The 56,097-nt window shown below is 64.2% G+C and carries 54 protein-coding genes, 1 tRNA gene, 2 pseudogenes and 1 riboswitch (1 of these 58 only partly in view); of the genes and pseudogenes, 21 read left to right on the top strand and 36 right to left on the bottom strand.

From position 1 onward, the window contains the following. Positions 1-147: 147 nt before the first annotated feature. The 5 genes from VA602_RS24555 to VA602_RS24575 all read right to left on the bottom strand — a co-directional run bounded on the left by VA602_RS24555 (position 148) and on the right by VA602_RS24575 (position 5,201). Positions 148-663 (bottom strand): transposase, encoded by a 516-nt coding sequence (locus VA602_RS24555; RefSeq protein WP_323454587.1) that lies wholly within the window; start codon positions 661-663, stop codon positions 148-150. A gap of 194 nt (positions 664-857) precedes the next feature. Then, on the bottom strand, positions 858-1,700 hold the full coding sequence (locus VA602_RS24560) for an amidohydrolase family protein (RefSeq protein ID WP_407682535.1): 843 nt from the start codon (positions 1,698-1,700) through the stop codon (positions 858-860). Between the two features lie 16 nt (positions 1,701-1,716). Continuing rightward, complete coding sequence (locus VA602_RS24565) at positions 1,717-2,991, bottom strand: MFS transporter (protein ID WP_065862196.1); 1,275 nt, start codon at positions 2,989-2,991, stop codon at positions 1,717-1,719. A gap of 129 nt (positions 2,992-3,120) precedes the next feature. Then, on the bottom strand, positions 3,121-3,852 hold the full coding sequence (locus VA602_RS24570; RefSeq protein ID WP_323454589.1) for a GntR family transcriptional regulator: 732 nt from the start codon (positions 3,850-3,852) through the stop codon (positions 3,121-3,123). Positions 3,853-4,061: 209 nt separating this feature from the next. Beyond that, the gene (locus VA602_RS24575) at positions 4,062-5,201 is read right to left on the bottom strand and encodes a TDT family transporter (RefSeq protein WP_323454590.1); all 1,140 of its coding nucleotides are present in this window, start codon (positions 5,199-5,201) and stop codon (positions 4,062-4,064) included. A gap of 163 nt (positions 5,202-5,364) precedes the next feature. On the opposite strand from VA602_RS24575, the gene VA602_RS24580 reads away from it, so the two are divergent. Beyond that, on the top strand, positions 5,365-6,549 hold the full coding sequence (locus VA602_RS24580; RefSeq protein WP_323454591.1) for an MFS transporter: 1,185 nt from the start codon (positions 5,365-5,367) through the stop codon (positions 6,547-6,549). A gap of 113 nt (positions 6,550-6,662) precedes the next feature. Then, a complete protein-coding gene (locus VA602_RS24585; RefSeq protein ID WP_323454592.1) occupies positions 6,663-10,139 on the top strand; it encodes a hybrid sensor histidine kinase/response regulator in 3,477 nt (1,158 codons plus the stop codon). Here VA602_RS24585 and rmuC read toward each other — a convergent pair. Both rmuC and VA602_RS24595 read right to left on the bottom strand, forming a co-directional pair. Further along, on the bottom strand, positions 10,111-11,484 hold the full coding sequence (gene rmuC, locus VA602_RS24590) for a DNA recombination protein RmuC (RefSeq protein ID WP_323454631.1): 1,374 nt from the start codon (positions 11,482-11,484) through the stop codon (positions 10,111-10,113). The two genes, VA602_RS24585 and rmuC, sit on opposite strands and share 29 nt — an antisense overlap. Positions 11,485-11,652: 168 nt before the next feature. Next, positions 11,653-12,075, bottom strand: a complete 423-nt coding sequence (locus VA602_RS24595; RefSeq protein ID WP_323454593.1) for a tetratricopeptide repeat protein — start codon at positions 12,073-12,075, stop codon at positions 11,653-11,655. Positions 12,076-13,030: 955 nt separating this feature from the next. Here VA602_RS24595 and VA602_RS24600 point away from each other — a divergent pair. The 3 genes from VA602_RS24600 to VA602_RS24610 all read left to right on the top strand — a co-directional run bounded on the left by VA602_RS24600 (position 13,031) and on the right by VA602_RS24610 (position 15,392). Continuing rightward, positions 13,031-13,255, top strand: coding sequence for a hypothetical protein (locus VA602_RS24600; RefSeq protein WP_323454594.1), 225 nt, complete (start codon positions 13,031-13,033; stop codon positions 13,253-13,255). A gap of 246 nt (positions 13,256-13,501) precedes the next feature. Then, a complete protein-coding gene (locus tag VA602_RS24605) occupies positions 13,502-13,984 on the top strand; it encodes a hypothetical protein (protein ID WP_153772806.1) in 483 nt (160 codons plus the stop codon). Positions 13,985-14,129: 145 nt separating this feature from the next. After that, positions 14,130-15,392, top strand: a complete 1,263-nt coding sequence (locus tag VA602_RS24610; RefSeq protein ID WP_063545839.1) for an OmpP1/FadL family transporter — start codon at positions 14,130-14,132, stop codon at positions 15,390-15,392. Positions 15,393-15,434: 42 nt separating this feature from the next. Here VA602_RS24610 and VA602_RS24615 read toward each other — a convergent pair whose 3' ends face one another. After that, positions 15,435-16,364, bottom strand: coding sequence for a LysR family transcriptional regulator (locus VA602_RS24615; RefSeq protein ID WP_054890936.1), 930 nt, complete (start codon positions 16,362-16,364; stop codon positions 15,435-15,437). A 118-nt stretch (positions 16,365-16,482) separates the two neighbouring features. Here VA602_RS24615 and VA602_RS24620 point away from each other — a divergent pair, with 118 nt between their 5' ends. Next, positions 16,483-16,740 carry a DUF2798 domain-containing protein gene (locus VA602_RS24620; protein ID WP_323454595.1) on the top strand — a complete coding sequence of 86 codons (258 nt, stop codon included), beginning with the start codon at positions 16,483-16,485 and terminating at the stop codon, positions 16,738-16,740. Positions 16,741-16,764: 24 nt separating this feature from the next. On the opposite strand, the gene VA602_RS24625 is transcribed toward VA602_RS24620, so the two are convergent. The 14 genes from VA602_RS24625 to cobO form a co-directional block, all read right to left on the bottom strand. Then, the gene (locus VA602_RS24625; RefSeq protein ID WP_323454596.1) at positions 16,765-17,316 is read right to left on the bottom strand and encodes a glutathione peroxidase; all 552 of its coding nucleotides are present in this window, start codon (positions 17,314-17,316) and stop codon (positions 16,765-16,767) included. 41 nt (positions 17,317-17,357) lie between these two features. Continuing rightward, positions 17,358-17,480 (bottom strand): hypothetical protein, encoded by a 123-nt coding sequence (locus tag VA602_RS24630; RefSeq protein ID WP_256093865.1) that lies wholly within the window; start codon positions 17,478-17,480, stop codon positions 17,358-17,360. Further along, positions 17,477-18,679: an MFS transporter gene (locus tag VA602_RS24635; protein ID WP_323454597.1), complete on the bottom strand. Its 1,203-nt coding sequence runs from the start codon at positions 18,677-18,679 to the stop codon at positions 17,477-17,479. Before VA602_RS24635 ends, VA602_RS24630 begins: the two co-directional genes overlap by 4 nt. A 63-nt stretch (positions 18,680-18,742) precedes the next feature. Further along, the gene (locus tag VA602_RS24640) at positions 18,743-19,147 is read right to left on the bottom strand and encodes a MarR family winged helix-turn-helix transcriptional regulator (RefSeq protein WP_151926335.1); all 405 of its coding nucleotides are present in this window, start codon (positions 19,145-19,147) and stop codon (positions 18,743-18,745) included. 209 nt (positions 19,148-19,356) lie between these two features. Then, positions 19,357-20,091: an adenosylcobinamide-GDP ribazoletransferase gene (locus VA602_RS24645; protein ID WP_323454598.1), complete on the bottom strand. Its 735-nt coding sequence runs from the start codon at positions 20,089-20,091 to the stop codon at positions 19,357-19,359. Continuing rightward, positions 20,091-20,660 (bottom strand): histidine phosphatase family protein, encoded by a 570-nt coding sequence (locus VA602_RS24650; protein ID WP_323454599.1) that lies wholly within the window; start codon positions 20,658-20,660, stop codon positions 20,091-20,093. Before VA602_RS24650 ends, VA602_RS24645 begins: the two co-directional genes overlap by 1 nt. Further along, positions 20,657-21,712: a nicotinate-nucleotide--dimethylbenzimidazole phosphoribosyltransferase gene (cobT, locus tag VA602_RS24655; protein ID WP_323454600.1), complete on the bottom strand. Its 1,056-nt coding sequence runs from the start codon at positions 21,710-21,712 to the stop codon at positions 20,657-20,659. Before cobT ends, VA602_RS24650 begins: the two co-directional genes overlap by 4 nt. After that, on the bottom strand, positions 21,709-22,230 hold the full coding sequence (cobU, locus tag VA602_RS24660; protein WP_323454601.1) for a bifunctional adenosylcobinamide kinase/adenosylcobinamide-phosphate guanylyltransferase: 522 nt from the start codon (positions 22,228-22,230) through the stop codon (positions 21,709-21,711). The genes cobT and cobU overlap by 4 nt, the downstream gene beginning before the upstream one ends. Before the next feature lies 1 nt (position 22,231). Beyond that, positions 22,232-23,686 carry a cobyric acid synthase gene (locus VA602_RS24665; protein ID WP_323454602.1) on the bottom strand — a complete coding sequence of 485 codons (1,455 nt, stop codon included), beginning with the start codon at positions 23,684-23,686 and terminating at the stop codon, positions 22,232-22,234. Next, positions 23,683-24,675, bottom strand: a complete 993-nt coding sequence (gene cobD, locus VA602_RS24670; protein WP_323454603.1) for a threonine-phosphate decarboxylase CobD — start codon at positions 24,673-24,675, stop codon at positions 23,683-23,685. Before cobD ends, VA602_RS24665 begins: the two co-directional genes overlap by 4 nt. Next, positions 24,668-25,576 carry an adenosylcobinamide-phosphate synthase CbiB gene (gene cbiB, locus VA602_RS24675; RefSeq protein WP_323454604.1) on the bottom strand — a complete coding sequence of 303 codons (909 nt, stop codon included), beginning with the start codon at positions 25,574-25,576 and terminating at the stop codon, positions 24,668-24,670. The genes cobD and cbiB overlap by 8 nt, the downstream gene beginning before the upstream one ends. Further along, positions 25,573-26,223, bottom strand: a complete 651-nt coding sequence (gene bluB, locus VA602_RS24680; RefSeq protein WP_054890947.1) for a 5,6-dimethylbenzimidazole synthase — start codon at positions 26,221-26,223, stop codon at positions 25,573-25,575. Before bluB ends, cbiB begins: the two co-directional genes overlap by 4 nt. After that, on the bottom strand, positions 26,220-27,518 hold the full coding sequence (locus VA602_RS24685; protein ID WP_323454605.1) for a cobyrinate a,c-diamide synthase: 1,299 nt from the start codon (positions 27,516-27,518) through the stop codon (positions 26,220-26,222). The genes bluB and VA602_RS24685 overlap by 4 nt, the downstream gene beginning before the upstream one ends. Continuing rightward, a complete protein-coding gene (cobO, locus tag VA602_RS24690; RefSeq protein ID WP_054890949.1) occupies positions 27,515-28,126 on the bottom strand; it encodes a cob(I)yrinic acid a,c-diamide adenosyltransferase in 612 nt (203 codons plus the stop codon). The genes VA602_RS24685 and cobO overlap by 4 nt, the downstream gene beginning before the upstream one ends. 145 nt (positions 28,127-28,271) lie before the next feature. After that, positions 28,272-28,491: riboswitch (cobalamin riboswitch) on the bottom strand. 136 nt (positions 28,492-28,627) lie between these two features. On the opposite strand from cobO, the gene VA602_RS24695 reads away from it, so the two are divergent. Beyond that, positions 28,628-29,206 (top strand): hypothetical protein, encoded by a 579-nt coding sequence (locus tag VA602_RS24695; protein WP_323454606.1) that lies wholly within the window; start codon positions 28,628-28,630, stop codon positions 29,204-29,206. 35 nt (positions 29,207-29,241) lie between these two features. On the opposite strand, the gene VA602_RS24700 is transcribed toward VA602_RS24695, so the two are convergent. From VA602_RS24700 to hda, 3 genes are all read right to left on the bottom strand, one after another. Next, positions 29,242-29,778 carry a C40 family peptidase gene (locus VA602_RS24700; protein ID WP_063545853.1) on the bottom strand — a complete coding sequence of 179 codons (537 nt, stop codon included), beginning with the start codon at positions 29,776-29,778 and terminating at the stop codon, positions 29,242-29,244. A gap of 135 nt (positions 29,779-29,913) precedes the next feature. Then, the gene (locus tag VA602_RS24705; protein WP_054890952.1) at positions 29,914-30,555 is read right to left on the bottom strand and encodes a C40 family peptidase; all 642 of its coding nucleotides are present in this window, start codon (positions 30,553-30,555) and stop codon (positions 29,914-29,916) included. A 125-nt stretch (positions 30,556-30,680) separates the two neighbouring features. Further along, positions 30,681-31,385, bottom strand: coding sequence for a DnaA regulatory inactivator Hda (gene hda / locus VA602_RS24710; RefSeq protein WP_054890953.1), 705 nt, complete (start codon positions 31,383-31,385; stop codon positions 30,681-30,683). Positions 31,386-31,708: 323 nt separating this feature from the next. Between hda and choX the strand changes: the two genes are divergently transcribed. The 3 genes from choX to tcuC all read left to right on the top strand — a co-directional run bounded on the left by choX (position 31,709) and on the right by tcuC (position 35,015). Next, positions 31,709-32,644, top strand: coding sequence for a choline ABC transporter substrate-binding protein (gene choX / locus VA602_RS24715; protein WP_151925058.1), 936 nt, complete (start codon positions 31,709-31,711; stop codon positions 32,642-32,644). After that, positions 32,644-33,564, top strand: a complete 921-nt coding sequence (locus VA602_RS24720) for an alpha/beta hydrolase (RefSeq protein WP_323454607.1) — start codon at positions 32,644-32,646, stop codon at positions 33,562-33,564. Before choX ends, VA602_RS24720 begins: the two co-directional genes overlap by 1 nt. 158 nt (positions 33,565-33,722) lie before the next feature. Beyond that, on the top strand, positions 33,723-35,015 hold the full coding sequence (tcuC, locus tag VA602_RS24725; protein ID WP_323454608.1) for an MFS transporter: 1,293 nt from the start codon (positions 33,723-33,725) through the stop codon (positions 35,013-35,015). 97 nt (positions 35,016-35,112) lie between these two features. Here the strand turns inward: tcuC and VA602_RS24730 are convergent, their stop codons facing one another. The 6 genes from VA602_RS24730 to dapA all read right to left on the bottom strand — a co-directional run bounded on the left by VA602_RS24730 (position 35,113) and on the right by dapA (position 39,832). Further along, positions 35,113-35,382, bottom strand: coding sequence for a DUF3077 domain-containing protein (locus tag VA602_RS24730; protein WP_151925059.1), 270 nt, complete (start codon positions 35,380-35,382; stop codon positions 35,113-35,115). A 749-nt stretch (positions 35,383-36,131) separates the two neighbouring features. Further along, positions 36,132-36,221, bottom strand: a tRNA-Ser gene (locus tag VA602_RS24735). Positions 36,222-36,312: 91 nt separating this feature from the next. Beyond that, positions 36,313-37,023, bottom strand: coding sequence for a phosphoribosylaminoimidazolesuccinocarboxamide synthase (gene purC, locus VA602_RS24740; RefSeq protein WP_063545856.1), 711 nt, complete (start codon positions 37,021-37,023; stop codon positions 36,313-36,315). A gap of 29 nt (positions 37,024-37,052) precedes the next feature. Beyond that, positions 37,053-37,811 carry an MBL fold metallo-hydrolase gene (locus VA602_RS24745; RefSeq protein WP_065862224.1) on the bottom strand — a complete coding sequence of 253 codons (759 nt, stop codon included), beginning with the start codon at positions 37,809-37,811 and terminating at the stop codon, positions 37,053-37,055. Then, a complete protein-coding gene (bamC, locus tag VA602_RS24750; protein ID WP_065862225.1) occupies positions 37,812-38,927 on the bottom strand; it encodes an outer membrane protein assembly factor BamC in 1,116 nt (371 codons plus the stop codon). Between the two features lie 17 nt (positions 38,928-38,944). Beyond that, positions 38,945-39,832: a 4-hydroxy-tetrahydrodipicolinate synthase gene (gene dapA, locus VA602_RS24755; RefSeq protein WP_054890966.1), complete on the bottom strand. Its 888-nt coding sequence runs from the start codon at positions 39,830-39,832 to the stop codon at positions 38,945-38,947. A gap of 260 nt (positions 39,833-40,092) precedes the next feature. Between dapA and VA602_RS24760 the strand changes: the two genes are divergently transcribed. Continuing rightward, on the top strand, positions 40,093-40,650 hold the full coding sequence (locus VA602_RS24760; RefSeq protein ID WP_054890967.1) for a glycine cleavage system protein R: 558 nt from the start codon (positions 40,093-40,095) through the stop codon (positions 40,648-40,650). A gap of 9 nt (positions 40,651-40,659) precedes the next feature. Continuing rightward, a complete protein-coding gene (locus VA602_RS24765) occupies positions 40,660-41,133 on the top strand; it encodes a peroxiredoxin (RefSeq protein WP_054890968.1) in 474 nt (157 codons plus the stop codon). A gap of 69 nt (positions 41,134-41,202) precedes the next feature. Here VA602_RS24765 and VA602_RS24770 read toward each other — a convergent pair whose 3' ends face one another. After that, positions 41,203-42,273 carry an AI-2E family transporter gene (locus VA602_RS24770; RefSeq protein ID WP_323454609.1) on the bottom strand — a complete coding sequence of 357 codons (1,071 nt, stop codon included), beginning with the start codon at positions 42,271-42,273 and terminating at the stop codon, positions 41,203-41,205. 23 nt (positions 42,274-42,296) lie between these two features. Further along, positions 42,297-42,536, bottom strand: coding sequence for a sulfurtransferase TusA family protein (locus VA602_RS24775; RefSeq protein ID WP_054890970.1), 240 nt, complete (start codon positions 42,534-42,536; stop codon positions 42,297-42,299). A gap of 119 nt (positions 42,537-42,655) precedes the next feature. Between VA602_RS24775 and VA602_RS24780 the strand changes: the two genes are divergently transcribed. Further along, the gene (locus VA602_RS24780) at positions 42,656-44,089 is read left to right on the top strand and encodes a M48 family metalloprotease (protein WP_065862227.1); all 1,434 of its coding nucleotides are present in this window, start codon (positions 42,656-42,658) and stop codon (positions 44,087-44,089) included. Between the two features lie 94 nt (positions 44,090-44,183). Here the strand turns inward: VA602_RS24780 and nadA are convergent, their stop codons facing one another. Continuing rightward, positions 44,184-45,242: a quinolinate synthase NadA gene (nadA, locus tag VA602_RS24785; protein WP_323454610.1), complete on the bottom strand. Its 1,059-nt coding sequence runs from the start codon at positions 45,240-45,242 to the stop codon at positions 44,184-44,186. Positions 45,243-45,503: 261 nt separating this feature from the next. After that, positions 45,504-47,012 carry a YdgA family protein gene (locus tag VA602_RS24790; protein WP_323454611.1) on the bottom strand — a complete coding sequence of 503 codons (1,509 nt, stop codon included), beginning with the start codon at positions 47,010-47,012 and terminating at the stop codon, positions 45,504-45,506. A gap of 594 nt (positions 47,013-47,606) precedes the next feature. Between VA602_RS24790 and VA602_RS24795 the strand changes: the two genes are divergently transcribed. From VA602_RS24795 to VA602_RS26910, 3 genes and pseudogenes are all read left to right on the top strand, one after another. After that, entirely contained in the window at positions 47,607-48,959 is a 1,353-nt protein-coding gene (locus tag VA602_RS24795; protein ID WP_323454612.1) for an APC family permease, read from the top strand. A gap of 284 nt (positions 48,960-49,243) precedes the next feature. Continuing rightward, positions 49,244-50,293, top strand: a pseudogene (locus tag VA602_RS26905) (PDC sensor domain-containing protein); the annotation flags it as partial. A gap of 345 nt (positions 50,294-50,638) precedes the next feature. Continuing rightward, positions 50,639-51,151: pseudogene (locus tag VA602_RS26910) on the top strand (methyl-accepting chemotaxis protein); the annotation flags it as partial. Positions 51,152-51,169: 18 nt separating this feature from the next. Here the strand turns inward: VA602_RS26910 and VA602_RS24805 are convergent. Further along, a complete protein-coding gene (locus VA602_RS24805; protein WP_063545865.1) occupies positions 51,170-51,994 on the bottom strand; it encodes an IclR family transcriptional regulator in 825 nt (274 codons plus the stop codon). Between the two features lie 237 nt (positions 51,995-52,231). On the opposite strand from VA602_RS24805, the gene VA602_RS24810 reads away from it, so the two are divergent. The 5 genes in view from VA602_RS24810 to VA602_RS24830 are tightly spaced (at most 3 nt apart) and all read left to right on the top strand, a layout consistent with a single transcriptional unit that may run on beyond the window. Then, complete coding sequence (locus VA602_RS24810; RefSeq protein WP_323454614.1) at positions 52,232-53,257, top strand: ABC transporter ATP-binding protein; 1,026 nt, start codon at positions 52,232-52,234, stop codon at positions 53,255-53,257. After that, positions 53,254-54,144: an ABC transporter permease gene (locus VA602_RS24815; protein ID WP_323454615.1), complete on the top strand. Its 891-nt coding sequence runs from the start codon at positions 53,254-53,256 to the stop codon at positions 54,142-54,144. The genes VA602_RS24810 and VA602_RS24815 overlap by 4 nt, the downstream gene beginning before the upstream one ends. Before the next feature lie 3 nt (positions 54,145-54,147). After that, the gene (locus VA602_RS24820) at positions 54,148-54,942 is read left to right on the top strand and encodes an ABC transporter permease (protein WP_054890980.1); all 795 of its coding nucleotides are present in this window, start codon (positions 54,148-54,150) and stop codon (positions 54,940-54,942) included. Position 54,943: 1 nt separating this feature from the next. Beyond that, positions 54,944-55,234, top strand: coding sequence for a (2Fe-2S)-binding protein (locus VA602_RS24825; RefSeq protein WP_323454616.1), 291 nt, complete (start codon positions 54,944-54,946; stop codon positions 55,232-55,234). Continuing rightward, positions 55,231-56,097 carry the 5' portion of an FAD/NAD(P)-dependent oxidoreductase gene (locus VA602_RS24830; RefSeq protein WP_323454617.1) on the top strand. The gene runs 489 nt beyond the window's last position, so only the first 867 of its 1,356 coding nucleotides appear in the window; its start codon is at positions 55,231-55,233; its stop codon lies off the right edge, out of view. Before VA602_RS24825 ends, VA602_RS24830 begins: the two co-directional genes overlap by 4 nt.

The raw sequence follows: 56,097 nt of genomic DNA on the forward strand, positions 1-56,097 counted from the left end.
GATAGACCTGCTGTACCAACTCCTTGAGCGCCGCATGTTTGTCCGGCCTCTGCTGGCATTTGACCTGGTAATAGAAGGTGCTGCGCGCCAACCCCACGATCTGCAGAAGATCAGGCAGCGGATACCTGTGTCTGAATTTGCAGACGATCAGGGCTTTTTCGTCCGTGTTCGCTCCTTCTCCTCCCGCAGAGCCTTTAACTCCTTTAAGACATCATTCTCCATGCGCAGATATTCGAGCTCGCTCAACAACTGCTCACGGGATTTCTCTGCGTCGTTGGTGTCGGTGGGCTTGATGGGCTTAATTTTCTTCGGCACGGCTGGTTTTCTTTGCTTGGCGACAGAGGCTGCGGGACTGCCACTGTAGTACTGCCGCAGCCAAATGCCTATCTGTGAGGACTGACCGAGACCAAAGTGCGCTGCGGTTTGGCGCAAGGACAAGTGGTGTTCAAGCATGTGTTTGAGCACTCGCTGCTTGAGCGCCTCGGTGTAGCGGCGACCATTCGAGCGCGGACTGAGGCTGGCACCGGCTTGGTAACCGGCAACCCAGCGCCGAAGCAGGCTGCAATCGATGCCAAAGTGATGTGCCACCTTGCGAAAGCCGTTACTGCCTTCCAGGTAGGCGGTGATAGCCGTGAGCTTGAACTGCTCTGTGTATTTGCCCATCGATCCCCCAAGGGTTGGATTTGTGTCCAACTTCTTGGGGGCAGTCCAAAAGCAGCGCGGGTCCCTGTGGGAGCGGGTTTACCCGCGAAAAAGACACCGCGCTGCCTGGCACGGGCTACGCCCGTGTTCGCGGGACAAGCCCGCTCCCACAGGGGATTGGGCTGACCTTTAGATTTTGAACAAGACAGTTGCTCCTACGCGAACCCGAACAACCCCCGCGCGGTGTCCACCAATAGCGCCCGACGCAGCGACGCCGAGCAGCCCAGGGCATCGAACTGCTCGACCGCCGCGGTAAAGCTCATCACCGATTCATGCTGGGTATGCGGCCAGTCGCTGCCCCACATCAACCGGTCCGCGCCATAGTGCGCCTCCAGGGCGCACAGGGCCTGGCGGGCGAAATCCAGGTTCTGCCCACGCGCGCCGCCCAATCGATAGATCCCCGATACCTTCACCCATACCTTGCCTTGCCCGCCGAGGGTCAGCAGCTCGGCAAATCCCGGCTGCCCCAACCCCAGGCGCGCATCCGGCCTGCCGAAGTGATCGATCACGATATCCACACCATAGGGCTGCAAGGCACGCACCAGTGCCGGTATATCGGCCACCTGTCGATGCAGCTCGACATGCCAGCCCAGATCGCCGATCAGCTCCAGCAGTGGCCGCCAACCGGCGTCGCGCAGATCAGGCAGGGCCTGCCCCATCAGATTCAGGCGCACGCCGCGTACACCGAGGCGCGCCATCTGCTCAAGGGTGTCGCGCGCAACGCCAGGCTCGAGCATCACCACGCCGCGCAATTGCCTGGGCGCGGTTTGCAACGCCGCCAGCAGGTAGCTGTTGTCGGTGCCGAGAAAGCTCGGCTGCACCAATACGCCATGGCTGAAACCGTGCCCGGCCAGCTGGGCCAGGTAGTCGCCCAGCGGCGCATCGTAGGTGGGTGCGTAACGGCGCTCCGCTGCCAGGTTCAGCCCACGGCTGAACACGTGGGCGTGGCTGTCGATCGCGGTGAACGGGGATACAGGGGTTTGCGGCATGATGCTCATTCGGGAAGATTGAAGGTTACTTGGCGACCGCACCCGCAACCTGCGGCGAGACCGGGGCCTCGAGGTTGCGACCGCGGGTTTCCGGCAGACACAGTGCGGCGATCACCGCCACGCCATAGGCGATGCCGGCATCGATGCCGATGGCGGCCCCCAACGACATGGATTCGCTCATGTGACCGACCAGGAACGGGAACACAGCCGACAGCACCCGGCCGAAGTTGTAGCAGAAGCCCACCCCGGCACCGCGCACATCGGCCGGGTACAGCTCGTTGAAGAACGCCCCCAGACTCGCGGGAATGCCGGCGGCGAAGAAGCCCAGCGGGAAGCCGAGGAACAACATCTGCGTATTGCTCAGCGGGAAGAACACATAGGCCTGCACCGTCAGCACGCAGCACAGGGCGAACAACAGGATGTTCTTGCGCCGGCCAATGCGATCGATGAGCAGGCCACTGACCACGCAACCACACCAGAAGGCGAAGATGATCACCGCCAGGTAGCCGCCGGAGTTGAGCACCGAGAGGTTGCGCTCGGTCTTGAGGAAGGTCGGCAGCCAGGTCATCACCGCGTGGTAACCACCATGGGCACCCAAACCCAGCAGCCCGCCCAGCAGGGTCACGCGCAGCAGTTCAGGACGGAAGATGCCGGCCATGGACTTGGTGAAGCTGACGGGAATGGCCTTTTCCTTCTGCAGGCGCTGGAAGCTGTCCGGCTCGGGTACGTTGCGCCGCACCCAGATGATCAGCAGCGACGGCAGCAGGCCGACGAAGAACATCACCCGCCAGGCGAACTCCTGCGGCACCAGCGAATAGATCAGCGCAAACAGCCCCACCGCCAGGCCCCAGCCCACGGCCCAGGCGCTCTGCACCGTACCCATGACCTTGCCGCGGTATTTCGGGTTGATGGTCTCGGCCATCAGCACCGCGCCTGCGGCCCACTCGCCACCAATGCCGAAGCCCTGCATGGCCTTGACGAACAGCAGCGGGTAGAAGCCGGTGACGAAGGCCGACAGGAAGGTGAAGAAGGAGAACCAGAGGATCATCCATTGCAGGGTACGCACCCGGCCGTAACGGTCGGACAACGTACCGCCAAGCCAGCCACCGATCGCCGAGGTGACCAGCGTCAGGCCACTGATCAGCCCAGCATCGCCCTTGGTCAGGGAAAACGCGGCGATCAGCGCCGGGATGGCCAGGCCGAACATCTGCACTTCAAGGGCGTCGAGCGACCAGCCACCAAAGCAGGCCCAGAACGTCTTGCGTTCGCGCGAGGTGATTTCGCGATACCAACTGAACATGATTTCTTATCCTTCTATGTCGTGTGTGCGAGGTCAGGGGGCAGCCGGACGCACGCCGGCCAGGCAGGCAGAGCCACGGCGCCGTGCTGGCACGGCGCCGGACGTCACAACGGGGCGTGAAACGCCCGGTCAGCGAATATCGATGCGGTAGCGGAAGTGCTCGGCATGGCCGCGCGAACGGCGCCATTCCAGCGGCTTGCCGGCGTAGTCACGGGCCAGACGCTCGATCACCACCACCGGGCTGCCCTGCGGCATCTGCAGCAGGCGCGCGTGAACGGCATCGACCGACTCGGCCGTGAGGGTCTCCTCGGCATAGGCCACCACCTGACCGCACAGCTCTTCGTAGATCGGGTAGAGCAGCGGGCCCTTGCGGTCCAGCTCGACCTCAAGCAGTGGCTGGAACGTCTGCCGTGGCAGCCAGATTTCCTCGGCCAACACCGGCTGGGCACCGAGCAGACGCAGGCGCACGATGTGAATGACTTCGGCTTCCGGCGCCAGGCCCAGGGCACTGGCAACCGCCGAGGGCGCCGGGACTGGCTCGATGGACAGGATGCGGCTCTCGGGCACGGCACGTTCGCCGTTGGCCGACTCGAAGCGGAAGAAGCGGAACAGCGAGGAATGGAACTGTGGCCGACGAATGAAGGTGCCGCGGCCTTGCTGGCGCTCCAGCACGCCCTCGGTCACAAGCACATCGACGGCCTTGCGTACGGTGCCGACCGACATGTCGAACTCGCTGGCCAGGGCCGCTTCGGTGGGAATGGCCTCACCGGGGCGCCAGCGGTTGTTGGCGATCTGCTCGACCATATGGTCGCGCAGCTGTTGGTAGCGGGGCAGACGCGCATCACCGGGCAGTGTGTTCATGGGGCCTGTCTCTCGTCTTGTTATATAAACATATATATGAATTTTTCCGAGAGTATTCCTGCTGCCCTGAACGCTGTCAATCCTCCGCCTATCGGCTTGAAAGCCACGGTGGCTTCTTCGCGGGTAAACCCGCTCCCACAGGTACGCAGCGTTCTCAAGCACTGCCAGGTAACCGGGGAGCGCGACCACCCACTAAAAGGTCAACACATTCAACGATTTGCGATACAGGGCGAGGTGAACAGCTCACCACGCCAAGCGCCTTTGAGTGTGCGGCTCGCCACCACCAGCCAGAGCAGCGCCAGCATCACCACCAGCACCTGCCCGAACACCGTGAAGAAACCCAGGCCCAGCCAGGCCGCCAGCTTCAAGGTGGCGAGGCTGTACACCCCCAGCGGGAAGGTGAAACCCCACCAGCCCAGATTGAACGGCATGCCCTGGCGCATGTAGCGCAGGGTGATCAGTACCGCGGTCAGCAGCCACCACAGGCCGGCTCCCCACAACACCATCCCGGCCACCAGCCCCAACCCGCGTGCCACTTCACCCAGGTTCCCCAGGCCATTGGCCGCGAACACCGCCGGTGCATCGCCGCCCAGCAGCAGCATGCCCAGCGCCCCGGTGCCGATCGGGCCCAGCGCCAGCCAGCTGGATGCGGCCATGTTGGCCGGCGGCAGCTTGTGCAGCGCCATGCGCAGCATCAGGATGGTCAGGATGCTGAACGCCACCGGCAGCGACACCGCCCACAGCACGTAGCTGGTCACCACCACCAGGAACTGCGCATGGACATCCGCCAGGTGCGGCGCCAGCAGGCCACCGCTGGCCGCCGCCACCTCGGCCGCTACCACCGGCAGCAACCACACTGCAGTCATCTGGTCGATGCTGTGCTCCTGGCGGGTGAACATCAGATAAGGGATTGCCACGCCACACAGCAATGCCAGCGCCACGTCAACCCACCAGAGCGCCTCGACCCAAGGCACCACGCCGTCGCCCCAGCGCTCGAGGCCAAACACCAGCGCGCCATTGAGGATGGTCGCCAGGCCCATGGGGATGGTGCCGAAGAACATCGAGACCGTGGAGTGGGCGAAGATCCGCCGTGCCTCGTCGAAGAACAGCAGCCAGCGCGCGCCGTACAGGACGCAGAACAAGATGAACAGGCCGACGGTCAGCCACCACAACCCCTCTGCCGCGCCGTGCAGAGCCGGAATCTCCAATTGTCGCAAGGCCAGGGCCAGAACGCCGGTGCCCATGGTCGCGGCAAACCAGTTCGGGGTGAACTGACGGATCACTTCCAGCGGGCGGGCCAACTGGTGGAAGGGCCGCAAGGACGCAGCGCGGGTCTGTGGGCAGGTCATGGCAAAGATTCCTCGTGTAAGGTGGAATCATCTTATGCCCGCAAAGAATATCCATATAACGGTTATTTTCTCTATCTGTTATCTATTCTGCAGATATAGCGCAAGCCAGAGCCGGTGGCTTATGCTTGCTGCCTGCGACAATTCCAACAACAAGGACGTGGCAATGCTCGCCGCACTGAAACGCTATCCCTCCGCTGTCCGCCTGCTGCTGCTCACCACCTTCGTGCTGACCCTGGCGCGCGCGATCACTCTGCCCTATCTGGTCGTCTATCTGTCGGACAGCTTCCAGATGTCGGTCAGCCATATCGGCCTGCTGATCGGCGGGGCACTGATCGTCGCCTCGTTGCTGAGCCTGTATGGCGGACATCTGGTCGACACGCTGCGCAACCATACGGTGATCATCGTCGCAACCCTGGTGTTCACGCTGTCGTTCGCCGTCGCCATGTTGAGCCCCTCGGTGGCGCTGTTCTTCCTGTGCCTGGTGCTGATCAACCTCGCCCTGGCGGTGGTCGACATCGCCAGCAAGGCCGGATTCTGCGCCCTGCTGCCGGTGGAGGAGCGCGCCGAGGTGTTCGCCATCAAGTACACCCTCAGCAACATCGGCTATGCCGTCGGCCCGCTGCTGGGGGTGGCGCTGATCGAGCTCGATGGCCATCTGCCGTTCCTGGTCTCGGCGCTGATCGGCCTGCTCATGTGCCTGGTCTACCAGCGTCTGGGCGATCGGCAGTTACGCCCCAGCGAGCCGCAACTGCCCGGCGCCGGCTTCATGCAAGTGGCTATCGGGCTGGCGCGTGACCGGCGCCTGGTGTGCTTCACCCTGGGCGGCGCCCTCAGTGCAGTGGTGTTCGGCCAGTTCACCGCCTACCTGTCGCAATACCTGGTGGTGACGGCCCACGCCAGCGAAGCGGCGCGGTTGGTCGGGGTGCTGGTGACGACCAACGCCGTGACGGTGATCGCCCTGCAATACCTGATCGGCAGACGCATCAGCCGTCAGTACCTGATGCCCTGGCTGATGGCCGGGATGGCGCTGTTCATCGCCGGGCTGCTGGGCTTCTCGCTGGCAGGCTCGGTGCTGGGCTGGTGCCTGGCAATGCTGGTGTTCACCCTCGGCGAGATCATCGTGATCCCGGCGGAGTACATGTTCATCGACCTGATCGCGCCGGAGCATCTGCGCGGCGTCTACTATGGCGCGCAGAACCTCTCCAACCTCGGCGCGGCACTGGGGCCGGTACTGGTCGGGTTTGCCCTGGGGTATGTGGTGCCAGTGGCGGTGTTCTACCTGCTGGTGCTGTCGGTGCTGCTGGCGGCATTGTTTTATTACCTGGGGACGCGAGGGGCGAAGATCTAGAGCGCCCCCTGCGACCACCTGCCACTGCGACCATCGTCTGCGCTGACGAACCCGCGCCCGCGTGCCAGACTGATTGATCGGGACCGCGTTTTCATTTTTGCTCCGGAGTTTGCATGTCGTTGTCCAGCGGGCTGATCGCCGTGGTCGCCCTGGCCTATATGGCCGTCATGTTCGCCATCGCCTTCTACGGCGACCGTCGCAGCACGCCGTTGCCGCCGCGCCTGCGCGCCTGGGTGTACAGCCTGTCGCTGGCGGTGTACTGCACCAGCTGGACCTTCTTCGGCGCCGTCGGCCAGGCGGCCGAGCAGCTCTGGGCGTTCCTGCCGATCTATCTGGGCCCGGTGCTGCTGCTGATCTTCGCACCCTGGGTGCTGCAGAAGATGGTGCTGATCAGCAAGCAGCAGAACATCACCTCGATCGCCGATTTCATTGCCGCCCGCTACGGCAAGTCGCAGACGCTCGCGGTGGTGGTTGCACTGATCTGTCTGGTCGGCGTGCTGCCTTACATCGCCCTGCAGCTCAAGGGCATCGTGCTCGGCGTCAACTTGCTGATCGGGGCCACTCCCGACGCTACCGGCACCCGGGTGCAGGACACGGCGCTGGTGGTGTCGCTGGTGCTGGCGCTGTTCGCCATCGTCTTCGGCACGCGCAGCCTGGATGTCACCGAGCACCATCGCGGCATGGTGCTGGCGATCGCCTTCGAGTCCCTGATCAAGCTGCTGGCGTTTCTTGCCGTGGGCGCCTTCGTGGTGTTCAACCTGTATGACGGCTTCGACGACCTGTTCAGCCAGGCGCGGCAGTCGATCCACCTGGAAAGCTACTGGCAGGAGACCATCAACTGGCCGTCGATGGTGGTGCAGACCGCCGTGGCGATGATGGCGATCATCTGCCTGCCGCGGCAGTTCCACGTCACCGTGGTCGAGAACATCGAGCCCCAGGACATGCGCCTGGCCCGCTGGGTGTTCCCGCTGTACCTGGTGCTGGCGGCGCTGTTCGTGGTGCCGATCGCCTTGGCCGGGCAGATGATGCTGCCAGGTACGGTGATCTCCGACTCCTTCGTCATCAGCCTGCCGCTGGCCGAAGCACACCCGAGCCTGGCCCTGCTCGCCTTCATCGGCGGCGCTTCGGCCGCTACCGGCATGGTGATCGTCGAGGCGGTGGCGCTGTCGACCATGGTCTCCAACGACATGCTGCTGCCCTGGTTGCTGCGGCGCAACAACGCCGAGCGCCCGTTCGAGGCGTTCCGTCACTGGATGCTCTCGGTGCGCCGGGTGACCATCGTGGTCATCCTGCTGCTGGCCTACGTCAGCTATCGCCTGCTCGGTTCCACCGCCAGCCTTGCGACCATCGGCCAGATCGCCTTCGCCGCCGTCACCCAACTGACGCCGGCGATGCTCGGTGCGCTGTACTGGAAACAGGCCAACCGCCGCGGCGTGTTCGCCGGCCTCGCTGCGGGCATCTTCCTGTGGTTCTACACCCTGGTGCTGCCGATTGCCGCCCATAGCCTGGGCTGGTCACTGCAGTTGTTCCCCGGCCTTGCCTGGTTGCACGGCAACCCGTTGGACCTGCCGATCACCCCGCTGACACAAGGGGTGGTGCTGTCGCTGGCGGGCAACTTCATGCTCTTTGCCTGGGTCTCGATTCTGTCGCGCACCCGGGTTTCCGAGCACTGGCAGGCCGGGCGCTTCATCGGCCAGCAAACCAGCGCCCGCCCCAGCAGCCGCCCTCTGCTGGCCGTGCAGATCGACGATCTGCTCAACCTTGCCGCGCGTTTCGTCGGCGAGGAACGCGCGCGGCAGAGCTTCATCCGCTTCGCCTACCGCCAGGGCAAGGGCTTCAACCCCAACCAGAACGCCGACGGCGACTGGATCGAACACACCGAGCGCCTGCTCGCTGGGGTGCTCGGCACCTCCTCCACCCGTGCGGTGGTCAAGGCCGCCATCGAAGGCCGCGACATGCAGCTCGAAGACGTGGTGCGCATCGCCGACGAAGCCAGCGAGGTGCTGCAGTTCAACCGCGCCCTGCTGCAAGGCGCCATCGAGAACATCAACCAGGGCATCAGTGTGGTCGACCAGAACCTGCACCTGGTGGCCTGGAACCGTCGATATCTCGAACTGTTCAATTACCCCGACGGGCTGATCAGTGTCGGCCGACCGATCGCCGACATCATCCGCTACAACGCCGAGCGCGGCCTGTGCGGCCCGGGCGAGGCGCAGGTGCACGTGGCGAGGCGCCTGCACTGGATGCGCCAGGGCCGGGCGCACACCTCGGAACGGTTGTTCCCCAACGGGCGGGTGATCGAACTGATCGGCAATCCCATGCCCGGCGGTGGCTTCGTCATGAGCTTTACCGACATCACCCCGTTCCGCGAAGCCGAACAGGCGCTCAAGGACGCCAACGAGGGCCTGGAGCAGCGCGTGGCCGAACGCACCCACGAGCTGTCGCAACTGAACCAGGCGTTGTCGGAAGCCAAGAGCCATGCCGAGGCGGTCAGCCAGTCCAAGACCCGCTTCCTCGCTGCCGTCAGCCACGACCTGATGCAACCGCTGAATGCCGCGCGGCTGTTCTCCGCCGCCCTGTCACAACAGGCCGAGGGCCTGAGTGAAGAGGCCCAGCAACTGGTGCAGCACATGGACAGCTCGCTGCGCTCGGCAGAGGAATTGATCAGCGACCTGCTGGACATCTCGCGCCTGGAGAACGGCAAGGTCACCCCCGACATCAAACCCTTCGCGCTCAACGAACTGTTCGACACCCTGGGCGCCGAGTTCAAGGTACTGGCGGCCGAGAAAGGCCTGGAATTCCGCCTGCGCGGCAGCCGGCTGCAAGTCGCCAGCGACATGAAACTGTTGCGCCGGGTGCTGCAGAACTTCCTCACCAACGCCCTGCGTTACGGCAAGAGCCCGATCCTGCTGGGCGCTCGACGCGAAGGCGAGCACCTTTGGCTGGAAGTCTGGGATCGCGGTCCGGGCATTGCCGACGACAAACTGCAGGTGATCTTCCAGGAGTTCAAACGCCTGGACAGCCATCAGACCCGCGCCGAAAAAGGCCTGGGCCTGGGCCTGGCAATCGCCGATGGCCTGTGCCGGGTGCTCGGGCATCGCCTGGAAGTGCGCTCATGGCCAGGCAAGGGCAGCGTGTTCCGGGTCAGCGTGCCGATCGCCAGGCATCCCGTGGCAGCGCCCGCAGCGCCCGTGGAACCGGGTGGACAACCGCTCGCCGGGCTGCAGGTGCTGTGCGTGGACAACGAAGACAGCATCCTGATCGGCATGAACAGCCTGCTCGGGCGTTGGGGCTGCCAGGTCTGGACCGCACGCAACCAGGCCGAGTGCGAGGCGCTGCTATTGAAGGGCATGCGCCCGCACCTGGCGCTGGTGGACTACCACCTGGACGACGGCGAAACCGGTACTGGCCTGATGGCCTGGCTACGCACGCGCCTGGGTGAACCCGTTCCAGGCGTGGTGATCAGTGCCGATGGGCGCAACGAAACCATCGCCCAGGTGCATGCTGCAGGGCTGGACTACCTGGCCAAGCCGGTCAAGCCCGCCGCCCTGCGTGCGTTGCTCAATCGGCATCTGAGCCTGGTTCAGTAAGCGTTGCATCGGCCAGCGCCTCATCCGACAGCGCACGCTCCAGCAGGTCGGCCGGCAAGCTCTTGCTGGCGCGCGCGCCCAGCAGCTTGAGCTGCTCGCTGCGGCTGATCAGGTTGCCGCGCCCTTCGCACAGTTTGTTGCGCGCTGCGGCGTAGGCCTTGTCGACCTGCTGCAGGCGCGCGCCGAGCTCGTCCAGGTCCTGGATGAACAGCACGAACTTGTCGTACAGCCAACCCGCACGCTCGGCGATCTCGCGGGCGTTCTGGCCCTGACGCTCCTGCTTCCACAGGCTGTCGATGACCCTCAGGGTCGCGAGCAAAGTGGTGGGGCTGACAATGACGATCTGTCGGTCGAAGGCTTCCTGGAACAGGCCCGGCTCCGCTTGCAGCGCTGCCGAGAAGGCCGCTTCGATGGGTACGAACAGCAATACGAAATCCAGGCTGTGCAAGCCATCCAGCCGGCTGTAATCCTTGCTGGAGAGGCCTTTGACGTGACTGCGCAAGGACTGCACGTGCTGTTTGAGCGCCGCCTCGTCATTGCCGGAGACGAACTGTTGGTAGGCGGTGAGGCTGACCTTGGCATCGACCACCACCTGCTTGTCCCCCGGCAGCATGATCAGCACATCGGGCTGGAAACGCTCGCCATCGGCGCTCTTCAGGCTGACCTGGGTCTGGTACTCGCGGCCTTTCTCAAGGCCCGCATGCTCCAGTACCCGCTCGAGAATCAACTCGCCCCAGTTGCCCTGGGTCTTCTGGCCCTTGAGCGCCTGGGTGAGAGTGGTGGCCTCATCAGACAGACGCAGGTTGAGTTGCTGCAGGCGCTCAAGCTCCTTGCCCAGCGAGAAGCGCTCGCGGGCCTCCTGCTGATAGCTCTCTTCCACACGCTTTTCGAAGGCCTGGATGCGCTCCTTGAGCGGATCGAGCAATTGTCCCAGGTGCTGCTGACTGGTCTGGGCGAAGCGCTGCTCGCGCTCGTCGAAAATCTTGGTGGCCATCTCGGCGAACTGGGCACGTAGCGTATCGCGGGCTTCCTGCAAGTCGTCCAGGCGCTGGGCGTGGCTTTCCTGCTGCTCGCGCAGTTCGGCGTCCAGCCGCGCAGCCTGAGCCTCCAGGCGACGCAGTTCGGCTTCGCGGGTGGCGCGCTCCAGGTTCCAGGCATGGGCGGCATCGCGCGCGTTGTCGCGCTCGATCTGCAACAGTTCCAGCTCGCGATTCTGCGCGGCAAGCGTCGCCTGTTTGTGGCTGTTGGCTTCGCTGAGGTCGCTGATCTCGTCGCGGCAAGCTTCGAGCTGCGCCTGCAGGCCAGCCTGGGCCAACTGCGCGGCACTCAGGCGTTCCTGCATCAGGCCGGTTTCGGTTTGGCGGGCGGCGAGCCGACGCTGGACCTGCAACACCCACCCCAGGCACGGCACCGCGGCAGCCACGATGCCCAATAGAATACTGGCCAGGTCCACTGCCATGCTTGCTCCGGTCAACGCTTAGATTGTGCGCAGCTTACAGGTTTTTTGCCGGTGCTATTGCACCGAAGGCAGCAGGCCAAGCAGCCGCCGCGCCTCCTGCGAACCCTGTCCCGCCGCCAGCTCCAGCCAGTACCGCGCTTGCTCGGGATCCTGCGCCTGGCACAACCGGCCATATTCGAGCTGAGCCCGACTGTCACCGGCGCGGGCGGCCTGGCGCAGCAGCTCATGGCCGATACGCCGATCCCGCGCAGTGCCGCAGTCACGGCAGAGCATCTGCCCCAGGCGACTCTGCGCTACCACCACGCCCTGCCGGGCGGGTTGCTTGAGCATGCGCCCAGCGAGGTGCTTGACGCTGGGCTTCTCAGCCAGGCGCGGGTTGTCGAGCAGCCACAGGGCCACTTTCAGGGAAAAGCGCTTGGGAGAAACCAACGGCGCAATGGCGGGGGAACCGGCGGGGGATTTACCACGAAACTTCATGACAACAGCGATGGTGATTCGAGAGGCGCGCCACTCTACTCGATTTTTTCGACAAAGGCCCGGTGCAACGCTGGGGCGTCGGAAAAAAATATTTCATGGTTCTTTTCTTGACGTTTTCCCCTCAGAGAAAGGCGGTAAGTATTTTCCATGGCTAGGTGTCGGACGCTTCCGAAAACAGCTGGCACGCCCGTCCTAGAGCAAGCCCTAGGGACAATCCACAGAACCTGTGGATAACTCGGTGGACAACCCCCCCTTGGCGCCCGCAAACCCCTGTGGAATGGGGCTTACAGTCAAACTGACGATTTTTTCACCAGCCTAAATAAGTGTTTTTTTTCATTGACTTAAGGGCTCAGTCAAGTCATTGGCGGCGCCCGGCGAAGACGTTGCAGAACAGTTACAAGTCATGCTCCAAGTGTGCACAAGTGCGCCAACAAAGTGCGCGGGCTTGCACCACGGCGGGAAAACAGCGCCGTTTCGCCGCAATTCACTTCTTCACAGATGACCTGCAAACAGAGATAATGATCGGCTTCGCTGAAGAAAAATCAAAAAACGCTTGCCATGCCGCAAACCTTCCAGTAGTGTGGCCGCCGTTAGTACCAAGCTGAACGTCAATTCTGGCCGCAACGTCCTTGCGAATGGCCACCCTCCCCGGGTAGCACCGCTGAAACCAGGACCGGCCCACTCGATGATTCCCTCGACGGCAACAGCCGCTCCAGCACGAATCACCTAATGACAAATTGATCGGGATCTTCACCCAGTGGCCTCGAACCTGGTCCGTGGGATGCTGCCCGCCTTCCGAGTACCTACCAGTCAGCCCGGCGCCTTACTTGTGCTTGCGCTACCTCTGGCTGCTCTGTTCCGGTCAGGTTTTTCGCCTCCCTTAATAAAGGCGTCACCGGAACGTTTCTATTGTGCACGGATCGAAACCCGTGTCTTGAGCAGGAAATCTAAAAAAATGACTAATCACCATCAGATCCAGCGCGCCTACGGCACGCTTTCTCAGGCCTTCGCCCCACTGAAGTGCCTCATCGTTGCCCCTCGCAAGGGCAGCTTCAGCTTCACCCTGGTCGACGAACACGGCGTGGCCTGCCACACCGAGCGCCTGTATCCAGAGCAATACACCCACGCAGAGCCGCTGCAGGCGGTGATCGATCGCACCCGCCAGTCGTTGGTCGCATGAATGAATGGGTGAGGATTCACCCCATGAATGACCGCCCCTGATTGCTGCCCGAAACGCTCTTTGCTTAATTGCCACAAGGCATATGGCAGAGGCGCTGCGGCAGCAATCGATTTAAAAACAGCCCTTTACACCATGATTATCACACTACACTTCAACTCGAGCGGTGCGAGCCGCTTCCGGCGGGCCTGATCATCCATTAGCTGCCAAGCTCCAGCGCCCGTCGGCCCCTGACAGTTCGAGGGCATCATGGGTATCGCTGCGAACGAGTTGAGTCAATATGTGATCCGCCCCACGCTGATCTACCTGGATCGCCATAGCGCGAGCGCCGAAGCCTTGCTGCTGGGCGTCGCAGCTAGCCAGTCCAGCCTTGGAGCAGCCCTGCATGACCGTCGCGGTCACGGCTTGTACAGGATCGGCGAGACGCGCCATCAAACCCTCTGGGACGATTACCTGGCCCGCGATCCCGAGCTGGCAAGCCTGGTCCGCGGGCTTGCCAGTCAGCATGCCTTCCTTGGTGGCCCGCACCTGGAGCTGACGGTCAACCTGCGCTATGCCACCGCCATCGCATGGATGCTCATCGAAGAGCAAGCCACTCCCCTACCCGCCCCCGACGATCTTCTAGGGCTCGCACGAATCTGGCGACAGACATTCCACCCCCAGGGACGCCTGCGCGACTTCACACAGGCCTGGCATTGCTGGGTAAATCCGATAATGTCCCAGGCATCTTAAGAACCGTCCTACAAGCAAACCGGAAAAAAGGGAATTTTGGTCGGATTGTCCTACAAAACCGCTCTATCTCCGCCGATACAGGCTATGGCGTAGTGCGTGATTTGTTGGTAGCTTTTCGCCCCGGAGATCCCAAGGAGTTCTAATAATGAAAACAGTCATGCTCAAAACCTCTCTCGGCGTCGCTATCGCGCTCGCTTCCAGCCAACTGTTCGCCAGCGGCTTCGCCCTCAACGAACAGAGCGTCAGTGGCATGGGGACAGGTTTTGCGGGTCGTTCTTCCTCTGCCGACGATGCCAGCACCATTTACGGAAACCCTGCCGGCATGTCGCGCCTCAAGCGCGAACAGATCACCGTAGGCGGCGCAGCCGTCATCGCCAAGACCGACATTTCCGGCCGCGGCAGCAACCTGGGCGGGAAAATGGACGGTGACATGGTGCCGTTCGTAGGCGTGCCCATGGGCTACTACGTCAAGCCAATCGACGATCACTGGAGCCTGGGCTTCGGCGTCTACGTGCCCTTCGGCCTGGTCACCGACTACGGCAGCAACCACGCGGCACGCTACTGGGGCAAGAAGAGCCACGTCGAAGTGGTCACCTTCCAGCCGACCGTCAGCTACGCCTTCAACGACAAGGTGTCGATCGGTTTCGGCCCGACCATCAACCGCATCAAGGGCGAGCTGGGTTCGAGCACCATCAACCCGCGCTCCCCTGGCCGCAACGATGGCGAAGTGAAGATCAAGGGTGATGACACCGCCGTTGGCTACAACATCGGTATCCTGGTCCAGGCCACCGACCGCACCCGCCTCGGCCTGACCTACCATTCGATGGTCGACTACAAGCTCGAAGGCAAGACCAAGATCAACAACGCGTTGATCGGCCCGTTCAGCGGCAGCAAATTCGACGCCGACCTGAAGATCAAGACGCCCGAGTCGGTGGACTTCTCGGTCACCCACGAACTCGACGACCAGTGGACCCTGTACGCAGGCAGCACCTGGACCCGTTGGAGCCGCCTGAAGGACATCACCGTCACCAACGACGTCCCTGCCCCGCTGGCCGGCCAGTTCGGCACCATCAGCGAAGAGCAGAACTGGCACGACACCTGGGCTCACGCCATCGGTGCCTCGTACAAGGTGAACAAAGAGTGGACCCTGCGCACCGGCTTCACCGTCGACCAGTCGCCGACCAATAACCACGACCGCTCTCCGCGCATCCCTACTGGCGATCGCAAGATCTTCAGCCTGGGTGCCGGCTATAGCCCGACCGACGATGTGACCATCGACGTGGCCTACTCCTACCTGTGGGAAGAGGACACCAAGGTGAACCTGGCCAGCGCCACCAAAGGCACCTACCAGGCCAAGTACGAGAACAGCGCTCACGGCATCGGAGCGTCGCTCACCTACCGCTTCTGAGTGGGTTCAGGCTGCATGAAAAACCGCCTTCGTGGCGGTTTTTCATGCCTGCACGCGCCAATGCTCGCCAAGGCTCGCCTGCAGGTACTCCATGAATACCCGCACTTTGGTGGTCATGGCAAAGCGATCGGCCACGCACAGGAACACATCCATCGGTTCGGTCTGCGCATAGGCCTCGCCAGGTTGGGCAGAGTCGAACAACGGCACCAACTGACCGCTGTCCAGGTGCGGACGCACAAGGAACTCGGCCAGGCGCGTCACCCCACCATCGTTGAGCGCCATTTCCGCCAAGGCCTCGATGTCGTCGCTGATCAATACATTGTCGAACTCCGCCTCGAAGCGCATGCCATCACGCACGAAGCCCCAGCGCAGCAGGCGACCATCGACCGGATAACGCAATACCAGGCAGCGATGATCACGCAGCGCCTCGGGCGTGGTAGGGCGGCCAGCCCTGGCCAGATATCCCGGCGAGGCGCAACAGATGAACGGAATCCGGGCGATATGTCGCGCCAGCAGATGATCTTCCAGCTGCGGCGTAATACGCAGACTGACATCGACATCTTCGCGGGCATGACTGACCCGGCGATCACTCGCAACCATTTCTATCGAAAGCAGCGGATAACGTGCACTGAAGGCAGGAATCAGGGGCGCCAGGATGCGGCGCCCGAATGCCGATGAGGCGGCAATGCACAAGCGCCCCTGTGGCTCGGTATCGGGAGTGGTGACCTCCTGTTCGGCCAGGATCAGGTCACGTTCTACATGCTTGACCCGGCTGTAATACTGGCTGCCAGCAGGCGTGAGCGCCATGCTGCGCGTGCTGCGCGACAGCAGGCGGACCTGCAGGTGCGCCTCCAGGCGCGCCAGGTTCTGGCTGACCGCTGCCGCACTCAGGCCCAGTGTGCGCGCCGCACCGGCAATGCTGCCGGCCTCGACGACCTTGATGAAACTGCGGATGGCATTGAGCAGATCCATGGCAGGGCTCTTGGGATTCGTAAGAATCTCTTTATAAAGAACTCAACCCGGCTGGTCTACAGCGCACAACTGACCATTGTTAACCTGGGCTTCTCATGTCCAACCGAGAGGCGCCCTCATGACCCCTTTGCCCCAGCCACGCCGTCGCAAGCTCCGCGCCAGTGCCACACCCTATGTCTTCGCGTTCTACATGTCGGCGATCATGGCGATGCTGATGTGCTTCGTGATCACCGCTGCCACGACCGGCATCGACCAGGACTACTTGCGCAAAGTGCTCCAGGCCTACCAACTGGCGATGCCGGTGGCGTTCGTCTGCGTGCTCATGGTGCGGCCCGTGGTGATGCGCCTGATGGCCATCACCGTGCATCCGCACTGATCGCCCGCACGAGACAGCACCGCATCAGGGCTGCGAAGCTATGGCCTTCTCGATAGCCGCCCGGAACGCCGGATCATCCGGCTTGGTCAGGCTGGAAAAATTGCCGATCACCTTGCCTCGCCGGTCCACCACGTACTTGTAGAAATTCCACTTGGGTGCACTGCTCTGCTTTGTCAGCTCGACGAACAGCGGGATCGCATCCTTGCCACGCACCGGCTGAGTCTTGGTCATGGTGAAGGTGACCCCGTAGTTGGCGTAGCAGACCTTGGCGGTCTTCTCGCTGTCGGCATCTTCCTGCTTGAAGTCGTTGGAGGGCACGCCGAGCATTTCCAGCCCCTGCTCGTGATACTCCTTGTAGGCAGCCTCCAGCCCCTCGAACTGCGGCGCGAAGCCGCAGTAGCTGGCGGTATTGATCACCACCAGCGGCTTGCCAGCGTAGCGCTGGCACAGATCTACCTGGCCCTTGCCGCGTAGCTCCGGCAGGCTGCCTTGCAGCAGCGCCGGACAACCGGCGGCCCAACTGGAGGAAGTGGCCGCCAAAGCGAGCAAGGGTACTGCGAGCCAACGCGTAAGCATGTTCCCAATCTCCTACAAGACAATTCCTTGCAGGGTAGCGCTTAACAAACGCCCATGCCCAGCTGCATCAATGCCAATCCGCCCTGATGCCATCCCCACCAGGCGAGCGCCAGCACCAGCAGCGCACCCGCCACCAGCAGCCCGCGCAGCAAGGAGCGGTTCATGCCGCCTTGGCCTGCAGGCGCGCAACCGGGCGTTCGCGCACCGGCCAATTGAGGGCCGCCGCCAGCAGGCTGAGCAGAATGGAGATCTGCCAGACCAGGTCATAGCTGCCCGTGTGGTCATAGACCACCCCGCCCAGCCAGCCACCGAGGAAGGCGCCAAGCTGGTGGAACAGGAACACGATGCCCCCCAGCATCGACAGGTTACGCACCCCGAACAGGGTCGCCACCGTGCCGTTGGTCAGCGGCACCGTCGACAACCACAACAGGCCCATGGCGATGCCGAACAGGTAGGCGCTGAATTCGGTCACCGGTGCCCACAGGAACAGCACGATCACCACCGCCCGCAGCAGATACAGGCTGGTCAGCAGACGCGGCTTGGACATGCGCCCGCCCAGCCAGCCGGCGGTGTAGGTGCCGACAATGTTGAACAACCCGACCAGTGCCAGCACCGTGGTACCGATGGTCGCCGGCAAGTGCTCGTCGACCAGATAGGCCGGCAGGTGCACACCGATGAACACCACCTGGAAGCCACAGACGAAAAAGCCCAGGGCCAGCAACCAGAAACCGGAGTGCGAGCACGCCTCGCGCAGTGCCTGGCCCAGCGTCTGCTCGCCGCCTTGACTGGGTAGCGGCCGATCACGCAGCAGCCCGACGAAAGGCACGATCAGCGCCACCATCAAACCCAACACCAGCAACGCTGCCGACCAGCCCAGCCACTGGATCAGCCCAAGCGTACCCGGCAGCATGGCGAACTGGCCGAACGATCCCGCCGCGCTGGCAATACCCATGGCCATGCTGCGTTTCTCCGGCGGCACCGCACGGCCAACCACACCGAGGATTACCGAGAACGAGGTACCGGAAAGCCCGATGCCGATCAGCAAGCCAGCACTCAGCGACAACGACCAGATCGAATCGGCCATGCCCATCAGTACCAGGCCGGCAGCGTAGAGAATGCCGCCAATGATCACCACCCGCGCCGCGCCCAGGCGATCGGCCAGCGCGCCGGCGAACGGCTGGGCCAATCCCCAGATCAGGTTCTGCAGGGCAATGGCGAAGGCGAAGACTTCGCGCCCCCAGCCAAAATCCGCGCTCATGGGGGCCAGGAACAGGCCAAAGCCATGTCGCACACCCAGCGACAGCGCCAGGATCAGCGCCGCCCCGAGCAGCACCCAGCCACTGGTTCGCCAAACAGAAGTCATTGTTGTTGTCTCCTAGCCATCGCAAGGTTTGTGCGGGTATATACCCGCTTTATAGGGCACATTTCAGGCCAAACGCTCCAGCAAGCGAACCAGTTCATCGCGCTGACTCTCGCCCAGATGCTCGACCAACTGTAGCTGAGCCTGCTCCCAGGCAGGATGTGCGGCAGCCAGGCACGCCTTGCCTGCTTCGGTCAGGCACACCAGGCGATTGCGCTGGTCGCTGCCCTCGCCGAGCGTCACCAGCCCGTCAGCTTCCAGCACACGCAGGTTGCGGCCCAGGGTACTGCGATCCAGGCCCATGGCCTCAGCCAGGCTGGTAATACTCGGCTGGTCGAGCCGCTGCAGATGACGCAACAAGGAAAACTGCGCGACATTGATCCCGAAATCCGCCAAGGCTTCGTCGTAATGTCGGCTCACCCCACGGGCGGCACGACGTAGATGGGTGCAGATGCATTCACTGGTCAACATAAATGCGTGTATATACCCGCACCTTGGATGTTGCAAGAAGTTTCTGCGCCTGCTCAGGGCTTGCGTGAGGGCTGGCAGGTGCTCGTCGAAAGTCTTTCAGCGTCTATGAGATCGAGCGCCGCGCGGGCGGCGCTCGATCTCACAGGCGCTGAAAACCTTTCGGCAAGCACATGCCAGCCTCTACGCAAACACCTTGAAAGGCACGTGTATCAATACGAAAGCGCCAGCCCCACCACCACCGTCAACTCGAGCAGCTCCAGCAAAGCGCCTGCGGTATCACCTGTGGTACCACCCAATCGTCGGCACATCTGCCGCCGCAGCCCAGCGAATACCGCCAGTGCCAGCAACATTACCCACAACGCCACCCAACCGCCCAGCACCAGGCAAACCCCGGCAGTACCCAGCAGTACCCAGCCCGCCGCACGCCTGGGCAGGTGTTCGGCCAGTGCCGAGCCCAGCCCCCCGGCACGCACATAAGGCGTACAGAGGAACAAACCGAGCATCGCAGCCCGCCCGACCACTGGTGCCAGAACCAGCCAGGCACCCGCGCCACGCTCGACCAGCACCCACAGGGCACAGAACTTCAGCAGCAGCACCAGCACCAGGGTGACCACGGCAATCGGGCCACTGCGCGGGTCTTTCATGATCTGCAAAGTGCGCTCGCGATCGCCGAAGCCACCCAACCAGGCGTCCGCGCTATCAGCCAGACCATCCAGGTGCAGGGCGCCGCTGAGCAGCACCCACAAGGCCAGCAGCAATGCAGCCTGCAACGGTGCCGCAACGCCCTGCAGCAGCGCGCTGGCAGCCCACAACAGCAGGCCGAACAGCAACCCGACTGCCGGGTAGAACAGCAGCGAACGGCCCATCTGCCGTGGCTCCGGCATGCCCGGCAGGCTTACCGGCAGGCTGCTGAGAAACTGCAGGGCAATCCAGAACGGCAGCATCAAACCACCTCGCGCAACTGGCCGTCGGCGTGCAGTGCCAGACGCACCAACGCAGCGTGCCGCACCTCGACCTGCAGCAACTGCTCGCGCGGCAATCCACGGGCGCGGGCCAGCAACAGGCGCATGACACCGCCGTGGGTCACCAGCAGCACGCGCTTGCCGGAGTGTTGCCGGGCCAGGGTTTCGACCGTTGTCAGCACACGCTCGGCGAAGTCGGCCACCGGCTCGCCTGCAGGCGGCGTGAAGGCGTAGGGGGCGGCCCAGAAACGCCCCAACGCGTCCGCTTCGGTCTGCATGATCTGCGCCGCGCTGCGTCCTTCCCACTCGCCAAAGTGCAGCTCGCGCACACCCGCTTCCAGTTGCACCGGCAGTTGGAGACTTGCGCCCAGTTCGTCGGCGAAACGTGCGCAACGCTGCAACGGCGAACTGACCAGCACATCCCAAGGCCCACCCACCGCGACAGCCGCGCGCATCTGCGCCCAGCCCTGCGCGGTCAGGGCGTCGTCCAGGCTGCCGCGCAAGCCGCCGCCCAGTTCGGTCTCACCATGACGCAGCAGATCGAGGATCATGCCGGACGATCCGCCACCGCCGCTTCGGCGAAGGTCGCCATCTGCCCGTGCAGGGCGCAGGCCAGGCGCATCAGCGGCACCGCCAGCGCGGCACCGCTGCCCTCGCCCAGGCGCAACCCGAGGGCCAGCAACGGTTCGGCCTGCAGCGCGTCGAGCAAGGCACGATGTCCAGGCTCGGCGCCCTGGTGGGCGAACAGCAGCCACTGACGGCACTGCGGATTGAGGCGTACGGCAACCAAGGCCGCCACGCTGCAGATGAAGCCGTCGACCAGCACCGCGACCCCACTCTGCGCGCAGGCCAGGTATGCACCCGCCAGCGCGGCGATCTCGAAACCACCGACGCAGGCCAATGCCCGCAGCGGGTCAGCGTTCTGCAGGCCATGCAGTGCCAGGGCTCGCTCGATCACCTCGGCCTTGTGCCGCACGCCGGCACTGTCGAGCCCAGTACCCGGGCCGCTCAGGGCATCGGCCGGGCACCCCAGCAATGCGCTGGCCAGGGCTGCCGCTGCCGTGGTGTTGCCAATCCCCATCTCGCCACCGATAAACAGCTGTGCGCCCTGGCCTGCGGCGCGCAAGGCACTGTCGCGCCCGGCCCCGAGCGCGGCGCGCAGTTGCGCGTCGGTCATCGCCGGCTGGCGGGCGAAGTTGGCAGTGCCGGCGCCCAGGCGCAGGTGATGCACGCCCGGCAGTTGCAATTCCGGGTCGATGGTCCCCAGGTCGACCACGTCCAGCGTCGCCTCCAATTGACGCGCCAACACACTGATCGCCGCCCCACCGCCGACGAAATTGCGCAACATCTGGCCAGTCACAGCCTGGGGATAGGCGGAGATACCCTCCTCCACCACGCCATGGTCACCGGCAAACAAGCCGATCGCCACGCGCTCGAGGGTCGGACGCTCGCGACCTTGCAGGCCGGCCAGGGTAATCGCCAGCGCTTCCAGTTGGCCCAGCGATCCGGCGGGCTTGGTCAGTTGCTGCTGACGGGTGTGCGCCTGCTCCATGGCATCGTTGTCGAGGGGTTGGCAGGCATCGAGCCACCAGGAGGTGTTCATAGAGCAGGTCCTTTGAGCATGAGAGGAAGGCCGGCAACCGTGAGCACCACGCGCTCACAGCGTTCGGCCACGGCCTGGTGCAGCCAGCCGGCCAGGTCGACGTAACGGCGGGTCAGCTCGCCCATGGGCACCACGCCCAGGCCGGTTTCGTTGCTGACCAGGATCAGCGTGCCGGGCAGGCTGGCCAGGCAGTCGAGCAGCGCGTCACGCTCCTCGACCAGGCGCTGCGGGTCATCGAGCATCAGCAGATTGGTCAGCCACAGGGTCAGGCAATCCACCAGCAGGCAACGCCCTGCGTCTGCTTCGGCGCGCAGCACGCGGGCCAGGGCCAGAGGCTCTTCGATCAGCCCCCAGTCAGAAGGCCGGCGCTCGCGGTGCAGGCGCACGCGTTCATTCATCTCGCCGTCCAGCGGCTCGCTGGTGGCGATATAGGTGACCGGCAAACCACTGGCCACGGCCAGTTGCTCGGCCAGGCGGCTCTTGCCCGAGCGGGCACCACCGAGGATCAGGTTGCGCATCTCAGGCTACTCCACACAAGGCGCGCAACCGCGCGGTGTCCAGGTGCTGCTCGATGAGGTCGGCCAGGCGTTCGATATCGCGTTCGCGCAGCGCCTCGTAATCGACCACCTCGACGTCATCCAGCCCGGCCCAGCGCAGCAGCGCGGCGCACGACTGGCTACCCTCGAACAAACCGTGCAGGTAGGTGGCGAGGATCTGCCCGTCAGCGCTGATCGCGCCATCGGCACGTCCATCTGCGAGCATCACCGCAGGCTGCTCCAGCGCAGGTCCCTGGGTGACGCCTGCATGAATTTCGTAGCCCGACACCGGTGCCTGCTCGAGGCTCAGCACGCCTTCGACATTGCGCAGCTGCTTTTCGGCTTCCAGCACGGTGGCGTAGTCGAACAGGCCCAGCCCAGCGCTCGAACCCGCCGGCCCTTCCAGCCCCAGCGGGTCGTGCACCTGGCGCCCCAGTATCTGCAGCCCGCCGCAGATGCCGATGAGCTTGCCGCCGTAACGCAGGTGACGGGCAATGGCGCTGTCCCAACCGCGCTCGCGCAACTGCGCCAGGTCACCGCGCACGCTCTTGGAGCCGGGCAGGATGATCAGGTCGGCAGGCGGAATCGGCTGGCCGGGGCCAATGAACTGCAAGTCCACCTGCGGGTGCAGGCGCAGCGGGTCGAAGTCGGTGTGGTTGCTGATGCGCGGCAATACCGGAACGATCACCTTGAGCACACGATCGCCCTTGAGCGACTGGCGCCGGTCGATGCCGTCCTCGGCCTCCAGGTGCAGGTCGGTGATGTAGGGCAGCACACCCAGCACCGGTTTGCCGGTACGCTGCTCGAGCCAGTCCAGGCCCGGTTGCAGCAAGGCGATGTCTCCGCGAAAACGGTTGATGACAAACCCCTTCACCCGCGCCTGCTCACTGGGCGACAGCAGTTCGAGGGTGCCGACCAGGTGGGCGAACACGCCGCCACGGTTGATATCGGCAACCAGGATCACCGGGCAGTCCACCGCCTCGGCAAACCCCATGTTGGCGATATCGCCGGCCCGCAGGTTGATCTCGGCAGGCGAGCCTGCGCCTTCGACCATCACCACCGGGTAGGCAGCGCTCAGGCGCTGGTGCGAGGCCAGGACCGCCTGCATGGCGATGGCCTTGTAGTCGTGATAGGCGACGGCGTTCATGCTGGTCACCGCGCGGCCATGGACGATGACCTGGGCGCCGGTGTCGCTGTTGGGCTTGAGCAGTACCGGGTTCATGTCGGTATGCGGCGCCAGCCGGCAGGCCTGGGCCTGCACCGCCTGGGCGCGGCCAATCTCGCCACCGTCGGCGGTCACCGCGCTGTTGAGCGCCATGTTCTGCGGCTTGAACGGCACCACGCCGACACCCTGGCGCAACAGCCAGCGGCACAGGGCTGTGACCAGCGTGCTCTTGCCGGCATCGGAGGTGGTGCCTTGCACCATGAGGGTGGTCATGCCGATTCCTTCTGGTAGTCCTGCAGCGCCTGGCGCAGGCGCTGTTCATCCGCCGCACTGGCAGGCAAGCCAAGGCGCACGGCGGCAGGCGCCTCGAACAGGCGCACGAGAATGCCGCGGCGGGCGAGAAAGTCGTGAAGCTGGGCGGCGCGCGGATCGCGCAAGTACTGGAACAGGTCGCAGCCGCCAGTGGCGGGCAAGCCAGACTCGGCCAGCAGTGCTGCAAGGCGTGCACTGGCTTCGGCGCAGCGCACGATCTGCGCCCGCTGCGCCTGGCCATCGGCAAGGCACGACTGGCCGATGATCCGGGTCGGGCCGCTGACCGTCCACGGCCCCAGCATCTCGGCCAGGCGCTGCAGCAGTGGCGCCTCGGCCATGGCGAAGCCCAGGCGCACACCGGCCAAACCAAAGAACTTGCCGAACGAACGCAGCACGATCAATCCGCCACGCCAGCTCTGATCGGTGATGCTGTGTGCCGGGGTGTTGTCCATGAACGCCTCGTCCACCACCAGCCAGCCGCCGCGTCGAGCCAGGCGTGCGTGCCAGTCGAGCAGACGCTCGCGCGGCACGCAGCGCCCCGTGGGGTTGTTCGGGTTGACCAGCAGCAGCACATCGAGGCGGTCCAGGGCCGCTTCGACCTGGTCGTCATCGAGCTCGACAAGCTCATGCCCGGCGCGCTGCCAGGCATGCGGATGTTCGGCATAGCACGGCGACAACACGCCGACCCGCCCGCGCGTGCGCAAGTGCGGCAAGGCCTGGATCGCTGCCTGAGAGCCCGCCACCACGAGCAGTTCATTGACACCGTAGTAGGCGCGCGCGGCCTGCTCCAGGCCGTCCTCGACCTCAGGCAGGCGCGCCCAGGCCTCCAGCGGAATCGATGGGATGGAGAAGGACCAGGGGGCGATACCGCTGGACAGGTCGAGCCAGTCTTCGCGTGCGATACCGTACTGGTGCGCAGCGCGCAGCAGGCGGCCACCATGTTCAAGCATAGAGCCAGGCCCCCGTGCAGATCACCAGCAGCCACAGCCATACGCCGCGCTGCACCAGGCTCCAGCCGCGCTCGATGGCATCGGCGTCGGCCACCGGCCCCTCGCCCAGGCGCGCCCGTTCGTGCAGCTCACCGTGGTACACCGCCGGGCCTCCCAGCTCCACGCCGAGGGCACCGGCCCCTGCGGCCATCACCGGGCCTGCGTTGGGGCTGTCCCACAGCGGCGCCTGGTTGCGCCAGCAGCTGAGCGCCAGGCGAGTCTTGCCCAGCAATGCGTAGGTCAAGGCCACCAGCCTGGCCGGCAGGTAGTTGAGTACATCGTCGATACGCGCTGCGGCCCAGCCGAAGCGCTCGAAACGTTCGTTGCGATAACCCCACATGGCATCCAGGGTATTGCTCAGGCGGTACAGCACCACGCCCGGCGCACCGGCCACGACGAACCAGAACAGCGCGGCGAATACCGCATCGCTACCATTCTCCAGCACCGACTCGGTCGCGGCGCGGGCCACGGCAGGCTCGTCGAGCTCGCGGGTCTCGCGGCTGACCAGATAGCCCACCCGCCGCCGTGCTTCACCCAGATCCCCTTGGCGCAGGGCCTGGGCCACGGGCAATACATGCTCGCCCAGGCTGCGCATGCCCAGCGCGCAATACAGCGCCAGGGCGTCCACCAGCCAACCGATGTAGGGCAGCCACGACAGGATCAGCGCCACCAGGGTCAGGGGCACCACGGCCAGGAACCAGGCGCTGACCCCATGGCTGCGCCAGCCGCGGCCACCGGCATTCAAGCGTTGCTCCAGACGCCCGGCGAAATTGCCGAATGCCACCAGCGGATGGCGCCGCTGCGGCTCGCCCAGCAGCGCATCCAGCGCCACACCAGCAACAGTCAGCAAGGCGATGCTCATGCCTGCTCTCCCCATTGGTTCTCGTAGAGCATCTCGCTCAGCGGCCGTTCACGCGCCCAGTCTTCCAGCACCAGCATGGGCGCCTCGTAGAATTTCGCCACCGGCCCCAGGCACAACACCGCCACAGGCTTGGCCCCGGCCGGCATGCCCAGCAACTCGCCCAGCGCCTGCGGGTCGAACAGCGACACCCAGCCCATCCCCAGGCCTTCGGCGCGTGCGGCCAGCCAGAGGTTCTGGATCGCGCAGGCCATCGACGCCAAATCCATTTCCGGCAGGGTCCGGCGGCCAAAGATGTGCGGCTCGCGCTTGTCCATCAAGGCGGCAACCAGCACCTCGGCGCACTCACCGATGCCTTCGACCTTGAGCTGCATGAATGCGTCGGAGCGCTCGCCGAGGGCCTCTGCGGTGCGAATCCGCTCCTCCTCCACCAGCGCCTGGATGCGCAGGCGCAGGTCGCGCTGGCTGATACGAATGAAGCGCCAGGGCTGCATCAGCCCGACACTGGGCGCCTGGTGCGCGGCGGCCAGCAGCCTGGCGAGCAGCTCAGGCGCCACATCGCCGCCGATAAAGTGGCGCATGTCGCGACGCTCACCGATCGCTCGGTAGACCGCAGCGCGCTCGGCCTCGCTGAAAGCGTGTTCGTTCATGGTCGCAACAGCGCCGCCGCCGCTTCGGGGTTGGAAGGGAAATAGAAGTGCACGTAGGACGCCGTCAAGCGCCCCCGACGATAGACCGCCTCGTTGCCACGTCCGCCATTGGGGCTCAGGCCACGGGCGACGGGTGCAAGCTCGGTGGTGGTCAGCGAGTGGTGGTAGGTATGGCCACGCAGGGTGCCCTCAGGCAACTCGACAGCCTGCAGCGCCAACGCGGCGAGGCGCTTCTGCATCACGGCCTCGCCGGGCAACAGCCCCAGCAACTCGGCGCGCTCACCCGCAACGTCGGTCAAGGCCTCGAGCAGGTAGAGCATGCCGCCGCATTCGGCCAACAAGGGTTTGCCTTCGTCATGGTGGCCGCGGATCGCCTCGCGCATCGGCGCGTTGGCCGCCAGGGCGTGGTGATGCAATTCGGGGTAGCCGCCGGGCAAATACAGGCTGTCGACCGTAGGCAGGTGCCGGTCGTGCAAGGGCGAGAAGAACACGAGCTCCGCGCCCTGATCGCGCAGCAGGTCGAGGTTGGCGCCATAGAGGAAGGCGAACGCCTCGTCGCGGGCCACACCGATGCGCACACCGGCAAGGCTTGCGGTCAAGGGGGCGGCGTGTGGTTCGACAAAGGCCACCGGCGGCGGCAAGGCAGCATCGCAGCTGGCGCCCAAGGCCTCGGCGGCAGCGTCCAGGCGCGCGTCCAGATCGTTCAGCTCACTGGCCTGGACCAGGCCGAGGTGACGGCTGGGCAACTCGATGCCGCGCTCGCGAGACAACCCGCCATACCAGCGCAAACCTTCGGTCAGGCTACCTTCGAGCAGTTGCGCATGGCGCAGGCTGCCGACCCGGTTGGCCAGCACGCCAGCGAATGGCAGGTCAGGCTGGTAGCGCGCCAGGCCGAGGGCCAGGGCCCCGAAGGTCTGGGCCATGGCCGTGCCATCGATCACCGCCAGCACCGGCACGCCGAAATGCCGCGCCAGGTCAGCGCTCGACGGCGTACCGTCGAACAGCCCCATGACACCTTCGATGAGGATCAGGTCGGCGTCGGCGGCAGCGTCCCACAACAGACGGCGGCTCTCCTGTTCGCCGATCATCCACATGTCCAACTGGTACACCGGCGCGCCGCTGGCGCGCTCCAGGATCATCGGGTCGAGAAAATCCGGCCCGCACTTGAATACCCGCACCTTGCGCCCGAGGTTGCGGTGCAGGCGCGCCAAGGCGGCGGTGACGGTGGTCTTGCCCTGGCCGGAGGCTGGTGCGGCAATCAGCACCGCCGGGCAATGACGGGTGGCTCGACTCACAGTTCAACGCCCTTCTGTGCGCGGATACCGGCCTGGAAGGCGTGCTTGAGCATGCCCATCTCGGTCACGGTGTCGGCCAGCTCGATCATTTCCGGCTTGGCCCCGCGGCCAGTGACGATCACGTGTTGCATCGGAGGACGGGCCTGGATGTCCGAGAGCACCTGGTCCAGGTCGAGGTAGCCGTGCTTCAGGGCGATATTCAGCTCATCGAGCACTACAAACTGCACCGACGGGTCCTGCAGCAACTGGCGGGAGACGGCCCAGGCCGCCTCTGCTGCGGCGATGTCGCGCTGGCGGTCCTGGGTTTCCCAAGTGAAGCCCTCGCCCATCACGTGGTAGCGCACTTCGTTGGGAAAGCGGCGGAAGAACAGCTCCTCGCCGGTGCTGTTACGGCCCTTGATGAACTGCACCACCCCGCACTGCATGCCATGCCCCAGCGCACGGGCAAGCATGCCGAAGGCCGAGCTGCTCTTGCCCTTGCCATTGCCAGTGAGCACCAGCAGCAGGCCGCACTCATTCGGGGAATTGGCGATACGTTCGTCGATGATCGCTTTTTTGCGCTGCATGCGTGCCAGGTGGCGTTCGTCGCGCTCGATGGATTCGCTCATCAGGGGTTCTCCGCAGGCTGTCGACGCGCCGGTCGGGCACTCGCGGGCGGGCACCAGGCAACGACAGATAAACAAGGCAGGCAGGCGAAGGGAGCGCGCAAAGGCCGTGGCGATACCACGGGGCAGCGCGCATCACCCTCCGTGATGCCGTTGACAGTGACAGGCCGGTCTCCGGGCTCGTGAGCCGGGCCTTGGCCCGAAACCGCGCGCCTTCCCGGGTGCGGACACCCAGTGGCCTTGCGCGGCCTTGACTCACCTACCGTTGCGGGGGCAGCGCCGGATTCGCGCCCTGCTGGCGCCCACCGGCTTCCCAGTTTCACCCTGCCGGAGCTGATCCGCAGAGCACCTGAAACACGCCGCGAAGGTTAGAGGGTTGCACAGGGAGCGTCAATTAAACGCGGACGATGAACGGTTGATCTGGATGCTTGTCTCACTATTGAAGCAGTGATATCACATAGCCATCACCGGCTGTACGCGACCATAATAAAAGGAGAGCGCGGCATGCAAGGCTTGATCATCACCAACCCGCACCTGGAATTCCTGCGCCCGGCCCTGGAGCGCTGGATCGACTGCATCGACCGCTTCAACCAGATCCATGGCGACGGCGATGCGCCCTATTGGCACGGCGCCCAGGCCAATGCCGGTATCCTCGCCGCCGCTGCCTGGCAGGCCGAGCTGGTGGCGTTGCAGCACTATCAGAGCAAGAAGCAGCGTGACGAAGGCGAGCGCGAAGGGCGCTGCGACCTGTCGATTGCCGGCGCCGAACAATCCATTCATCTGCACACTGAGCAGCGCTGGCCGAAGATCGCCCGCCTGGACCTGGCGGGCGCCCTGCAGGAGGCGGCGACGTTGGCGCGGCTGGCAGCCTATCCCAGCCAGCTCAAGGCCGGGGCGCTGTTTGTCAGCCCGTGGAAGGCGGGGCAGCATGCAAGCCCCGAGGAACTACAGGATATGGTCGATGACTTGAACAAGAACACGGCCTGCGCGATTGCCTGGTACTTCCCGTATGCGTACCGCAAGCTGCATAACGAGTCAGGGCAATACCACCCGGGTGTGGCGTTGTTGCTCAAGCAGGCTTGAACGTGCGCCGGGGCGGCTGCGCAGCCCCGGCAATCTCAGGGATTCTGCGCCAGATGCCCCGGCGCCAACACCCGCTTGGCCTGCAAATAGGCCTTGGACCAGTAGCTGTTCGACAGGTAGTCCAAGCGCACCGTACCGCCGGTGGACGGCGCATGCACGAAGCGCCCCTCCCCCACGTAGATCCCGGCATGGCTCACCTGCGAGCCACCGCCGGTGGCGAAGAACACCAAGTCACCGGATTGCAGCGAATTGATGTCCACGGTCGGTGCACGCATGACGATCATCTCGCGGGTCGAGCGTGGCAGGTTGATGTTCGCCGCGTCGCGGTACACATAACCGATCAGCCCACTGCAATCGAAACCCGAATCCGGCGTGTTGCCGCCCCAGCGGTACGGGGTGCCGACCAGACCGATGGCACGGATCAACACATCGTCAGCCACAGGCGACGAGGACGGTTGGTCGATGAAGGTGATCTGCGGCTTGGCCACAGGTGCCGGTGCCGGAGCACGGCTGGAACAGGCGGCAAGCAGTGCCACCAGGGAAAGGAATGCGAAGCGCGTCATCATCGCCATGGGTCAGAACCTGTCTGAGACCAATCGGCCGCAGCCGAAAAAAGAGTTAAGGATTTAGATTAGACGCTATTCGTAAATGCGCACGGCGGCTAGCTTTTCAGCTACGCCGCCGTGCGAGGATACAGCATTTTGATATCAGTTGCGCGACAGGGTGGTGGTCGGCGCCATGGCCAAGGCACGCTTGGCTTCGATGAAGGTCTTGCTCCAGTAACGGTCACCGAGGTTGTCGATGCGCACACCACCGCTGCGGCGGCTGCTGGAGTGGATGAACTGGTTGTCACCCAGGTAGATGCCGGCATGGCTGACACGGCCACGGCCGTTGGTGCTGAAGAACAGCAGGTCACCCGGCTTGAGCTTGTTGCGTGCGACCTTGGGGGCATCGACGTTGATCATCTCGCGGGTCGAGCGCGGCAGGTTCATGCCGGCCTCTTCGCGGAACAGGTAGCCGATGAAGCCGCTGCAATCGAAGCCGGACTGCTCGGAAGTACCGCCGAAACGATAACGGGTGCCGATCAGCGACATGCCACGCTCCAGAATGCTGTCTGCAAGGACGGGCAGCTGGTAGGGCTTGCTATTGCTGGAGAAGGCTTGAAGGTCTTCATCGGTGGCGAGGTCTTCTTCATCGAATACCGACGAATGCGAAGCCTTGGCCTTGACCGCGGTTTGCGCGGTGACCGATGGATGATCCTGGGGCTGGGAAATCGGGCCTTGGGCCGCGCAGCCAAAAAGCAGGGTCACGAGTGCGAGTGGCACGAGGGGTGCGAAGCGCTTGAGCATGGGCACGACCGTGTCTGTAATCCTTTAGAAGGGGGAAACTATGCCTTCTATCGGACCTATTTGCAAATTTTATCGAAAAAAATGTGACTTTTGCGTTTTGCCGCTCTGGCTCGGTGTTTTCAGCGTTACCAGCCGAGGGTTTCCTTGAGGAAGGGAATGGTCAACTTGCGCTGGGCTTGCAGCGAGGCCTGGTCGAGGCGTTCGAGCAGATCGAACAGTGCACTCATGCTGCGCGTTCCACGGGTGAGAATGAAGTGCCCGACCTCATCGGTCAGGTGCAAACCACGGCGCGAGGCGCGCAATTGCAAGGCACGCAGCTTGTCTTCGTCGGACAGGCCACGCATCTGGAAAATCAGTGCCAGGGTGAGCCGTGACTTGAGGTCGGCGAGCTTGATCGGCAGCTCACGCGGCGAACTCGAGGCCGCCAGCAGCAGGCGCCTGCCGCTGTCACGCAGGCGATTGAACAGATGGAACATCGCCTCTTCCCAGTCGGCCTTCCCGGCAATGACGTGCAGGTCGTCGATGCACACCAGCTCGTACTGCTCCAGATGGTCGAGCAACTCCACGCCTCGGTCGAGCAACTGCGCCAACGGCAGGTAGACGGCGGGCTCGCCCAGTTGCTGGAAACGGTGGGTGGCAGCCTGCAGCAGGTGGGTGCGCCCTGCGCCCTGCTTGCCCCACAGATAGATGAGGCTCTCGGTCCAGCCCGCGTCGGCTTCGCACAGCCGCTCGACATAGCCCAGTGCCGCGGCATTGGCGCCCGGATAGTAGTTGATGAAGGTGGCGTCATCGCGCAGGCGCACACCCAGGGGCAACTGGATTGGTTTCATGCTGGCTGGCGGTCGCGAGGACCAAAGGGGGCCTTTGGTGAAGAGTGCGCAAAGTCTATACCCGCAGCGCGGGCGGCACAATCGGGGAAGGGAATAGCGCAAGTAAAATCAACAGGTTGCGTGATTTTTGAGCAATCAGAGGATCACCTCGGCCACGCGCCCCGCCCATTAGCGTGCCAGACTCGAAGTCGCCTGGGTGCAAAAGCAGGTCGCCTGGGTGCGATTTTTCCACTCGCCCGGCTCATAACCTGAACGGCAGCCACCGCCGCGCGGGGCGTCATGACATAACAACGATAATCACCGTCTCCTGAGGGGAAAACGTCATGCAGCGATCGATCAAGGCGGCCACCTGCGCCGCACTCCTGGGTATCAGCGCAGCCAGCTGGGGCGCAGAACCCGCCGCTTGTCAGAACGTGCGCATGGGCTCGGTGAACTGGACCGACGTCGTCGCCAGCAGCGCCGTCGCCGAAGCCCTGCTCGACAGCCTGGGCTACAAGGTCAAGCAGACCAGCGCCTCGCAGCAGATCATCCTGGCCGGCATGGCGGAGAAACGCCTCGATGTGTTTCTCGGTTACTGGCAGCCAACCATGCAATCGGTGGCCAAGCCCTTCCTGGACAAACAGCAGATCGACGTGATCAGCCCCGCCACCCTCGCCGATGCACAGTCCACCTATGCCGTGCCCGCCTACGCCTACGACGCGGGCCTGAAGACCTTCGCCGACATCGCCAGGTTTCGCGACAAGCTCAAGAACCAGCTGTACCTGATCGAACCGGGCAGCGGCATGAACCGCATCACCGCACAGATGATCGCCGAAGACAAATTCGGCCTGAAGGGTTTCAAGGGCATCGAGTCCAGCGAGGCCGGCATGCTGACGGCGGTCAAGCGTGCCGTGCAGAAGAACGAGTGGGTGGTGTTCGCCGGCTGGAAGCCGCATCCGATGAACCTGCAGATCGACATGCGCTACCTCTCCGGCAGCGACGATGCCTTCGGCCCCAACGAAGGCTCGGCCACGGTCTCGATCATGACCTCAGCCGGTTACCAGCAACAATGCGGCAACGTCGCCAAGTTGCTGCACAACCTGCGTTTTACCAGCGAAGGGGTCAGCCAGGTCATGGAGCCGATCCTCGACCGCAAAGCGCCGCTCGATGCCGCTCGAGACTGGCTCAAGGCGCATCCCGAGCAGGTCTCGGCCTGGCTCGAAGGCGTGACCACGTTCGACGGCAAGCCCGCCAATGCGGCATTGGTCGCGCAACAGTAATGCAGCGCTACCCTCTCTCGGCCGGCATGCAGGCCTTCATCGAACGGACCCGCGCCTTCAGCGTGGCCGATCCTGCACTGGCAGCCCAGCGCGCGGCCTATTCGCGCATGGCCGCAGCCTTCACCCCGCCATGCCCGGAAGGCGTGCAGGTGCGAGATCTGAATATGCCGGGACTGGTGCCCTTGCGCGTGTTCCAACCGGCACAAGCAGCACCGGCCGGAGGCTGGCCAGCGCTGCTATTTATGCATGGCGGCGGCTGGATGCTCGGCGGGCTCGACTCACACGCGTTCTTCTGCGCCGAACTGACGGCGCGCTTGGGAGTGGCGGTGGTCGCGGTGGATTACCGACTCGCGCCGGAACAGCCCTTCCCCGCCGCCCTGCACGACAGCCTCGCCGTCTGGCGCGCCCTGCGCGATGGCGCGCTGGGTGTACCGGTCGCCCCCACGCGACTGGCAGCCATCGGCGACAGCGCCGGGGGCAACCTCGCCGCTGCCCTGTGCCTGGCACTGCGTGAAGCGGATGAGCCGCAGCCGCGCATGCAGGCGCTGATCTATCCCGCGCTGGGTGATGAGGACAGCGTGTCGCGACGCGAGTGTGCCGATGCACCGCTGTTGTCTGTCGACGACATGCGCGCCTGCCTGAACGCCTACCTGCCCTCCACTACTCTCAGCCCGCTGGCGCTGCCATTGCTCGCCCGCGACCTCACGAGGCTGGCGCCCGCTTTCATTGCCGTGGCCGAGTTCGACCCACTGCGCGATGACGGCCTGCGCTATGCACAACGGTTGAGAGACGACGGAGTGGCGGTCGATGACTTCCCAGGCCATGGGTTGGTCCATGGCTGCCTGCGGGCCAGGGGGTTGCCGGAGGTGGAGGCACTGTACGAGGCGCTGTTTGCAGCGCTCAGGAACAGCCTCGATTGACGCCCCTTTTACCGGGACCGCCCGACCTGCAGGCGCAGGCTCGTCCCGTGAGGGAAGCGCCTACCTAATGAAAGTTTCATGTTTTGACCCATGCTCTTTCTGCAAGAATCTTTAGTTACAACCTCTTACAAAGATTCGCTGAATAGCTGGAGCATGTGATGAATCCCCCCCTCCCTGCCAAAGCACCGTCCAAAGCCGGAAGAGTCTTCCGGGTGACCTCCGGCAATTTTCTCGAACAGTTCGACTTCTTCCTCTTCGGTTTCTACGCCACCCAGATCGCTGCCGCGTTCTTCCCTGCAAGCAACGAATTCGCCTCATTGATGATGACCTTCGCCGTATTCGGCGCAGGCTTTCTGATGCGCCCGCTGGGGGCGATCATCCTCGGCGCCTACATCGATGACGTCGGCAGACGCAAAGGCCTGATCGTGACCTTGGCGATCATGGCCAGCGGTACCTTGCTGATCGTGTTCGTGCCCGGCTACGCCAGCATCGGCCTGTGGGCGCCCGCCCTGGTATTGCTCGGCAGGCTGCTGCAGGGGTTCTCGGCCGGTGCCGAGCTCGGCGGCGTCTCTGTTTACCTGGCGGAGATGGCCACGCCCGGGCGCAAAGGCTTCTACGCCAGTTGGCAATCGGCCAGCCAGCAGGTCTCCATCATGGTTGCCGCGGCCCTGGGCTATGGCTTGAATCAGTGGTTGTCCGCCGAGGAGTTGTCCCAGTGGGGATGGCGGATTCCGTTTGCCGTGGGCTGCCTGATCGTCCCGTGCATCTTCCTGCTGCGCCGCAACTTGCAGGAGACCGAAGAGTTCGCCAAACGCGAGCATCGCCCGACCATGAGCCAGGTGTTCAAGACACTGTGCGCCAACGCATCGGTGGTGATCCTGGGCATGCTGATGGTGGCCATGACCACCACCGCCTTCTACATGATCACCGTGTACGCCCCGACCTTCGGCAAGACCGTACTGCAGCTCGATACCAGTGATGCATTGATGGTGACCTTGCTGGTCGCCGTGTCCAATTTCCTGTGGCTGCCGATCGGCGGCACATTGAGCGATCGCCTGGGACGCAAACCGCTGCTGGCGGCAATGTCCCTGCTGACCGTACTCACGGCATACCCTGCGCTGTCCTACCTGGCCCAGGCCCCCAGCTTCGCTCACATGCTGGAGGTGCTGCTGTGGTTCTCGTGCCTCTATGGCATGTACAACGGCGCACTGATCCCTGCCCTGACCGAAATCATGCCCACCGAAGTGCGCGTTGCCGGATTCTCCCTGGCTTATAGCCTCGCCACCGCGGTGTTCGGCGGCTTCACCCCGGCGGTGTCCACCTGGGCGATCCATGCCACGTCAGACAAGGCCGCCCCGGCTTACTGGCTGATGGTTGCAGCGCTGTGTGCGTTCACTGCAACGCTTGTGCTGTATCGCCGCCGGCCTGCCCGCAGCACGGCCGTTGCCTGAGGGTGTGACGGATCCTTACGAGTGCTGTGCAGAGCGCTGGAAAGTAACTCCGCATAACTGAAAAAGCGCGCCCGAGAATCTCGGGCGCGCTTTCGGCTTAGTCTTGGTTCATTCCCAGCTCAGCGTCATCCAGCAGTGCTTTGGCCATACCCGCCAGGTAATACCCTGCCCAGGCCAAGTCGGTGTCGCTCTCCATGACACCCAAAAATGTCAGTCGCCTAACGCTACCGAGCAATTCCGACGCATGCTCACGAGCGTGCTTGCAGGGAATACCCTGCTCGACGCGAAAGAGTGGCCGCCCCGAACCATCCCCAGCACTGAATGCAGTGAGTCCCGGCGTCACTGGTGCCTGCACAACATCGCTCATTGATGCTCTCCTCCATTGACACCCTGTTGCCATACCGCAACCTTGGGGAACACCGCTCAACCTGTAGGAGCGGGCTGGTCCCGCGATGGGGTCGCCGCTATCGGCAAAGACCCATAGCGATCTATTGGCATCCTGGTCAAAGCCATCCTGACCAGACCTCTGGCCGCGGCCAGCTCCTGACCCAAAACACAAGGCAATCGTCGGTCTGCAATGCTCAAGGCAACACCCAGATCCTGAGCAATCTGTTTTAAAAGGAATTCGAGCGAACGGGTGGGATATTCGAGCGGGGGTGGATCGGGGACAATCTTCAGCATACTCACCTCAGTGTCATTGAGGCTGCCATCACCCGCTGTCAAACAGGAAGGTGGCAGCTGTGCGCGGGTTGACAGACCGAGGACACTGAAACTCGGCGCACACGAAGGTGCCCCACGCACAGCCGCCATAGCGCTTGCACGTGTTTCAGTGATCGAAGCGGCCTGTCAAAGCCGGTCGTTGAATTGGCAACGACCCGGCGAGACTAGAGGCCGGTTTGGAGCACTGCAATGGCGGAATGGCGGTGGGAGTATGTTTGGGAAATGGACTACAGGGAATAAGGAAAAGCTGATTGGTAGGATTCGATGGAAAGGCGGCGGAGCCATTTTAAGCGCTAATATATGCTGCAAACGCTCCAGAGCCTTGAGCTTACCTATCGTCGAAATTTTTCCCATAAAAAAGCCCCGCTGATTCTCATCAGCGGGGCTTTTCATGTATGGCGGAGAGATAGGGATTTGAACCCTAGGTACTGTTGCCAGTACAACGGATTTCGAATCCGTCCCGTTCGACCACTCCGGCATCTCTCCAGTGGCGCGCATCATACCAGCGTTTTCGTTTCTGGCAAACCTTTTTCGAAAAAAATTCGCGTGGTATCAGGCGCTTGCGTGAGCGTGCGGGTTACAGCGGCACGCCCAGGCGCTTGGCGACTTCTTCGTAGGCTTCGATGACATCGCCCAGCCCCTGACGGAAGCGGTCCTTGTCCATCTTCTTGCGGGTTTCCTTGTCCCACAGGCGGCAGCCGTCAGGGCTGAACTCGTCGCCCAGGACGATCTGGCCGTGGAATACGCCGAACTCCAGCTTGAAGTCGACCAGCAGCAGGCCAGCGTCATCGAACAGCTTGCTCAGCACTTCGTTGACCTTCAGCGACAGCTTCTTCATCTCGACCAGTTGCTCGGCGGTGCCCCAGCCGAACGCGACAACGTGGGATTCGTTGATGAAGGGGTCGCCCTTCTCGTCGTTCTTCAGGAACAGCTCGAAGGTCGAAGGGGTCAGCTGAATGCCTTCCTCGACGCCCAGGCGCTTGACCAGGCTGCCGGCCGCGTAGTTACGCACGACGCACTCGACCGGGATCATGTCCAGCTTCTTGACCAGGCACTCGTTGTCGCCCAGCAGCTTGTCGAACTGGGTCGGCACGCCGGCCTCTTCGAGCTTCTGCATGATGAAGGCGTTGAACTTGTTGTTGACCATGCCCTTGCGGTCCAGCTGCTCGATGCGCTTGCCGTCGAACGCCGAGGTGTCGTTACGGAACAGCAGGATCAAGCGGTCGGCGTCGTCGGTCTTGTAAACCGATTTGGCCTTGCCGCGGTAGAGTTCGTCGCGTTTTTCCATGATGGGCTCCGCTTGCTTGAGTGGTTGGGCTAGGCGATTTCGCGCCAGTCGAGCCCGTGTTCCTGATTCGCCACCTGGAGCCAGTCCGGATCGCACCCCAAGGTGTCGACGAAGCACTGACGGGCCAGTTGTGGCAGGTTGTTCTTGCTGCTGAGGTGGGCCAGCACCAGGTGTTGCAGGTGCTTCCAGCCCAGCTCGGCCACCAGATTGGCAGCCTGGTGGTTGTTCAGATGTCCTTGGCTGCCGCCGACCCGCTGCTTGAGAAAGTACGGGTAGTGCCCGCGTGCGAGCAGGTCACGGCAGTGATTGGCCTCGATCAATAACGCGTCGAGGCCCTGGTAACGCTCCAGCAGGTACGTATCGTAGCTGCCCAGGTCGGTGAGCATGCCGAAACGCCGGCGCCCGTCACTGATCACGTATTGCAGGGGTTCGAACGCATCGTGCTCGACCCGCGCGGCACTGACCTGCAGGCTGCCGATGTCCAGTACGTCCCCACAACCGAGAAAACCGGCGACCTCCACCGGCTTGCGCATGCCGCGCAAGGTCCCTTGGCTGAGGTAGACCGGTACATTGTAGCGCCGCGACAGCAACCCAACGCCATGCACGTGGTCGGCATGTTCGTGGGTCACCAGCACGGCGCTCAGTTGTGCTGCCGATACCCCGAGCAGCGCCAGGCGCCGCTCGGTCTCGCGCAGGGAGAACCCGCAATCGACCAGGACGAAGGTATCGTCACTGGCGATCAGCGTGCCATTTCCCTGGCTACCGCTTCCCAGTACCGCGAAGCGCACTTAGCCCAGACGGTCCTGGATCGCGCTCAGCACGCGGCGGGCCACATCGGCCGGGGCCACGGTGTTGATGTTCTTCTCGACGGTAACCTGGACCGACTCGCCCACCTTGCTCAAGCGAACCTGGTAGCGCTCGGCACGTGCCTCACGCTCTTCCTTGCTCGGCGCGCTGCCGAACAGGCGGCTGAAGAAGCCCGGCTCGTTCTGCTTGTCCTCGGGTTTCTCGGACAGGTTGATGTAGTACAGGCCCAGGCTGCGGTTGATGTCCTCGACACGCCATTCGCCCTGCTCCAGGGCGCGGCCTACGCCAGACCAGGCGCGGTCCAGATCCGAGCCCAGGAACAGCACCGGGTTGCCGCTGCCGTCCTCGCTCAGGCTGACCTGGCTTGGGGCGTCGAAGTCGCGCGCCGCGAGCAGCGACACCGAACCGCCCTTCTCGGCGCTGCGGTTCATGCTGGCCAGCAGCTCGTCGACCAGCAATGCGTCGACGCCGGTGTTGCTCGACGTGCTCGGGAAGCCAGGCTCGGCGGTGCTGCCGGCCGGACGCTCGACGCTGACCACGTACACCTCGGAGGTGTTGCGCTGCACGCCGGGCTCCATGCGCACACGGACGCGCACTTCGCTGTCCGGGCTGCTGGAGGTGCTGGCCAGGCGCTGGCCGAGCGAGGCAGACAGCTCATCGAAGCGCTGCCAGGTGGTGTTGAACTCACCCGTCTGCGGACGCTCTTCGGCGATGCGGAAACCATTGTCTTCAAAGTACTGGCGCGCGACCGGCCAGACTTCGGCCGGCGAGCGCTGGGCCAGCACCCAACGGTTGGCACCGCTGCGCTGCAGGGTGAAATCGCTGACGTCGGCGCTGGCCGACAGCGGCTGCGGACGCGGCACTTCGAACTCGCCGGTGGCGTTGTCGTCGGCCACGTTGCGCGGGATCGGCAGCAGCGGATCCAGACGCTTGACGTTGGCGGCGTCCGGCGGCAGTTGCATCGGCGCAGTCGGGTGCGCCTGCAGGTAATCGCTGCCGCGGTCGCGGAAATAGCCATCCTCGCCCCACAGCCAGCCGCACCCGCTGGTGCTGGAGATGATCAGGGCGAGCGCGGAAAGACCAGCCAGTCGCTTCATGCGGTGTACTTCCTCGATTAAACCAGTACGCCGGACTGGCGCAAGGCAGTACGGACTTTTTCGTGACAGCCTTCGCTCAGCCAGGTCAGCGGCAGGCGAATGCCCTTGTGCATCAGGCCCATTTCCACCAGCGCCCACTTCACAGGGATCGGGTTGGCTTCGCAGAACAGGTCTTTGTGCAGCGGCATGAGTTTTTCGTTGATCGCGCGGGCCTTCTCGGCATTGCCCTCAAGGGCGGCCTCGCACAGATCGGCCATTTCGCGCGGGGCGACGTTGGCAGTGACGGAAATGTTGCCCTTGCCGCCCATCAGGATCAGCTCGACGGCCGTCGGGTCGTCGCCGGACATGACGATGAAGTCGCTGTCGACGCCCTCGATGATGGCCTTGGCACGGGCCAGGTCGCCGGTGGCTTCCTTGATGCCGATGATGTTCTTGACCTTCGACAGGCGGATCACGGTCTCGGCCTGCATGTCGCAGGAGGTGCGGCCGGGCACGTTATAGAGGATCTGCGGGATGTCGACGGCTTCGGCGATGTGCTTGAAGTGCTGGTACAGGCCTTCTTGCGTCGGCTTGTTGTAGTACGGCACCACCAGCAGGCAGGCGTCGGCGCCGGCGTTCTTGGCGTTCTGCGTCAGGTGCACGGCTTCGGCGGTGGAGTTGGCGCCGGTGCCGGCGATCACCGGGATGCGGCGGGCGCTGCGCTTGACGCGCTCGACCACGTGCTTGATGACCAGGATGTGCTCTTCGACGTCAAGCGTGGCGGATTCGCCAGTGGTGCCGACCGCTACGATCGCGTGGGTGCCCTTTTCCAGGTGGAAGTCGACCAGTTTATCGAGGCTGTCCCAATCCAGACGCCCTTGTGCATCCATGGGTGTGACCAATGCCACCATACTGCCCGCGATCATGAAACTGCTCCTGCCGGAAAAAGAGAGCGGTAATGGTACTGGCGCCATCGACCTTGCACAAGCGAAGCTGGCGGGCGGAGCATTCCCCTCGGCCTCGCTTTTCGCTACCCTTGATTCTTTGATCGGCGCAGTGCGGCCCGCCGGGCCGTCGACAGTGCTCCACGCCTGTACTTCGTCACCCTCCAGAGGGCTGCGAATGCGGGTGACAGGGAGGCCAGCTCTCGTCCTTCGCCGACCGCTCATCGCTTTAGGAATGCTGCATGTCCACCGCCCCCCGCGAACAATTCCTCGTCATCAGTGCCTTGGGCCCCAATCCCATGGAGCTTGCCAACGTCCTCAGCCGCGCGGCCTTCGAAAACCGCTGCGCGGTCGTCACCTCGCGCCTGTCGCGCCACGGCGAAACCAGCGCCCTGGTACTGCAGGTCGGTGGCAGCTGGGATGCCCTGGCCCGTCTTGAGACCACCCTGCCCGGCCTTGGCAAGAAGCACGGCCTGACCCTCGATGTGGTGCGCAGCGCCGAGCAGGAGGTTCGCCCACAGGCCCTGCCCTATGTGGCCTACGTCAGCGCCGCTTATCGCCCGGACATCATCAACGAGCTGTGCCAGTTCTTCCTCGACCACCGCGTCGAGCTCGACGGGATGACCTGCGACACCTACCTCGCCCCGCAGACTGGCAGCAGCATGCTCAACGCCCAGTTCACCGTGATCCTGCCGGCCGGCACCCAGATCAGCTGGCTGCGCGACCAGTTCCTGGATTTCGCCGACGCCCTGAACCTGGACGCCCTGATCGAACCCTGGCGCCCACAGAACCCTGTCTAAGGAGCTCCCATGGCCGTTGCCATCGACCAACCCGTTGCCGACTTCCAGGCCCAGGCCACCAGCGGCCAGACCATCAGCCTGTCCGCGCTCAAGGGTCAGCAGGTGGTGCTGTACTTCTACCCGAAGGACAGCACGCCGGGCTGCACCACCCAGGGCCAGGGTTTCCGTGACCAGCACGAAGCCTTCAAGGCTGCCAACACCGTGGTGCTGGGCGTCTCGCGTGACGGCATCAAGTCGCACGAAAACTTCAAGGCCAAGCAGGGCTTCACCTTCGAGCTGATCAGCGACAAGGACGAGGCGCTGTGCCAGCTGTTCGACGTGATCAAGCTGAAGAAGCTGTATGGCAAGGAATACCTGGGCGTGGACCGCAGCACCTTCCTGATCGACAAGGACGGTGTGCTGCGCCAGGAATGGCGCGGGGTGAAGGTGCCCGGGCATGTGGATGCGGTGCTGGCGGCAGCGCAGGCCCTGAACAAGGCCTGATATCGCCTTGGATTGCTTCGCGGGCAAGTTCGGCGTTCCGACTTGCCCGCGAAGAAGAACGCTACGCCCCTACAGCAGTGGCGCCACCGTAGGCTCCTGCCTCGGCCAGGCATCGAGCACCGCCTTGAACAGCGTCGCCAGGGGAATGGCGAAGAAGATCCCCCAGAACCCCCACAGCCCACCGAACAGCAGCACCGCGCAGATGATTGCCACCGGGTGCAGGCTTACCGCCTCCGAGAACAGCAGCGGCACCAACACGTTGCCATCCAGCGCCTGGATGATCGCGTACACCGCCATCAGGTAGATGAACTGATCACCCCAGCCCCACTGGAACAGCGCGATCAGGGTCACCGGCACGGTCACCACCACCGCCCCCACGTAGGGCACCACCACCGACAACCCCACCAGCAGCGCCAGCAAGGCCGCATAGTTGAGCCCCAGGCTGATGAAAGCGATATAGGTGGCGATCCCACAGATCAGGATCTCGATGCCCTTGCCGCGGATGTAGTTGGCGATCTGCCGATTCATCTCGTCGCCCACGCGGGTCAGCAACCTGCGTTCGCGCGGCAGGTAGCCGCTGACCCAACGGGCGATCATCTCGCGGTCCTTGAGGAAGAAGAACACCAGGATCGGCACCAGCACCAGGTAGATCATCGCGTTGACCAGCAGCGGCAGGCTGGAGAGCGAGAACGTCAGCGCCCACTGGCCGAACTTGCCGATCTCACCGCGCACCGACTCGATGGCGCGCAGCACCTGCTCGTCCGAAACCAGATGCGGATAGCGCTCGGGCAGCAACAACAACAGCGATTGCCATTTGCCAAGCATGCCCGGCAACTCATTGAACAGGGTGATCAACTGGTGCCACAGCAACGGCACCAACACCACCAGGAACACCCCCAGCGCACTCATGAACAGGGCGAACACCAACCACACCGCCATGCGCGTCGGCACCTTGAAGCGCTCCAGGGCGTTGACCAGCCCCTGCATCAGAAACGCCAGGACCATGCCCGCCAGCACCGGCGCGAGCATGCCACCGAGCGTGAGCACCACGGTAAAGGCCAGGAACAGCAGGACCGCCAGCACCACCGCTTCCTCATCGGAAAAGTAGCGCTGCATCCAGTCGCGAAGCACTTTGAACATTGACGATCCTTGGGAAAGAAGACTCAGGCCTTGCGTAGCCAATAGGTGTAGATCCCTGACTCGGCCGTTTCGCGAAGCAGCGTATGACCGGCAAGCTGGGCAAAAGTGCGAAAGTCACGCTGCGAGCCGGCATCGGTGGCCACCACTTTGAGGACCGCGCCGCTGGCCAGGCGATTGAGCTCCATTTTCGCCTTGAGCAGCGGTAGCGGACAGTTCAGTCCGCTGGCGTCGAGCTCAGCATCGCAGGTCGGGGTGTCGATCATCAAAGGTCTCCATGGCGGGCGCAACAAGGTGTTGCAGACGATGTCGGTAGGATACCGCCACTGGTCGCCAAGGTGCGAGCGGGCTACAGTAAGGGTTTTTGATCGACGCGAGCTTCTGCATGAATCTACTGCGCCCCACCCTGCTGACGCTGGCCTGCCTGATGGCCCTTCCTGGCCATGCCGACGACCTGCCGTCGCTGGGGGATGCCAGCTCTGCGATCGTCTCGCCGAAACAGGAGCACGACCTGGGCCGTGCCTGGCTGAGCCTGCTGCGCGGCCAGGTCAACCAGCTCAATGACCCGCAGCTCAAGGACTACGTCGAGACCAGCGTGTACAAACTGGCCGAGACCAGCCAGTTGCAGGACCGACGCCTGGAATTCATCCTGATCGACAGCCGCGAACTCAACGCCTTCGCCGCGCCCGGCGGCATCGTCGGGGTCAACGGCGGCCTGTTCCTCAACGCCCAGACCGAAGGCGAGTACGCCTCGGTGCTGGCCCACGAACTGGCGCACTTGTCGCAACGCCACTTCGCCCGCGGTGTCGAGGCCCAGCAGCGCATGCAACTGCCGATGATGGCGGCGCTGCTGGCCGGTATCGTGCTGGCCGCCGGTGGTGGTGGCGATGCCGGGATCGGCGTGATCGCCGGCACCCAGGCCGCGGCGCTGCAAGAGCAACGGCGCTTCTCGCGGCAGAACGAGCAGGAGGCCGACCGCATCGGCATCCTCAACCTGGAAAAGGCCGGCTACGACCCGCGCAACATGCCGAGCATGTTCGAACGCCTGGCCCGCCAGTATCGCTATGACGCCAAGCCGCCGGAATTCCTGCTGACTCACCCGGTCACCGAATCGCGTATCGCCGACACCCGCAACCGCGCAGAACAGGCGCCCAAGGGCGGTGTCGAGGACAGCCTGCGCTACCAACTGATCCGTGCCCGTGTTGCCCTCACCTACGAAGGCACACCTGGCCTTGCCGCCAAGCGTTTCCGTGCCCAGCTCGACGAAAACCCCAACATTGACGCAGCCCGCTACGGCCTGGCCCTGGCGCAGATCAAGGGTGGCCAGTTGAACGAGGCACGGGAAAACCTCAAGCCGCTGCTGGCCAAGGCGCCCAACGACATCACCTACAACCTGGCGCAGATCGACCTGGACATCACCAACAACCGCCTGGCCGATGCCCAGCAGCGAGTCACCCGCATGCAGGGGCTGTATCCGGGCAACTACCCGCTCAAGCAGGTGAGCGCCGACCTGCTGGTCAAGCAGAGCAAGCCGGCCGAGGCGGAAAAGGTGCTGGACGACCTGGTGAAAAACCGGCCAGACGATCCGGATGTCTGGTATGAGGTGGCCGAGGTGCGCGGCCTGTCGGGCAACACGATTGGCCTGCACCGGGCACGAGCGGAGTACTTCACGCTGGTGGGTGATTTCGACCAGGCGATCCAGCAGTTGGACTACGCCAAGCGCCGGGCGGGAAGCAACTTCCCACTGGCGTCGCAGATCGACCAGCGCCAGCGGGAGATCATGGAGCAGCAGCGGATGGTCAAGGACATGATGCGCTGATATGGACAGGGGCCGCTGCGCGCCCCAATCGCGGGACAAGCCCGCTCCCACAGCGAGCGAGGGCATCACTCACTGAGGGAGCGGCGGTCTGGCGTCAGGCGTTGCCGGAGAGCTTGAGACGCGCCGCCTGGGTAAAGTCCAGCATCCGGTTCAGTGGCTTGATCGCACGCGGAATCAGCGCCGGCTCGACGAAGATTTCATTGCTGCCCTTGCGCAGGCAATCCAGCGTGCGCTCCAGCGTGTTCATCGCCATCCACGGGCAGTGCGCGCAACTGCGGCAGGCGGCGCCATTGCCGGCGGTCGGCGCTTCGATGAATACCTTGTCCGGACACAGCTGCTGCATCTTGTAGAAGATGCCGCGGTCGGTGGCGACGATGAAGGTCTTGTTGGGCAGCGTCTGCGCAGCCTTGATCAGCTGGCTGGTCGAACCCACGGCATCGGCCAGGTCGATCACCGACTCCGGCGACTCCGGGTGCACCAGGATCGCGGCATCCGGATACAGCGCCTTCATGTCGGCCAACTGGCGCGACTTGAACTCTTCGTGAACGATGCAGGCACCATCCCACAGCAACATGTCGGCGCCGGTTTTCTTCTGGATGTAACGGCCCAGGTGCTGGTCCGGGCCCCAGATGATGGTCTCACCGTTATCCATCAGGGTCTCGACGATCTCCAGCGCGCAGCTGGAGGTCACCACCCAGTCGGCGCGCGCCTTTACCGCTGCCGAGGTGTTGGCGTAAACCACCACGGTACGCTCCGGGTGCTGGTCGCAGAACGCCGAGAACTCCTCTACCGGGCAGCCCAGGTCAAGGGAGCAGGTAGCTTCCAGGGTCGGCATCAGGATGCGCTTTTCCGGGGTAAGGATCTTCGCGGTCTCGCCCATGAAACGCACACCAGCGACCACCACGGTGTCAGCCGGATGGTTCTTGCCGAAGCGGGCCATTTCGAGAGAGTCGGAAACGCAACCACCGGTCTCCTCGGCCAGGGCCTGGATCACCGGATCGCAGTAGAAGTGGGCAACCAGAACCGCGTTCTGTGCCTTGAGCTCGGCAGCGATGGCCGCACGGTAATCGGCCTCCTGCGAGGGCGTCAGCGGATGGGGCTGCTTGGCGTCAAGGTGGGCTTGAACCAGGAGACGTTCGGAAATCTGGGTCATGATCGCTGGACCTGCGTGCGCGTCAGTCGAGTGTACCACCCGGCCCTGGCAGATCGGCTAATGGTGCCGGATGGCCGGCAGTGGCGGGCCATCGCGGCCCATCTGCGGGCGCGGGTTATTATCGGACGGCGAAGGCTACAGGCAATCGGGGGAATGCAAAAGGGTTTTTGAAAGGGATGGGGCGTTCACGGAAGAACCCGTTCCCACAGGTGCATTGGCACTGCAGAAACGGGCCTACCCGCAAAGCCGTTTCGGGAATCGTCAGCCCTGCGGCGACAAGGCTGCCAGGTGCATGCTCATCAGCATGGCAAACTCTTCGACAGTCATCTTCTTGCCGTTGAAGTCGACCATCCCATCGGCATAGTTCAGCTTCGACACGATATCGTTGCCCTCTTCCAGTGCCATCCCACTCTGCAGCGCCATCACGCCGAACATGTTGCCTGCCTGACCGGCTTGCTGGGCAATGGCCTGAGGATCATTCTGGCCATCGAGCAACGCTTGCAACGTCACCAGATCCACGACCATTGGCTTGGACACCGACAGCTTGCCCTGCAGGCGTGTGATCAGCTGCTTGGCGAACTGGTCCGGCGGCAGGTCGAAGGAGGTCGGATTGGCGAAGTCCAGCGACAGGTTGAAGTGGCTCTGGCCATTGGCCGTCTTGAACGACAGGTCTTCCACCGCCAGTTGCGGCTTGTCGGCCAGCAATTTCTGCAGGTCGCCCTGGACCTTGGCGGTCTCCTCCGGGCTCATGTTCAGCGACGGCACCGCCTCGCCACGGGCAGCGGCCTCCTGCAGCTCGGGCGCCTTGGTCTGGTACCACTCCAGCAGTGCCTGAGTGGCTGGCATGTTCACCGACTTCATGCTCAGCACCATCTGCCCGCTGCCCACTGCGCGACCGGCGTAGGTGATGTCGGACACCTTGTACTCCAGGCGCCCACCCAGCTTGTCCTGGCCCTCGGCGCTGTACAGACTGTTCTGCTCCAGCCCCTTGAGCACCAGCACGTCCTGCTTCGGTCCGAGCGTGGCTTGCAGATCGGCCAGCAGCAGGTTCAGGTGGCCGACATAGATCATGTCGTGGCCGGTACTGGTCAGCTCGCCACCGATCTTGAAGCCGTTGAACTGCAACTTGACCGGTGGATGATCATCACCGACCAGGGTCATGTCCAGGCGCTCGGCATTGCCGTGGATTTCCACCGCCTTGCCTTCACGATCCCCTTTGAGCACCAGTCGCATGCCCGCGAAGTCGAGGACATTGCCATCACCTTCGTCCAGCTTCACCGGCGCCAGCCGGATGTCGCTCTCGACGCCACCGCCATAGCCCAGGCTGACCTGGCCAACCACCGGCGACTTGTCGCCTGCAGCGGCAAACCACGATGCGGTGCCGTCATCCTTCTGCAACTGGCTGTTGCTGACCGCCATCACCGGCAGCAGCTTGAGCGCCTTGACCCGCGACCAAGGGAAAGGGCCATGCTCGATATGGTCGATCACACCGACCTCGAAGCTCACCGGCTCACCCTCGCCGAGGCGCAGGTCGTTGGCCTTGAGCCGGTACTGCGCGTCGCTGGTGAACAGGTGCTGGTCAAGCGAGACCAACTCGATGGTCATGGTGCCACCCGTACCGACCAGCGCCTTCTGCAACTCCGCGTTGCCGCGGGCGATGGACTGCTCCAGCTCCGTCGGCAGCTGTTTGCCGGTGTACCAGGCGCCGGCAGTGGTGACGACGGCGATGGCGACGGCCAGGCCGGAAAGGATGCCTACTGATTTCTTCATGAATAGAACCGATTGCTGTCCATAGGGCTGATGGTGGCGCGAAGCACGCGACCGGGGGTGCCAAGCGTAGCACTGTCGCTTGCCGGCCGCGGTGTTCGCCCGGGAGATTTTCCTGCACTTGCGACGCGTCCTACAACTGCCGACGGGTGGCAACTGCACAGAGCACATCTGTCCTCACTGATCAAACCGCCACAAGAGGCATGACCCACGACAAAGATCGTAAAATTTTACGAACACCAAAATCTGGTTTTTACTGTGAAAATCATATAACAGGGTTAAAGAGTGGATAAAAAGCCGATAAAAACCTGAAAACCTATCACTCTGTCATGTTTAACTTGACACCCAACCGTCCAATCGTCTTTTATTTTCCCCACCTTGCTCCGCGTCCTACACACCAAAAAAAGACCGCGCCGCCATCATGCCTGTCCGCCCCTGCCCCCAGGCGCCGCCGTTTCGCCGGCCTCGCCCGTACTGACTCACGCGCCCACGCGCGAACCTTCGCTCCGCTATAAAAGGTGAACAACATGGAGCTCATCCGCCCGACCTTGCCGTGCCCGTCGCCCGCCTCGCCCCGTCATCGCCGGGAGTGCCAGCATGCAGCCTGAGCACCCTGCCAGCCGTCACGAGCAGTTTCGCAAGTCCCTGCGCCTCTGGCAGGTAGTGATCATCGGCCTGGCGTACATCGCGCCAATGACCGTCTTCGACACCTTCGGCATCGTCTCCGGCATCACCGCCGGTCACGTGCCCAGCGCCTACATCCTGGCCCTGCTGGGCATCCTGTTCACCGCCGTGAGCTACGGCACGCTGGTGCGGCGTTTCCCGGAGTCGGGATCGGCCTACACCTACACGCAACGTGCGATCAATCCACATGTAGGTTTCCTGGTCGGCTGGTCGTCGCTGCTCGACTACCTGTTGCTGCCGATGGTCAACGCCCTGTTGGCCAAGCTGTACCTGTCGGCGATGTTCCCCGAGGTGCCGGCATGGGTGTGGGTGGTGGCCTTCGTCACCCTGATCAGCCTGGTCAACATGCGCAGCATCAACCTGGTGGCCAACTTCAATACCCTGTTCGTGGCGGTGCAGATCGCGATCATGGCCGTGTTCGTCTACCTCTGCGTGCGCGGCCTGCACCAGGGCGAAGGGTTGGGCACGGCCTGGACGCTGACACCGTTCGCCGATGAACAGACGCAGTTCAGTGCACTGGTCGCCGGCGCAACCATCCTGTGTTTCTCGTTCCTGGGCTTCGACGCCGTCACCTGCCTGTCAGAAGAAACCCGCGACCCGGCGCGCACCATCCCGCGTGCGATCTTCCTGATCGCCCTGATCGGCGGCGTGGTGTTCATCGTCATGTCGTTCTTCATCCAGGCGTACTTTCCGACCATGGACCGCTTCCAGGATCATGAAGCGGCCCTGCCGGAAATCGCCCTGTACGTCGGTGGCAAGCTGTTCCAGTCGGTGTTCATCGCCTGCACGGTGATCAACACCATCGCCTCGGGCCTGGCGTCCCAGGCCAGCGTGTCCCGCCTGCTGTTCGTGATGGGACGCGACAAGGTGATCCCGGCCCGCCTGTTCGCCCGTCTGCACCCGCGCTATCGCACCCCGGTGCTGAACATCGTGGTGGTGGGTGTGGTCGCCCTGTCGGCGATCTTCTTCGACCTCGTGACCGCCACCTCGGTGATCAACTTCGGCGCACTGATGGCCTTCAGCTTCGTCAACCTGTCGGTCATCAACCATTGCTACGTTCGCGAGCGGCGCAACAAGGGCCTGACCAACAACCTCAAGTATCTGGTGCTGCCGACGATAGGCTTTTGCATCATCGCCGTACTGTGGATCGACCTGGACGAGCATTCGCTGGCGTTCGGCGGCGCCTGGGCATTGTGCGGCGTGCTGTACCTGGCCTGGCAGACCAAGGCGTTCCGCGTCGCCCCGCCAAGCTACGTGGCCGAATGAACCACCCTGCCGACAACGCCCTCGCCTGAACGCGGGCGTTGTCTTGATCGAGAAGGAAACGCTCCATGTCGCTGCGCCGTCTCTCCATCCAGTGGAAAATCACCCTGCTTGCCGGCCTGTGTCTGCTGGCGGTGGTCGCCTTGCTGGTCGCCACTTCGCTGATCCAGTCCCGGCGCAGCGCCGAACAGGTGTTCACTGCCAACACCGAGTTGCTCGACCAGAGCGCGCGGCTACGCCTGCAGGCCCACGCCGAGACCCAGTCGCTGCGCATCCAGCGCTATTTCATGGACGCCTATCAGTACGGCAACGGTTTCGCCCGCCTGGTGCAGGTGCTCAGGGCACGCGGCGGTGACCAATTGCGCAGCGACCTGGTCAAGGAAGCCGGTGCCGCGCTGGCAAGCAACCCCGACCTGATCGGCCTCTACCTGGTATTTCAACCGGACGCTCTGGAGCATCAGGACGCGCGTTTCAGCGGCCAGGCCGAGTTGGGCAGCAACGAGCAAGGGCGCTTCTCGCTGTACTGGTCACGCGAAGGCTCCGGCGAGGTCGCCTCCGAAGCGATGCCCGAATCGATGCTGGCCGACACCCGCGTTGGCGCCAACGGCTCAGCCTACAACCGCTGGCTGACCTGCCCGCTGGAAACGGCCAAGGCCTGTGTGCTCGACCCGTACTTCGACGAAGTCAACGGCCGTCAGGTACTGATGACCAGCATCGCCCTGCCACTGCTGGAAAACGGCAAGGTGATCGGCGTGCTCGGCCTGGACATTGGCCTGGACAACCTGCAGCAACTGAGCCTGGCCGGGCGCCAGGAGCTGTTCGAAGGCCAGGGCCAGGTCAGCATCGTCAGCCCTGTCGGCCTGCTGGCCGGACACAGCCAGGACGCCAGCCAGTTGAGCAAGCCCCTGGAGCAGGCGCTGGGTGAGGCGGTACGCGAACTGCTGGCACCGATGCGTGCCGGCCAGCCGGTCGAGCGCCAGGAAGGCGGGATGCTGCGCGTTGCCCACCCGTTCGCACCGATCCCCGACGCCGCGCCCTGGCAGGTGCTGCTGGAAGTGCCGGAAGCGGTGCTGCGCGCCCCTGCCGTGGCGGTCAACCAGCGCCTGGACGCACACAACCAGCAGGCAAACCTCAGCAGCCTGTTGATCGGCCTGGCCGCCGCCGTGCTCGGCCTGCTGCTGGTGTGGCTGACCGCGCGCGGCGTGACGCGGCCGATCCTTGCCGTGGCCGAGCGCTTGCGCGATATCGCCAGCGGCGAGGGCGATCTGACCCGTCGCCTGGACTACGCCCGCGACGACGAACTGGGCCAACTGACAGGCTGGTTCAACCGCTTCCTCGACAAGCTCCAGCCGGTAATCGCTCAGGTCAAGGCGTCGCTGCACGAAGCACGCGGCACGGCTGACCAGTCGGCCGCCATCGCCAGCCAGACCAGTGCCGGCATGCAGTTGCAGCATCGCGAGATCGAGCAGGTGGCCACCGCCGCCAACGAGATGAGCGCCACGGCACAGGATGTCGCCCACAACGCCTCGCAGGCCGCCGAAGCCGCGCGCGGCGCCGACCAGGCCAGCCAGGAGGGCCTGCAACTGATCGCCAGCACCCGCCAGACCATCGCCAACCTGGCCGCGGGCATGGATGCGGCCATGGACGAAGCCCGTTCACTGGCCGGACGCAGTGAGCAGATCGGCTCTGTACTGGAGGTGATCCGTGCGATTGCCGAGCAGACCAACCTGCTGGCGCTCAATGCCGCCATCGAGGCTGCACGTGCGGGCGAAGCCGGGCGCGGGTTTGCCGTGGTCGCCGACGAAGTGCGCAACCTGGCCCAGCGCACCCAGGTATCGGTGGAGGAGATCCGCGTGGTGATCGAAGGCTTGCAGCAAGGCACGCGCGACGTGGTCGATGCCATGCAGGCCGGCCAACGCCAGGCCCAGGACAATGCCCAGCGCATGGACCAGGCGCTGCCAGCGCTGCAACGGATCGGCGAGGCGGTGGCGGTGATCAGCGACATGAACCTGCAGATCGCCTCGGCGGCCGAGGAACAGAGCGCGGTGGCCGAAGAGGTGAACCGCAACGTGGCGGGCATTCGCGATGTGACCGAGTCGTTGTCAGGGCAGGCCGAAGAGTCGGCGCGGATCAGCCAGGCGCTCAACCGGCTGGCCAATCAACAGCAGGCGCTGATGGAGCAGTTCAGGACCTGATCAGCGCTACTGCGGTGTTCACTCCCCAAACACTCGCGAAGGATGCCGCAAGGTCGGGTCGAACGGATTGATCCTCGGCCCGATCGCCGCCGTTTCGCGCTTGAGCAACTCGACCACCATCGGCAGGCGCTCCGGCCCCAGCCGGTCGCTGATGGTCGCCACACTCAACGCCGCCACGGCATGGCCATTGCCATCGAGGATCGGCACCGCCAGCCCGGCCATGCCTGGCAACACGCCGGTGTTGCGCGCGGCATACCCCTGGCGCCGCACGTTCTCCACCTCCGCGCGCAGGAACACCTCGTCGTACAGGTGGAAATCCCGTAGCCGCGGCAGGTTGTTGCGAATCACCGCCTCGCGCTCCTCCTCCGGCAGGAACGCCAGGATCGCCAGGCTCCCCTGCCCCACGCCCAGCGCCACACGCCCACCGATATCGCCGGTGAAGGTACGGATCGGATACGGCCCTTCGCTGCGATCCAGGCACACTGCATCGAAGCCGCTGCGCGCCAGCAGAAACAGCGAGTCACCCAGCGAAGCCGACAGGCGCAGCAAGCTGGGTCGCACCAGATCGCGCAGATTACCGCTGTTGCCTGCCCGCGCCGCCAGGGCAAAGAACGCCAGGCTCAGACGATAACGCTTGCTGCGTGCCTCCTGCTCGACCATGCCTTCATCCACCAGGCTGCGCACCAGACGGTGCACGGTCGGCTGAGACAGGCCTACCTGCTCGGCCAGCTCGATCACCCGCATGCCCTCCACCGGCGCCTCGCCCAACACCCTCAACACCGCGAACAAACGCGAGACCACACTGACGCCTGGCTCTTCCTGATTTCGTTTATCGGAATTCAATTTGTTCTTCTCCTTATCTGAATTTCACTGAACGAATAAAACTGAAAATAGTGCTCGACTCAGTGAAATTCGCCATTGAGGCCATCCTAGGCTTGCGCCTACTCTGCGTCCACCGGGACAAATCGAACAACACACCGGTGGCCTCGTGAGTATTCATCGGTCCTCGATTTGCCTCCTTGCATCTGCCCCAACAACAAGCGTGCCCGACACGCGACAAAAGACAGGTGGAACGCAGTCATGGCCTTTCTGCAGCTGGACAATCTTTGCAAACGCTACGGCGCGATCGACGCCGTGGTCGCCACCAACCTCGCCATCGAACAAGGCGAGTTCGTTTCCTTGCTCGGGCCTTCAGGCTGCGGCAAGACCACCACCCTGCAGATGATCGCCGGCTTCGTCGACGTCAGCAGCGGCCGCATCCTGCTCGACGGACGCGACATCACCCACACCAAGCCCAGCAGTCGTGGCCTGGGCGTGGTGTTCCAGAGTTACGCCCTGTTCCCGCACATGACCGTGGCCGACAACGTCGCCTTCGGCCTGCGCATGCGCAAGCAGCCTGAAGCCGAGATTCGCCGCAAGGTGACCGAGGTACTGACACTGGTGCGCCTGGACCGGCACGCCGAACGCTACCCACGCGAACTGTCCGGTGGCCAGCGCCAGCGCGTGGCCCTGGCCCGGGCGCTGGTGATCGAGCCACCGGTGCTGCTGCTCGACGAGCCACTGTCGAACCTCGACGCCAACCTGCGCGAGGAGATGCAGTTCGAGATCCGCAGGATCCAGAGCGAAGTCGGCATCACCACGCTGATGGTCACCCACGACCAGGCCGAAGCCCTGTCGATCAGCGACCGCGTGGTGGTGATGCAGGCCGGACGTGTCACCCAGGTCGACGAGCCATATCGCCTCTACGAACACCCGCGCACCCGCTTCATCTCCGACTTCGTCGGCAAGGCCAACCTGTTGCCCGGCGAGCTGGACGGCGCAGGCCTGCCGCAGGTGCACCACTGCCGCGACGCCAGCCTGACCCTGAGCCTGCGCCCGGAAAAGATCGACCTGCTCGACAACGGCGTCGGTCGCCTGCAAGGCCGCATCCTGACCCGCTACTTCCTTGGCAGCCAATGGCTGTACCGCATCGGCACACCGCTGGGCGAGCTGACCGTGGTGCGTCGCAACGATGGCAGCGCCCCGCTGGGCGAAGGTGTCGATGTTGGCCTGGACTGGCAGCCCGAGCTGCTGCGGGTGCTCGCTGCCGACGAGGTGAGCGCATGACCAGCGCCGTGCCTGCCCCCGCCACCTGCGCCAGGCAACACCGTGACCTGCGCGGCTACCTGCTGTCGGCACCAGCGCTGGCACTGTTCGCCGCACTGCTGATCGTGCCGCTGCTGCTGACCCTGGTGCTGTCGTTCAATGTGTTCGACTACGAAGTCGGCATCCGTGCCGACCACTGGACCTTCGAGCACTACCTGGCGCTGCTCGGCGACAGCTATTTCCTCGAAATCTTCTGGCGCACCTTCTGGATCAGCGCCCTGGTGACCCTGCTGTGCGTGGTGATCGGTGTACCCGAGGCCTACATCCTCAGCCGCATGGGCAGCCCGTGGCGCTCGATCTTCCTGGTGGTGATCCTCACCCCGCTGCTGATTTCGGTGGTGGTGCGCGCCTTCGGCTGGAGCCTGTTGCTGGGCGCCGATGGGCTGGTCAACCACGCCATCCAGGCCCTGGGTGGCGCGCCGATGAAGTTGTTGTACACCCCGTTCGCGGTGATCGTCGCGCTGGTCCACGTGATGCTGCCGTTCATGATCATCCCGGTCTGGACCAGCCTGCAGAAGCTCGACCCGGCCGCCGAACAGGCCGCGCTGTCACTTGGCGCCAGCCAGGCCAAAGTCATGCGCCTGGTGGTGCTGCCGCAGGTGATGCCAGGGGTGCTGTCCGGCACGCTGATCGTCTTCGGCCTGGCCGCCAGCTCCTTCGCCATCCCCGGCCTGCTCGGCGGGCGGCGACTGAAGATGGTCGCCACGCTGGTCTACGACCAGTACCTGGCCGACCTGAACTGGCCCATGGGCGCGGCCATCGCCATCGCCCTGCTGCTGGTCAACCTGCTGATCATGCTGTCGTGGAACCGCATGATCGAACGCCGCTACAAGAAATCGCTGGGGTAACTCATGTCCAAGAACGGTCCTCTGGCCCTGACCTTCCACAGCCTGGTGGTGGTCTTCATGCTCGCACCGCTGGTGGTGGTGTGCCTGGTGGCATTCACCCCGGAAAACACCTTGAGCCTGCCCACGGCGGGGTTCTCGCTGCGCTGGTTCGAAGCGGTGTTCGAGCGCGCCGACTTCCTCGAAGCCTTCAACAACAGCCTGCAACTGGCGTTTCTTGCCGCCAGCCTGGCGACGCTGATCGCGGTGCCGGCAGGGCTTGCAATCACGCGCCTGCAGTTCCCGGGGCGCGACTTTCTCAACGTGCTGTTCCTGTCGCCGATCATCATTCCGCACCTGGTGCTGGGGGTGGCGCTGCTGCGCCTGTTCGCCCTGCTCGGGGTCAACGGCAGCTTCACCTGGCTGGTGCTGGCGCACACCGTGGTGATCACCCCGTACGTGCTGCGCCTGGTGATCGCCGCCGCCATCGGCGTCGACCGCAGCGCCGAGCAGGCCGCCGAGTCGCTGGGTGCGAGCCGCTTCACGCTGTTTCGCAAGATCACCCTGCCGATGATCCTGCCCGGTATCGCCGGAGGCTGGCTGCTGGCGTTCATCAACAGCTTCGATGAGGTGACCCTGTCGATCTTCGTCACCTCGCCGGCCACCCAGACCCTGCCGGTGAAGATGTACGTCTACGCCACCGAGTCCATCGATCCGATGATGGCTGCGGTGTCGGCCCTGGTGATCGCCCTGACGGCGGTGACCATGATTCTGCTCGACCGGGTCTATGGCCTGGATCGGGTCCTGGTAGGGAAACACTGACATGGCCTTGTTCAAACGCCTCGCCGAGCGCCAGCGCCCGGTGCTGGAATTCACCCTCGACGGCGAGCCGGCCAGTGGCTTGCTCGGCGACACCCTGCTGACCGCCGTGTTGACCAGCGGTGCACACCTGCGCGGCAGCGACTTCAGCGCCGAGCCGCGCGCCGGGTTCTGCCTGATGGGTGCCTGCCAGGATTGCTGGGTGCGGTTGGGTGATGGCCGCCGCGTCCGTGCCTGCGCTACTGCGCTGGAAGCCGGCCAGCATGTGCTGCGCGAACCGGGGCGCCGGCCATGAGCGCCGTGGTGATCGTCGGAGCCGGCCCCGCCGGGATCCGCGCCGCGCAGACGCTGGTGGAGCACGGTGTGCGTCCGGTTCTGATCGACGAAGCCAGCCAGGGCGGCGGGCAGATCTATCGCCGCCAACCGGCCAACTTCACGCGACCGGCGCGCCAGCTCTACGGCTTCGAGGCTCGCAAGGCCAGCGCGCTGCACCAGACCCTCGACCAGCTCGCCGGGCACATCGACTATCGCCCCGCCACCCTGGTGTGGAACGCCGAACACGGCGCCCTGGACACCCTGCGCGACGGCCATGCCGCGCACCTGCCCTACCAGCGCCTGATCATCGCCACTGGCGCCACCGACCGGGTCCTGCCAGTGCCGGGCTGGACGCTGCCTGGGGTCTACACCCTGGGAGCTGCGCAGATCGCGCTCAAGCATCAGGGCTGCGCCATTGGCGAGCGCGTGCTGTTTTGCGGCAGCGGGCCATTGCTTTACCTGGTGGCCTACCAGTACGCCAAGGCCGGCGCCAAGGTACTCGGTGTCCTCGACAGCGCGCCCTTCAGCGCCCAGTGCCGCGCCCTGCCTGAACTGCTGGAGCAACCGGCAACCCTGGGCAAGGGCCTGTACTACCGCGCCTGGCTCAGCGCCCATGGCGTGCCGGTGCACCAAGGCGCGACGCTGGAACGCATCGAAGGCGGGCAACAGGTGCAACGAGCAATATGGCGCAAGGGCGACCAGCTTCATGACACCGAATGCGATGCGCTGGCCTTTGCCCACGCGCTGCGCAGCGAAACGCAGCTGGCTGACCTGCTCGGCTGTGCATTCGACTGGAATACGCTCAACCGCGCCTGGTTGCCGCGCCGCGACGAGGCCGGGCGC

The organism is Pseudomonas machongensis (assembly GCF_034961125.1).
Lineage (GTDB): Bacteria > Pseudomonadota > Gammaproteobacteria > Pseudomonadales > Pseudomonadaceae > Aquipseudomonas > Aquipseudomonas machongensis.

Bases quoted from the DNA above. Each gene is read 5' to 3' on its own strand.
- VA602_RS24700 (WP_063545853.1), bottom strand. From the start codon at position 29,778: ATGGCGATGATGACGCGCTTCGCATTCCTTTCCCTGGTGGCACTGCTT.
- VA602_RS24635 (WP_323454597.1), bottom strand. From the start codon at position 18,679: ATGACTTCTGTTTGGCGAACCAGTGGCTGGGTGCTGCTCGGGGCGGCG.
- VA602_RS24760 (WP_054890967.1), top strand. From the start codon at position 40,093: ATGTCCACCGCCCCCCGCGAACAATTCCTCGTCATCAGTGCCTTGGGC.
- VA602_RS24595 (WP_323454593.1), bottom strand. From the start codon at position 12,075: ATGAAGTTTCGTGGTAAATCCCCCGCCGGTTCCCCCGCCATTGCGCCG.
- VA602_RS24665 (WP_323454602.1), bottom strand. From the start codon at position 23,686: ATGACCACCCTCATGGTGCAAGGCACCACCTCCGATGCCGGCAAGAGC.
- cbiB (WP_323454604.1), bottom strand. From the start codon at position 25,576: ATGAGCATCGCCTTGCTGACTGTTGCTGGTGTGGCGCTGGATGCGCTG.
- VA602_RS24705 (WP_054890952.1), bottom strand. From the start codon at position 30,555: ATGCTCAAGCGCTTCGCACCCCTCGTGCCACTCGCACTCGTGACCCTG.
- VA602_RS24605 (WP_153772806.1), top strand. From the start codon at position 13,502: ATGGGTATCGCTGCGAACGAGTTGAGTCAATATGTGATCCGCCCCACG.
- VA602_RS24575 (WP_323454590.1), bottom strand. From the start codon at position 5,201: ATGACCTGCCCACAGACCCGCGCTGCGTCCTTGCGGCCCTTCCACCAG.
- tcuC (WP_323454608.1), top strand. From the start codon at position 33,723: ATGAATCCCCCCCTCCCTGCCAAAGCACCGTCCAAAGCCGGAAGAGTC.
- VA602_RS24780 (WP_065862227.1), top strand. From the start codon at position 42,656: ATGAATCTACTGCGCCCCACCCTGCTGACGCTGGCCTGCCTGATGGCC.
- VA602_RS24585 (WP_323454592.1), top strand. From the start codon at position 6,663: ATGTCGTTGTCCAGCGGGCTGATCGCCGTGGTCGCCCTGGCCTATATG.
- VA602_RS24790 (WP_323454611.1), bottom strand. From the start codon at position 47,012: ATGAAGAAATCAGTAGGCATCCTTTCCGGCCTGGCCGTCGCCATCGCC.
- VA602_RS24730 (WP_151925059.1), bottom strand. From the start codon at position 35,382: ATGAGCGATGTTGTGCAGGCACCAGTGACGCCGGGACTCACTGCATTC.
- VA602_RS24795 (WP_323454612.1), top strand. From the start codon at position 47,607: ATGCAGCCTGAGCACCCTGCCAGCCGTCACGAGCAGTTTCGCAAGTCC.
- VA602_RS24620 (WP_323454595.1), top strand. From the start codon at position 16,483: ATGACCCCTTTGCCCCAGCCACGCCGTCGCAAGCTCCGCGCCAGTGCC.
- VA602_RS24640 (WP_151926335.1), bottom strand. From the start codon at position 19,147: ATGTTGACCAGTGAATGCATCTGCACCCATCTACGTCGTGCCGCCCGT.
- bluB (WP_054890947.1), bottom strand. From the start codon at position 26,223: ATGAACGAACACGCTTTCAGCGAGGCCGAGCGCGCTGCGGTCTACCGA.
- VA602_RS24610 (WP_063545839.1), top strand. From the start codon at position 14,130: ATGAAAACAGTCATGCTCAAAACCTCTCTCGGCGTCGCTATCGCGCTC.
- VA602_RS24560 (WP_407682535.1), bottom strand. From the start codon at position 1,700: ATGAGCATCATGCCGCAAACCCCTGTATCCCCGTTCACCGCGATCGAC.
- cobO (WP_054890949.1), bottom strand. From the start codon at position 28,126: ATGAGCGAATCCATCGAGCGCGACGAACGCCACCTGGCACGCATGCAG.
- dapA (WP_054890966.1), bottom strand. From the start codon at position 39,832: ATGATCGCGGGCAGTATGGTGGCATTGGTCACACCCATGGATGCACAA.
- cobT (WP_323454600.1), bottom strand. From the start codon at position 21,712: ATGAACACCTCCTGGTGGCTCGATGCCTGCCAACCCCTCGACAACGAT.
- VA602_RS24775 (WP_054890970.1), bottom strand. From the start codon at position 42,536: ATGATCGACACCCCGACCTGCGATGCTGAGCTCGACGCCAGCGGACTG.
- VA602_RS24570 (WP_323454589.1), bottom strand. From the start codon at position 3,852: ATGAACACACTGCCCGGTGATGCGCGTCTGCCCCGCTACCAACAGCTG.
- VA602_RS24600 (WP_323454594.1), top strand. From the start codon at position 13,031: ATGACTAATCACCATCAGATCCAGCGCGCCTACGGCACGCTTTCTCAG.
- hda (WP_054890953.1), bottom strand. From the start codon at position 31,385: ATGAAACCAATCCAGTTGCCCCTGGGTGTGCGCCTGCGCGATGACGCC.
- VA602_RS24825 (WP_323454616.1), top strand. From the start codon at position 54,944: ATGGCCTTGTTCAAACGCCTCGCCGAGCGCCAGCGCCCGGTGCTGGAA.
- VA602_RS24810 (WP_323454614.1), top strand. From the start codon at position 52,232: ATGGCCTTTCTGCAGCTGGACAATCTTTGCAAACGCTACGGCGCGATC.
- VA602_RS24770 (WP_323454609.1), bottom strand. From the start codon at position 42,273: ATGTTCAAAGTGCTTCGCGACTGGATGCAGCGCTACTTTTCCGATGAG.
- VA602_RS24765 (WP_054890968.1), top strand. From the start codon at position 40,660: ATGGCCGTTGCCATCGACCAACCCGTTGCCGACTTCCAGGCCCAGGCC.
- VA602_RS24565 (WP_065862196.1), bottom strand. From the start codon at position 2,991: ATGTTCAGTTGGTATCGCGAAATCACCTCGCGCGAACGCAAGACGTTC.
- VA602_RS24720 (WP_323454607.1), top strand. From the start codon at position 32,644: ATGCAGCGCTACCCTCTCTCGGCCGGCATGCAGGCCTTCATCGAACGG.
- cobU (WP_323454601.1), bottom strand. From the start codon at position 22,230: ATGCGCAACCTGATCCTCGGTGGTGCCCGCTCGGGCAAGAGCCGCCTG.
- cobD (WP_323454603.1), bottom strand. From the start codon at position 24,675: ATGCTTGAACATGGTGGCCGCCTGCTGCGCGCTGCGCACCAGTACGGT.
- VA602_RS24695 (WP_323454606.1), top strand. From the start codon at position 28,628: ATGCAAGGCTTGATCATCACCAACCCGCACCTGGAATTCCTGCGCCCG.
- VA602_RS24815 (WP_323454615.1), top strand. From the start codon at position 53,254: ATGACCAGCGCCGTGCCTGCCCCCGCCACCTGCGCCAGGCAACACCGT.
- bamC (WP_065862225.1), bottom strand. From the start codon at position 38,927: ATGAAGCGACTGGCTGGTCTTTCCGCGCTCGCCCTGATCATCTCCAGC.
- VA602_RS24580 (WP_323454591.1), top strand. From the start codon at position 5,365: ATGCTCGCCGCACTGAAACGCTATCCCTCCGCTGTCCGCCTGCTGCTG.
- VA602_RS24615 (WP_054890936.1), bottom strand. From the start codon at position 16,364: ATGGATCTGCTCAATGCCATCCGCAGTTTCATCAAGGTCGTCGAGGCC.
- nadA (WP_323454610.1), bottom strand. From the start codon at position 45,242: ATGACCCAGATTTCCGAACGTCTCCTGGTTCAAGCCCACCTTGACGCC.
- VA602_RS24645 (WP_323454598.1), bottom strand. From the start codon at position 20,091: ATGCTGCCGTTCTGGATTGCCCTGCAGTTTCTCAGCAGCCTGCCGGTA.
- choX (WP_151925058.1), top strand. From the start codon at position 31,709: ATGCAGCGATCGATCAAGGCGGCCACCTGCGCCGCACTCCTGGGTATC.
- VA602_RS24625 (WP_323454596.1), bottom strand. From the start codon at position 17,316: ATGCTTACGCGTTGGCTCGCAGTACCCTTGCTCGCTTTGGCGGCCACT.
- VA602_RS24555 (WP_323454587.1), bottom strand. From the start codon at position 663: ATGGGCAAATACACAGAGCAGTTCAAGCTCACGGCTATCACCGCCTAC.
- purC (WP_063545856.1), bottom strand. From the start codon at position 37,023: ATGGAAAAACGCGACGAACTCTACCGCGGCAAGGCCAAATCGGTTTAC.
- VA602_RS24650 (WP_323454599.1), bottom strand. From the start codon at position 20,660: ATGATCCTCGATCTGCTGCGTCATGGTGAGACCGAACTGGGCGGCGGC.
- VA602_RS24630 (WP_256093865.1), bottom strand. From the start codon at position 17,480: ATGAACCGCTCCTTGCTGCGCGGGCTGCTGGTGGCGGGTGCGCTGCTG.
- VA602_RS24820 (WP_054890980.1), top strand. From the start codon at position 54,148: ATGTCCAAGAACGGTCCTCTGGCCCTGACCTTCCACAGCCTGGTGGTG.